This is a genomic window from Stappia taiwanensis, from assembly GCF_014635285.1.
GTDB classification, from domain to species: domain Bacteria; phylum Pseudomonadota; class Alphaproteobacteria; order Rhizobiales; family Stappiaceae; genus Stappia; species Stappia taiwanensis.
In genome coordinates this window covers 219956-275300 of record NZ_BMCR01000002.1, presented here as the reverse complement: position 1 = coordinate 275300, position 55345 = coordinate 219956, and the positions used below count along the sequence as shown (strand labels likewise).

At 66.0% G+C, this 55345-nt stretch carries 56 protein-coding genes and 1 pseudogene (1 of these 57 only partly in view); 22 read left to right on the top strand and 35 right to left on the bottom strand.

Annotated features, from left to right (window positions below):
* From fliE to cckA, 5 genes are all read left to right on the top strand, one after another.
* A protein-coding gene (gene fliE, locus IEV83_RS05190) for a flagellar hook-basal body complex protein FliE (RefSeq protein WP_181758668.1) crosses the window boundary here: on the top strand, positions 1–210 show its 3' portion. Its footprint begins 105 nt before the window's first position; 210 of the gene's 315 nt are visible here — the last part of the coding sequence; the start codon falls outside the window, past its left edge; the stop codon is at positions 208–210.
* 46 nt (positions 211–256) lie between these two features.
* A complete protein-coding gene (fliQ, locus tag IEV83_RS05185; protein ID WP_181758669.1) occupies positions 257–523 on the top strand; it encodes a flagellar biosynthesis protein FliQ in 267 nt (88 codons plus the stop codon).
* A 1-nt stretch (position 524) separates the two neighbouring features.
* Positions 525–1301 (top strand): flagellar biosynthetic protein FliR, encoded by a 777-nt coding sequence (gene fliR, locus IEV83_RS05180; RefSeq protein ID WP_181758670.1) that lies wholly within the window; start codon positions 525–527, stop codon positions 1299–1301.
* 6 nt (positions 1302–1307) lie between these two features.
* On the top strand, positions 1308–2384 hold the full coding sequence (gene flhB / locus IEV83_RS05175) for a flagellar biosynthesis protein FlhB (protein WP_181758671.1): 1077 nt from the start codon (positions 1308–1310) through the stop codon (positions 2382–2384).
* Positions 2385–2533: 149 nt separating this feature from the next.
* A complete protein-coding gene (gene cckA / locus IEV83_RS05170) occupies positions 2534–5083 on the top strand; it encodes a cell cycle histidine kinase CckA (RefSeq protein ID WP_371873409.1) in 2550 nt (849 codons plus the stop codon).
* A 15-nt stretch (positions 5084–5098) separates the two neighbouring features.
* Here the strand turns inward: cckA and IEV83_RS05165 are convergent, their stop codons facing one another.
* The 11 genes from IEV83_RS05165 to IEV83_RS05115 all read right to left on the bottom strand — a co-directional run bounded on the left by IEV83_RS05165 (position 5099) and on the right by IEV83_RS05115 (position 15001).
* Entirely contained in the window at positions 5099–5662 is a 564-nt protein-coding gene (locus IEV83_RS05165; RefSeq protein ID WP_181758673.1) for a hypothetical protein, read from the bottom strand.
* Positions 5634–6272, bottom strand: a complete 639-nt coding sequence (locus IEV83_RS05160; protein WP_181758674.1) for a lysophospholipid acyltransferase family protein — start codon at positions 6270–6272, stop codon at positions 5634–5636. Before IEV83_RS05160 ends, IEV83_RS05165 begins: the two co-directional genes overlap by 29 nt.
* A gap of 12 nt (positions 6273–6284) precedes the next feature.
* Positions 6285–7235, bottom strand: a complete 951-nt coding sequence (locus tag IEV83_RS05155; protein ID WP_181758675.1) for a phosphatidate cytidylyltransferase — start codon at positions 7233–7235, stop codon at positions 6285–6287.
* Positions 7232–7843 carry a CDP-alcohol phosphatidyltransferase family protein gene (locus IEV83_RS05150; protein WP_181758676.1) on the bottom strand — a complete coding sequence of 204 codons (612 nt, stop codon included), beginning with the start codon at positions 7841–7843 and terminating at the stop codon, positions 7232–7234. The genes IEV83_RS05155 and IEV83_RS05150 overlap by 4 nt, the downstream gene beginning before the upstream one ends.
* Before the next feature lie 109 nt (positions 7844–7952).
* Complete coding sequence (locus IEV83_RS05145; protein ID WP_209002981.1) at positions 7953–8441, bottom strand: hypothetical protein; 489 nt, start codon at positions 8439–8441, stop codon at positions 7953–7955.
* A gap of 161 nt (positions 8442–8602) precedes the next feature.
* A complete protein-coding gene (locus tag IEV83_RS05140; protein ID WP_209002980.1) occupies positions 8603–9118 on the bottom strand; it encodes a DinB family protein in 516 nt (171 codons plus the stop codon).
* A 28-nt stretch (positions 9119–9146) separates the two neighbouring features.
* The gene (locus tag IEV83_RS05135) at positions 9147–10589 is read right to left on the bottom strand and encodes a coiled-coil domain-containing protein (protein ID WP_181758677.1); all 1443 of its coding nucleotides are present in this window, start codon (positions 10587–10589) and stop codon (positions 9147–9149) included.
* A gap of 22 nt (positions 10590–10611) precedes the next feature.
* Positions 10612–11550: a DUF6384 family protein gene (locus tag IEV83_RS05130; protein WP_181758678.1), complete on the bottom strand. Its 939-nt coding sequence runs from the start codon at positions 11548–11550 to the stop codon at positions 10612–10614.
* 72 nt (positions 11551–11622) lie between these two features.
* Entirely contained in the window at positions 11623–12792 is a 1170-nt protein-coding gene (locus IEV83_RS05125; RefSeq protein ID WP_181758679.1) for a cell surface protein, read from the bottom strand.
* Between the two features lie 250 nt (positions 12793–13042).
* Positions 13043–13975, bottom strand: a complete 933-nt coding sequence (locus IEV83_RS05120; RefSeq protein ID WP_181758680.1) for a pseudouridine-5'-phosphate glycosidase — start codon at positions 13973–13975, stop codon at positions 13043–13045.
* Positions 13976–14059: 84 nt separating this feature from the next.
* On the bottom strand, positions 14060–15001 hold the full coding sequence (locus IEV83_RS05115) for a PfkB family carbohydrate kinase (RefSeq protein ID WP_181758681.1): 942 nt from the start codon (positions 14999–15001) through the stop codon (positions 14060–14062).
* Positions 15002–15329: 328 nt separating this feature from the next.
* On the opposite strand from IEV83_RS05115, the pseudogene recA reads away from it, so the two are divergent.
* The 3 genes and pseudogenes from recA to IEV83_RS05100 all read left to right on the top strand — a co-directional run bounded on the left by recA (position 15330) and on the right by IEV83_RS05100 (position 20744).
* A pseudogene (gene recA, locus IEV83_RS05110) lies at positions 15330–16351 on the top strand (recombinase RecA).
* Between the two features lie 270 nt (positions 16352–16621).
* Positions 16622–19276: an alanine--tRNA ligase gene (gene alaS, locus IEV83_RS05105; RefSeq protein ID WP_181758683.1), complete on the top strand. Its 2655-nt coding sequence runs from the start codon at positions 16622–16624 to the stop codon at positions 19274–19276.
* Positions 19277–19400: 124 nt separating this feature from the next.
* Entirely contained in the window at positions 19401–20744 is a 1344-nt protein-coding gene (locus tag IEV83_RS05100; RefSeq protein WP_209002979.1) for a cyclic nucleotide-gated ion channel, read from the top strand.
* A 65-nt stretch (positions 20745–20809) separates the two neighbouring features.
* On the opposite strand, the gene IEV83_RS05095 is transcribed toward IEV83_RS05100, so the two are convergent.
* Together IEV83_RS05095 and IEV83_RS05090 are read right to left on the bottom strand one after the other, a co-directional pair.
* Positions 20810–21262 carry a hypothetical protein gene (locus tag IEV83_RS05095; protein WP_181758684.1) on the bottom strand — a complete coding sequence of 151 codons (453 nt, stop codon included), beginning with the start codon at positions 21260–21262 and terminating at the stop codon, positions 20810–20812.
* 179 nt (positions 21263–21441) lie between these two features.
* Positions 21442–22656: an NADP-dependent isocitrate dehydrogenase gene (locus tag IEV83_RS05090; protein WP_181758685.1), complete on the bottom strand. Its 1215-nt coding sequence runs from the start codon at positions 22654–22656 to the stop codon at positions 21442–21444.
* Positions 22657–22993: 337 nt separating this feature from the next.
* Here IEV83_RS05090 and IEV83_RS05085 point away from each other — a divergent pair, with 337 nt between their 5' ends.
* Positions 22994–23530, top strand: coding sequence for a putative pterin-binding protein (locus IEV83_RS05085; protein WP_181758686.1), 537 nt, complete (start codon positions 22994–22996; stop codon positions 23528–23530).
* Between the two features lie 142 nt (positions 23531–23672).
* Complete coding sequence (locus IEV83_RS05080) at positions 23673–25136, top strand: sensor histidine kinase (protein WP_181758687.1); 1464 nt, start codon at positions 23673–23675, stop codon at positions 25134–25136.
* 3 nt (positions 25137–25139) lie between these two features.
* Here the strand turns inward: IEV83_RS05080 and IEV83_RS05075 are convergent, their stop codons facing one another.
* Positions 25140–25709: an HdeD family acid-resistance protein gene (locus tag IEV83_RS05075; protein WP_181758688.1), complete on the bottom strand. Its 570-nt coding sequence runs from the start codon at positions 25707–25709 to the stop codon at positions 25140–25142.
* Positions 25710–25916: 207 nt separating this feature from the next.
* On the opposite strand from IEV83_RS05075, the gene IEV83_RS05070 reads away from it, so the two are divergent.
* The 4 genes from IEV83_RS05070 (at position 25917) to IEV83_RS05055 (ending at position 29555) form a co-directional block, all read left to right on the top strand.
* On the top strand, positions 25917–26750 hold the full coding sequence (locus tag IEV83_RS05070) for an RNA methyltransferase (RefSeq protein ID WP_181758689.1): 834 nt from the start codon (positions 25917–25919) through the stop codon (positions 26748–26750).
* A gap of 8 nt (positions 26751–26758) precedes the next feature.
* Positions 26759–27544: a glutamate racemase gene (murI, locus tag IEV83_RS05065; protein WP_181758690.1), complete on the top strand. Its 786-nt coding sequence runs from the start codon at positions 26759–26761 to the stop codon at positions 27542–27544.
* A gap of 232 nt (positions 27545–27776) precedes the next feature.
* Complete coding sequence (gene rpsD / locus IEV83_RS05060; RefSeq protein ID WP_181758691.1) at positions 27777–28394, top strand: 30S ribosomal protein S4; 618 nt, start codon at positions 27777–27779, stop codon at positions 28392–28394.
* A 192-nt stretch (positions 28395–28586) separates the two neighbouring features.
* Positions 28587–29555, top strand: a complete 969-nt coding sequence (locus tag IEV83_RS05055) for an MBL fold metallo-hydrolase (RefSeq protein ID WP_181758692.1) — start codon at positions 28587–28589, stop codon at positions 29553–29555.
* A 19-nt stretch (positions 29556–29574) separates the two neighbouring features.
* Here the strand turns inward: IEV83_RS05055 and IEV83_RS05050 are convergent, their stop codons facing one another.
* Positions 29575–29802 carry a hypothetical protein gene (locus tag IEV83_RS05050; protein ID WP_181758693.1) on the bottom strand — a complete coding sequence of 76 codons (228 nt, stop codon included), beginning with the start codon at positions 29800–29802 and terminating at the stop codon, positions 29575–29577.
* Positions 29803–29992: 190 nt separating this feature from the next.
* Here IEV83_RS05050 and ttcA point away from each other — a divergent pair, with 190 nt between their 5' ends.
* Both ttcA and IEV83_RS05040 read left to right on the top strand, forming a co-directional pair.
* On the top strand, positions 29993–30949 hold the full coding sequence (gene ttcA, locus IEV83_RS05045; protein ID WP_181758694.1) for a tRNA 2-thiocytidine(32) synthetase TtcA: 957 nt from the start codon (positions 29993–29995) through the stop codon (positions 30947–30949).
* A gap of 109 nt (positions 30950–31058) precedes the next feature.
* Positions 31059–32327 (top strand): Hsp70 family protein, encoded by a 1269-nt coding sequence (locus IEV83_RS05040; RefSeq protein ID WP_181758695.1) that lies wholly within the window; start codon positions 31059–31061, stop codon positions 32325–32327.
* 17 nt (positions 32328–32344) lie between these two features.
* On the opposite strand, the gene IEV83_RS05035 is transcribed toward IEV83_RS05040, so the two are convergent.
* The 4 genes from IEV83_RS05035 to purL form a co-directional block, all read right to left on the bottom strand.
* Positions 32345–32623, bottom strand: coding sequence for an antitermination protein (locus IEV83_RS05035; RefSeq protein WP_181758696.1), 279 nt, complete (start codon positions 32621–32623; stop codon positions 32345–32347).
* 201 nt (positions 32624–32824) lie between these two features.
* Positions 32825–33157 (bottom strand): Grx4 family monothiol glutaredoxin, encoded by a 333-nt coding sequence (grxD, locus tag IEV83_RS05030; protein ID WP_181758697.1) that lies wholly within the window; start codon positions 33155–33157, stop codon positions 32825–32827.
* A gap of 56 nt (positions 33158–33213) precedes the next feature.
* Positions 33214–33447, bottom strand: coding sequence for a BolA family protein (locus IEV83_RS05025; protein WP_181758698.1), 234 nt, complete (start codon positions 33445–33447; stop codon positions 33214–33216).
* 54 nt (positions 33448–33501) lie between these two features.
* On the bottom strand, positions 33502–35700 hold the full coding sequence (gene purL, locus IEV83_RS05020; protein ID WP_181758699.1) for a phosphoribosylformylglycinamidine synthase subunit PurL: 2199 nt from the start codon (positions 35698–35700) through the stop codon (positions 33502–33504).
* Between the two features lie 123 nt (positions 35701–35823).
* Here purL and yegS point away from each other — a divergent pair, with 123 nt between their 5' ends.
* Entirely contained in the window at positions 35824–36747 is a 924-nt protein-coding gene (yegS, locus tag IEV83_RS05015) for a lipid kinase YegS (RefSeq protein ID WP_181758700.1), read from the top strand.
* 18 nt (positions 36748–36765) lie between these two features.
* Here the strand turns inward: yegS and IEV83_RS05010 are convergent, their stop codons facing one another.
* The 6 genes from IEV83_RS05010 to purC all read right to left on the bottom strand — a co-directional run bounded on the left by IEV83_RS05010 (position 36766) and on the right by purC (position 39794).
* Positions 36766–37026, bottom strand: a complete 261-nt coding sequence (locus IEV83_RS05010) for a DUF2164 domain-containing protein (protein WP_181758701.1) — start codon at positions 37024–37026, stop codon at positions 36766–36768.
* A 46-nt stretch (positions 37027–37072) separates the two neighbouring features.
* Positions 37073–37747, bottom strand: a complete 675-nt coding sequence (gene purQ, locus IEV83_RS05005) for a phosphoribosylformylglycinamidine synthase subunit PurQ (RefSeq protein WP_181758702.1) — start codon at positions 37745–37747, stop codon at positions 37073–37075.
* An 18-nt stretch (positions 37748–37765) separates the two neighbouring features.
* A complete protein-coding gene (locus IEV83_RS20155; protein WP_188478585.1) occupies positions 37766–37873 on the bottom strand; it encodes a phosphoribosylformylglycinamidine synthase-associated small membrane protein in 108 nt (35 codons plus the stop codon).
* A 19-nt stretch (positions 37874–37892) separates the two neighbouring features.
* A complete protein-coding gene (purS, locus tag IEV83_RS04995) occupies positions 37893–38132 on the bottom strand; it encodes a phosphoribosylformylglycinamidine synthase subunit PurS (protein ID WP_181758703.1) in 240 nt (79 codons plus the stop codon).
* Positions 38133–38336: 204 nt separating this feature from the next.
* Positions 38337–38900 (bottom strand): GFA family protein, encoded by a 564-nt coding sequence (locus IEV83_RS04990; protein WP_244628071.1) that lies wholly within the window; start codon positions 38898–38900, stop codon positions 38337–38339.
* Between the two features lie 96 nt (positions 38901–38996).
* Positions 38997–39794 (bottom strand): phosphoribosylaminoimidazolesuccinocarboxamide synthase, encoded by a 798-nt coding sequence (gene purC, locus IEV83_RS04985; RefSeq protein ID WP_181758705.1) that lies wholly within the window; start codon positions 39792–39794, stop codon positions 38997–38999.
* 329 nt (positions 39795–40123) lie between these two features.
* Between purC and IEV83_RS04980 the strand changes: the two genes are divergently transcribed.
* The 3 genes from IEV83_RS04980 to IEV83_RS04970 all read left to right on the top strand — a co-directional run bounded on the left by IEV83_RS04980 (position 40124) and on the right by IEV83_RS04970 (position 41817).
* On the top strand, positions 40124–40447 hold the full coding sequence (locus tag IEV83_RS04980; RefSeq protein WP_181758706.1) for a DUF1476 domain-containing protein: 324 nt from the start codon (positions 40124–40126) through the stop codon (positions 40445–40447).
* A 207-nt stretch (positions 40448–40654) separates the two neighbouring features.
* On the top strand, positions 40655–41431 hold the full coding sequence (locus IEV83_RS04975; RefSeq protein WP_181758707.1) for an HpcH/HpaI aldolase family protein: 777 nt from the start codon (positions 40655–40657) through the stop codon (positions 41429–41431).
* Between the two features lie 170 nt (positions 41432–41601).
* A complete protein-coding gene (locus IEV83_RS04970; protein ID WP_181758708.1) occupies positions 41602–41817 on the top strand; it encodes a hypothetical protein in 216 nt (71 codons plus the stop codon).
* A 74-nt stretch (positions 41818–41891) separates the two neighbouring features.
* On the opposite strand, the gene IEV83_RS04965 is transcribed toward IEV83_RS04970, so the two are convergent.
* From IEV83_RS04965 to IEV83_RS04940, 6 genes are all read right to left on the bottom strand, one after another.
* On the bottom strand, positions 41892–42446 hold the full coding sequence (locus IEV83_RS04965; protein WP_181758709.1) for an RBBP9/YdeN family alpha/beta hydrolase: 555 nt from the start codon (positions 42444–42446) through the stop codon (positions 41892–41894).
* A gap of 4 nt (positions 42447–42450) precedes the next feature.
* Complete coding sequence (purB, locus tag IEV83_RS04960) at positions 42451–43779, bottom strand: adenylosuccinate lyase (RefSeq protein ID WP_181758710.1); 1329 nt, start codon at positions 43777–43779, stop codon at positions 42451–42453.
* 38 nt (positions 43780–43817) lie between these two features.
* Entirely contained in the window at positions 43818–44312 is a 495-nt protein-coding gene (locus IEV83_RS04955) for a hypothetical protein (RefSeq protein WP_181758711.1), read from the bottom strand.
* A 123-nt stretch (positions 44313–44435) separates the two neighbouring features.
* A complete protein-coding gene (gene rpe / locus IEV83_RS04950) occupies positions 44436–45110 on the bottom strand; it encodes a ribulose-phosphate 3-epimerase (RefSeq protein ID WP_181758712.1) in 675 nt (224 codons plus the stop codon).
* 116 nt (positions 45111–45226) lie between these two features.
* Positions 45227–45970, bottom strand: coding sequence for a DUF2259 domain-containing protein (locus IEV83_RS04945; protein WP_181758713.1), 744 nt, complete (start codon positions 45968–45970; stop codon positions 45227–45229).
* 79 nt (positions 45971–46049) lie between these two features.
* A complete protein-coding gene (locus IEV83_RS04940; protein ID WP_181758714.1) occupies positions 46050–47006 on the bottom strand; it encodes a sodium:proton symporter in 957 nt (318 codons plus the stop codon).
* Between the two features lie 136 nt (positions 47007–47142).
* Here IEV83_RS04940 and IEV83_RS04935 point away from each other — a divergent pair, with 136 nt between their 5' ends.
* Positions 47143–48411: an NAD(P)/FAD-dependent oxidoreductase gene (locus IEV83_RS04935; RefSeq protein ID WP_181758715.1), complete on the top strand. Its 1269-nt coding sequence runs from the start codon at positions 47143–47145 to the stop codon at positions 48409–48411.
* Here IEV83_RS04935 and IEV83_RS04930 read toward each other — a convergent pair.
* The gene (locus IEV83_RS04930; protein WP_181758716.1) at positions 48397–48876 is read right to left on the bottom strand and encodes an Lrp/AsnC family transcriptional regulator; all 480 of its coding nucleotides are present in this window, start codon (positions 48874–48876) and stop codon (positions 48397–48399) included. The two genes, IEV83_RS04935 and IEV83_RS04930, sit on opposite strands and share 15 nt — an antisense overlap.
* Positions 48877–49032: 156 nt before the next feature.
* Between IEV83_RS04930 and IEV83_RS04925 the strand changes: the two genes are divergently transcribed.
* On the top strand, positions 49033–52530 hold the full coding sequence (locus IEV83_RS04925) for an indolepyruvate ferredoxin oxidoreductase family protein (RefSeq protein ID WP_181758717.1): 3498 nt from the start codon (positions 49033–49035) through the stop codon (positions 52528–52530).
* A gap of 33 nt (positions 52531–52563) precedes the next feature.
* Here the strand turns inward: IEV83_RS04925 and IEV83_RS04920 are convergent, their stop codons facing one another.
* The 3 genes from IEV83_RS04920 to IEV83_RS04910 all read right to left on the bottom strand — a co-directional run bounded on the left by IEV83_RS04920 (position 52564) and on the right by IEV83_RS04910 (position 55181).
* Positions 52564–53562, bottom strand: coding sequence for a P1 family peptidase (locus IEV83_RS04920; protein ID WP_181758718.1), 999 nt, complete (start codon positions 53560–53562; stop codon positions 52564–52566).
* Positions 53563–53606: 44 nt separating this feature from the next.
* The gene (locus IEV83_RS04915) at positions 53607–54137 is read right to left on the bottom strand and encodes a flavin reductase family protein (protein WP_209002978.1); all 531 of its coding nucleotides are present in this window, start codon (positions 54135–54137) and stop codon (positions 53607–53609) included.
* A gap of 144 nt (positions 54138–54281) precedes the next feature.
* A complete protein-coding gene (locus tag IEV83_RS04910; protein ID WP_181758719.1) occupies positions 54282–55181 on the bottom strand; it encodes a LysR substrate-binding domain-containing protein in 900 nt (299 codons plus the stop codon).
* Positions 55182–55345 lie beyond the last annotated feature (164 nt).

Here is a 55345-nt window from a genome sequence, read left to right as displayed (position 1 = left end):
TTCGCCAACATGGTCAAATCGGCGGTCGAAAACGTGGTCGAGCAGGGGCAGAAGTCGGACCAGCAGGCGCTGGCTCTGGCCCAGGGCAAGGCGAATGTGATCGACGTGGTCACCGCCGTGGCGGAAACCGAAGTGGCGATGGAAACGCTGGTCTCGGTGCGCGATCGCGTCATCTCCGCCTATCAGGAGATCATGCGGATGCCGATCTGAGGGTGATCGGCCGGGCCGCGGGCCGCAAGAGAGGCTGAACCCAGGAATGACCGGACCAGAGGTGCTCGACATCGCCCGGCAGGGGATCTGGACGCTGATCCTCATCGCCGCGCCGCCGATGGTGGTCGGTCTCCTGGTGGGCGTGGTGATCGCGCTGTTTCAGGCGCTGACCCAGATCCAGGAAATGACCCTGGTCTTCGTGCCGAAGATCCTCGCCATCTTTCTCACCCTGCTGGTGACCCTGCCCTTCATGGGGCAGGTACTCGACGCCTATACCAACCGGCTCGCCGAGCTGATCGTCGGCGGCGGCTGAGATGAATTTCACCGTTTCCCTCCTGCCGCAGGTGGCGCTTCTGTTCATGCTGCTGTTCGCTCGGGTGGGAACCATGCTGATGCTGATGCCGGCACTCGGTGAAGGTTCGATCTCGCCGCGCGTGCGCCTGGCTCTCGCCCTGCTGCTGACCCTTGCCTTCTATCCGCTGGTGACGCCGCTCTACGCGATCGACGTTGCGGGGGCGACGCCGGCGGGTATTGCCGTTCTTCTGGCCGGCGAGTTTGCCGTCGGCTTTTTCATTGGTCTCGGTGCGCGGCTGATCACCTACACCCTGTCGATCGCCGGCATGGTGATCGCCAGCCAGTCGGGCCTTGCCTTCGCCATGGCCACCGATCCGACCATGGACGGCCAGCAAGGGGCGGTGATCGGCTCGTTCCTCAGCCTGCTCGGGGTGACGCTGGTGTTCGCCTCGGATCTGCATTTTCTCGTGATCGCCGCCATGTATGACAGCTTCGAGCTGTTTCCGCCCGGTGGGCCGCTGCCGGTCGGCGATCTGGCGCAGACGGCGACCAGCCTGATTGCGGAGGTGTTCGCCATTGCCATCCGCATGTCGGCGCCGTTTCTCGTCGTCGGGCTGGTGTTCTATTTCGGTCTCGGCCTGCTCAACAAGCTGATGCCGCAGATGCAGATCTTCTTCATCGCCATGCCGCTCAACATCGCCATTGGCGGGCTCATGCTGTTCGCGCTGCTGGTGACCATGATGATGTGGTACCTGGGGCATTTCGAGACGGCGCTCGGCCGGTTCATCGCGGGGTAGCGGGCGATGGCCGAACAGAACGACGACGCCGAGAAAACAGAAGACCCGACACAAAAGAAACTCGATGATGCGCTGAAGAAGGGCGATGTCGCCAAGAGCCAGGAGGTTTCCACCTGGTTCGCCATGCTGGGCACCGGCATGGTGGTGGCAATGCTGGCGCCCTCGACCGCCGACAGTCTCAGCACCGCCTTGCGCGGCTATCTGGTCAATGCCCATCAGATCCCGATGGATGGCACGGCGCTGCACGGGCTGTGGCAGGCGACCGGCCTGAAGGTCGCCGCCATCCTGGCACTGCCGCTTCTGTTACTCTTGGCGATGGCGCTGGTCGGCAACATGATCCAGCACAATCTGGTCTGGTCGGCCGAGCGGATGAAGCCGAAGCTCAACAAGATCTCGCCGCTGGCGGGCTTCAAGCGGCTGTTCTCCGCCGAAAGCCTCGTCAACTTCCTGAAGGGGCTGGTGAAGATCGCGGTGGTGAGCGGGCTGATGGTGGCGGTTCTCTGGCCGCAGCGCGACACCATTGACACGATGATCTTCCGTGAAACCGGGGTGCTGCTGGAAGAGGTGCACATTCTGGTGCTGCAGCTGATCGCGGCGATCCTGGCCGTGATGACCATCGTTGCCGCGGCCGATTATGTCTGGCAGCGCCAGCGCTGGCACGAAAAGCAGAAGATGACCCAGCGCGAGGTGCGCGAGGAGTACAAGCAGACCGAGGGTGATCCGCTGGTCAAGGGCAAGATCCGGCAATTGCGGATGGAGCGCTCGCGCAAGCGGATGATGGCGGCGGTGCCCGATGCCACCGTGGTGATCACCAACCCGACCCACTATGCCGTGGCCCTGAAATACGAGCAGGGGATGGGGGCGCCGGTCTGTCTTGCCAAGGGCACGGACCAGATCGCGCTGAAGATCCGCGAGGTCGCCCGTAATCACTCCATTCCGGTGGTGGAGAACCCGCCGCTGGCCCGGGCGCTGCACGCGACCATCGATATCGATCAGGAAGTTCCCGAGGAACACTACCGCGCGGTGGCGGAAGTCATCGGATTCGTTTATCGAATGCGAGAACGGGGATCCTGGCGCGGATAAGGACAGAATGTGTTCGTTTTACCGCCGCCGCAGGGTCACCCATGTTGAAATGCGCAAGGTGGCGCGAAATGCTTGAAACGCGCCGTCACGGCGAATCGGATAAGGTGAGCGGAAGGGAGCCCGGCGGCTCCGTGCCCGCAGGGTTGCAGATGAACGAGATGGACTCAAGTTCCCGATCCCCCATGGTGGATCGTCCCGAGCGTGGCGGCAATATCGGCTTGTTGATCCTGCTTACGGTGGTCCTCGTCGCGACCGCGGCGGCCTTTGCCATGATGACGCGGGACCAGGCCGAACCCTACGTGCTGGCGCTGCTGGGCATTCTGGCGGTGATCGGCGTGTTCTCTCTGTTCGCCACTGCCATGGGGCTGTTGCGCTTTTCCATGCGCGCGCCGGTCAGCCCGGTGCCGACCGCTTTTCTGGATACCTTCGACGAAGGGGTCGTGGTCACCGAGAAGGACGGGCGCATCATCTATGCGAACGCGGCCTATTCGGCGCTGGTGCGGGCGGATGCGGACAGCGAGGTGCGCAGCGTCGAACGGGTGTTTTCCGCCGATCCGAATGCCACCGACGCGATCTTCCATCTGGCCCGTGCGGCGGAGACCCAGCGCGCCGGCGAGGAGGAAATCCGGCTGTCGCACCCTTTGGGACAGAACGACGGCGATCCGTGCTGGTACCGGGTGCGGGTGCGGCCGCTGAGCCTGCCGGCCAGCGATGGGCGCGGCGCGGCGCGGGACTGCACCATCTGGCAGGTCGCCGACATCAGCGGCGAACGGACCGAGCAGGAAACGTCTTTCCAGGAATTGCAGCGGGTCATCAACTTCCTCGACCATGCGCCGGCCGGGTTCTTCTCCTGCGATGGGGCCGGGCGGCTCGTCTATCTCAATGCGACCTTGGCCGACTGGCTCGGTTATGACCTGGTGCGGTTCAAGGCCGGGTCGGTCGCCCTGTCCGATTTCATTCGCGGCGACGGGGCGGAGTTGCTCCGCTCGCTGCAGGGGCGCGCCGGCGAGGTCAAGAGCGAGACCTTCGATCTCGATCTGGTGGCCCGCAATGGTCGCAGCATTCCGGTGCGGATCCTGCACCGGGTGCCGTTCGGCGGCGACGGGGAGGCCGGCGAGAGCCGGACCATCGTGCTCAACCGTTCGCGGGGCGAGGATGCCGCCGAGGCGCTGCGTTCCTCCGAGGTCCGCTTCGCCCGGTTCTTCAACAACACGCCGATTGCCATTGCCTCGATCGATCGCGATGGCGGCATCAGCAAGACCAACGCGCCGTTCCTGCGCCTGTTCGGCGCCGGCGATGGCAGCGGTGCAACGCCGAAGCTGATCGATTTCGTCGCCGAGGGTTCGCGTCCGGCGCTCACCGAGGCGCTGGCCAGCGCCGCTGACGGCCAGAGCGAGATCCCGCCGGTCGATGTGCGGCTCGACGACCGTGAGGAGGGGCGCTCGGCGACCGTCTATGTCTCGGCGGTGCGCGATGGCGAGGACGATGGCGACGCGGCCATTGTCTACGTGCTGGAGACGACGGCGCAGCGGGTGCTGGAGGCGCAGTTCGCGCAAGGCCAGAAGATGCAGGCGATCGGCCAGCTTGCCGGCGGCGTCGCCCATGACTTCAACAACGTGCTGACGGCGATCATCGGCTTTTCCGATCTGCTACTGGCCAGCCACCGTCCGAGCGATCCCTCGTTCCAGGACATCATGAACATCAAGCAGAACGCCAACCGGGCGGCGGGGCTGGTGCGCCAGTTGCTCGCCTTCTCGCGCCGGCAGACCCTGCGGCCGAAGGAACTGGCGCTGAACGATGTGCTCGCCGACCTGTCGATTCTGCTCGACCGGCTGCTGGGCGAAAAGGTGGAACTGAGCGTGGTGCATGGCCGGGATCTGTGGCCGGTGATGGCCGATCTCAACCAGCTCGAACAGGTGATCGTCAATCTGGCGGTGAATGCGCGCGATGCCATGCCCGAGGGCGGGCGGCTGACCATCCGCACGACCAATGTCTCGGAGGAGAAATCCCGCGGCTACGACAATGCACGGGGCATGCCGGCTGGCGAGTATGTGCTGGTGGAAGTGGTCGACACCGGCCATGGCATGGCGCCGGAGGTGATGGAGAAGATCTTCGAGCCGTTCTTCTCCACCAAGGAAGTGGGCAAGGGCACCGGCCTTGGCCTGTCCACGGTCTATGGCATCGTCAAACAGACCGGCGGTTTCATCTTCTGCACCAGCGAGCCGGAGGTCGGCACCACCTTCCGCATCTTCCTGCCGCGGCATGTGCGCGAGGAAAACGATCAGGTCGAGGCCAAGCCGGCGGAACAGCAGCAGCTTGCCGATCTCACCGGCTCGGCGACGATCCTCCTTGTGGAGGACGAGGAAGCGGTGCGGGCGTTTGCCGCCCGGGCGCTGAGTTCGCGCGGTTACACGGTGCATGAGGCGGGCAGCGGCGCCGAGGCGCTTGAGGTGATGGAAGAGACCGACGGCCAGATCGATCTGGTGGTCTCGGACGTGGTGATGCCGGAAATGGACGGCCCGTCGCTCCTGCGCGAATTGCGCAAGACCCAGCCGGAACTGAAGATCATCTTCGTGTCGGGCTATGCGGAGGACGCGTTCGAGAAGAACCTGCCGGAGAACGAGAAGTTCTCGTTCCTGCCCAAGCCCTTCACGCTGAAGCAGCTGGCAACGGTGGTGAAGGACGTGCTGGCGAGCTGATCGCCGGCCGTGCCTTCACCCCAAACCGGCGTAGTAGGCCGTGTAGAAAACGATCCAGAAAGCGGCGAGCAGCACGCGCCGCGTCCATAGGGATAGGCCCGCCAGCAGTGTTGCGAAAACCAGCCAGCTTGCCAGGCAGGAGAGTGTGAAGCGCAGCAGGCGGGCGGGCAGGCTGGCGAGCAGAAAGAGCGCCAGCGGCGTTTCCGACCGTGCCGCCTCGACCGCGAAGGTCTTGTAGGGCACGCCGGTGAGCGATCCCGTGACAAGGCCCGGGAGAAGTCCGCTGTCCAGGAGGACGCTGGCGCGGGCAATCAGCTCGGGAAAAACCCCCGGGACCTTGAGCAGGAACGCATCGGCCGCGTCAGGATGGGAGAGCGCGAGCGTGTAGAGCACTGCGCCGCCGGTGCAGGCGCCAACCACGGTCCACAGGCTTGCCACAAGTGCGCGGCGGAGCGAGGTCTGGGCCAGGAAGCTCAGAAGCACATCCGGAACGGTGAACAGGACGGTCGCCTCGGCGAAGCCCCACAGGGCCGCCGCGAGAAAGGCGAGCCTATTCCCAGGGGGCGAAGGTCTTTTCACGGGACAGGGTCTCGAAGGCGGCGTTCAGTTGCGTCATGAAGTCCGGCCGGCTGCCCGGCCAGTGGATCGGGGCGCCGACGAAGATATCGCAGAAGAACGGCACCAGCAGGAAGGAGCCCTTCGGCAGCGCCTTGCCCAGTCCATGGGTGAAGACCGGGACCACCGGGACCTCGGGCGCTTTGGCCGCCAGGAAGGCCACGCCCTTTTTCAGCGTGGCCATCTCCTCCGGCTGCCCGCGCGTGCCTTCGGGAAAGAGGATCAGGATCTCGCCGCGCTCCAGCGCCTCATGGCAGGGGGCGAGCGGGTCGCGGCTGCGGGCCGCGCCGCTGCGGTCGATGGGAATGATGCCGAGAATGCGAGTGGAAAACCAGGCGAGCCAGCGGGTACGCATGAAATAGTCGGCGGCGGCGACCGGGCGCACCCGGGCAATCTTTGACAGCGGCATCAGGCACATCAGCACCAGCGTGTCGAGGTGGCTGTTGTGGTTGGCGACGATGATCGCCGGCCCGTCCTTCGGCAACAGCTCCCGCCGGCGAATGTTGAGGCCAAGCAGCAGGGTGACGGCGAGACGCACCGCCAGGAAGAAGAGGTACTGCAGACAGCGGGTCATCCGGAGGCCAGCTCAGGTGTAGAAATAGCGGGTGAAGTGGAAGAACAGCGGAGCGGTGAAGGTCAGGCTGTCGATCCGGTCCATGATGCCGCCATGGCCGGGGATCAGCGCGCCGGTGTCCTTGACGCCGAGGTCGCGCTTGACCGCCGAGACGGTGACATCGCCGATGAAGCCGGCGGCGGCGATCAGCGCACCGGCGATGGCCGCATGCAAGAGGCTGAAGGGGGTGACCAGTGGCGCCACCAGCACGGCAAGCAGGGTGGTGGTCGCCAGACCGCCGAGAAAGCCTTCCCAGGTCTTTTTCGGACTGACCACGGGAACGATCTTGTGCCGGCCGAACAGCTTGCCCCAGGTGTATTGCGCCACGTCGTTGAACTGGGTGAGGAACACCAGGAACAGCAGAAGCCCCGCGCCGCTGGCGCTGCCTTCCGCCGCGCCGGGCAGTGGCAGCACCAGGAGGAAGGCCGCGTGGCTGATGGCGAAGACGCAGAGCATCAGGCCCCAGTTGAGGGTGCCCACCGCCTTGAGAAAGCCGTCGGTCTGCTGCGACAGCAGCATGGCGAAGGGCAGGAACAGGAACATGTAGACCGGGATGAACACGGTGAACATGCCGTACCAGCCATCGGCGACCCAGTAGTATTGCAAGGGAATCGCCATATAGGCCCAGAACAGCACCCGACGGTCGGCGCGCCGGGTCGGGATCATGGAGAAATACTCCTTCAGCGCCAGGAAACTGACCAGCGCGAAGACGATGATCGACAGGGTGCGGCTGAGCAGGAAGGCGGCGGTGAAGATGGCGATCATCCCCCACCAGCTCTGGGTCCGCTGCACCAGCTCCGAATAGTCCTTGTCCGGACGGCTGCGGGCAAGCGCCCAGACCAGCAGGCTGGCGGCGATCAACAGGCCCCAGATGCCGAGCAGCGCCAGATGCAGCGGCTGAAGAGCGGTCATCATTTCGCTCATGATGTAGCCACCTCGCGCAGGGCCATGCGGGCCCGGTTGAGCACCGTCACGGCCGCAAGCACCAGGGTTAGCGCGAGAATGACGTTGAGCACCGTGGCACTGCCAAGGCCAAAGCCGATAAGAACGCCGAGGGTGCCGAAGACCACCGCACGGTCGCTCTTGCCCATCGGCCCGTCATAGCGCCGGCTGGCGCCGATCTGCACGCCGATCACCCCGGTCATCTCGCCGATCACCGCCAGCAGGCAAATACCGATCACCAGCGCGGGCGAGGCGCCGGCCAGCAGGGCGAAGGGCAGGTAGAGGCAGAGATCGGAGACCACGTCGCCCAGTTCGTTGAGCACGGCGCCGAGGGCGGAGCGCATGTCATGCTCGCGCGCCAGCATGCCGTCGATGGCGTTCAGCGCCATGCGCAGGAACAGGATCACCGGCAAGAGCAGAAACGGCCAGCCGGCCTCGGGCCACAGGGTGAGGGCACCTCCGCCGAGGGCGCTGAGGACAATGGCCGACACGGTGACCTGATTGGCGGTGATGCCGCGTCCGGCCATCCATCCGACCAGCGGGCGCAGCAGATCCTGAAAGCGGCTCTTGAGTTGATAGATCGAGGCCATCTGAAATGGGGTATCCGAAAAAGAAGCGGTCCGGCCGATGGTGGCCGAACCGCTTGTCTGGGGCAATCGGGGGAGGCGGGCGAGGTACGGCCGGCCCGCCGTGACGGGATCAGAGGCAGGTCGCGGCGCTTTCGGCCTTGGCCTTCAGCCCCACGAGGCTGTCCCGGTTGTTGTACTGCGGCTGGGTGAGGCTGAAGACCTGCTCCAGCGCGGTGCCGGCGTTGTTGATGACGAACACGTCCTGCACCACCAGGGTCTTGCAGGCCTCGCCCTGGAAGCGCACGCGGATGCGGAACTTGCGCACACCGTTGTTGGAGGGGCCGAACTCCTTGTCCAGCGCCGGGATCGGATCGCTCACCGTACGCTCCAGCACCACCATATTGGGCTGGTTCTGGGCAATCGGCGTGCCGCGCTGGGTGGCATTGGCAACAATGGTCTGGCGCACCACATCCGGATTGGCCCGGACCGTGATGGACTGGGCACCGGCGGGCACGGTCAGCACCGCCTGTTGCGGTGTCACAGGGGCCGGAGCCCGGCGACCCGACTGGCAGGCGGCGAGGGCAAGCGCGGCGGCGAGCAGAACCATCAAGCGTAGCATATCGTCAATCCTTAACCGAAAACGCCGGTAGATCGGGGAGGGCGTCCAGGCGTTGCGGCCCTGTCCGCCAGAGGGCGTGTCATGTTGTCGGCGCGAGGTTAACAAACCTTGCGTGCGGGCGCATCCGTATCCTTGGAGCGCGCCGACGACAAGGCGCGAGGTTACAACCTGGCTGTATCGAAGCCTTCCATCCACGGCAGGTCCGTTGGCCCCGGGTCGATTCCGAGCTGCGACAACAGCGTGGTGACCTGTCCCCGGTGGTGGGTCTGGTGGTTGAACAGATGGGTGACCAGCAGCCAGCAAGGCCGTGTCCGGGAGATGCCATCAAGGCCGCTGGTCCAGGTGAGGTCCCCGGCAAGCCAGTCCCTGGTGAGCCCCTTGGCGAAGGCGAGAATATCGGCGTCCATCTCCGCCCGCGCCGCGCGCAATGCGTCGAAATCGGCGTAGAGCTCGGTGCCGATCGGCACAACCTGATAGCTGCGGCCGGTGAAACGCCCCATCCACACGCGGTCGCCGAGCAGGATGTGATCGAGCGTGGCGTGGATCGAGCCAAAGAACGCGCCCCGGTCGGCCTTGCGGGCGTCGTCGCCAAGGTCCGCGCACAGGGCGTAGAGCCGTTCGTTCATCCAGCGATTGTACAGCGCCATGGCCCGGATGCCGCGCAGATCCGTCATCATGTCGTCTCTCATTGCCGTCCTCGCAGCGTCAGAACCTGTCGCCGGTCTCAAAGCCGCCGCCACCGAAACTGTCGCCGCTGTCGAAGCCGCCACCACCGAAGCCGCCATCGGACCCGCCGCCAGGGAAAGTGCCGCCCATGGAGCCGGGCAGGCCGACGCCGCCGGGAAAGCCGATGGCGCCACCGCGCCGCCTGCGCCGCCGATGGGACTTTTCCGTGCGCGCCCAGTAGTCGGCGCCGGAAAGCACGCCTTTTGCCAGTTCATCGATCAGCACGCCGGCAAGATCGTTATTCTCGAAGGACGAATCCCAGTTGTCATAGTGTTTCTTGCGGAAGCGCTGGGCGACCTTGACCAGTTCCTCCCGGCGTCGGCCGATGTCGCGCAACTCCGCCTGGTCCGCCTCGATTTGCGGGCCGATGGCGCCGATCCGCTTATCGAGATCGCGCAAGCGGCGAACGATCGCTTCGTCCTTGGGCGAAGGGGTGGCCAGGGCTTCCTGCCACAAGGTGCTCAGCTCCTCTGAGCGCAGGGAGCGCAGGAGCGCTTCTTCCGCCGCCCGGAAATCCGCATCTTCACCGGCGATAAAGGGCTGTTCGCGGGTTGCCAATTCCGCCTGTTCCGTTTCGAGCGCCTCCAGCTCGGCAGCGGTTGCGGCCAGTTCCTGCTCGGCGCGTTCGACGGCGGCGGCGAGATCCTCGCCGGCAAGCTCGGCAGCGGCGCTGCGGGACATGGCGCCCAACTTCGCCTCTTCCGCCACGGCTTCCGCCTCGCGGTCGGCGGCATAGGCCTTCAGCCGTTCGGGAATCTCGCACAACATGGCGTAGTTCGGCCGGGCATCGTCGAAGCGCACCAGCCGGGCGACCCATCTGTCGAGCATCCGGATCAGACCGGTGGAACGGTAGTCCGGTGTGCCGAAGCCTCGTTGCCACAGGTATATGAACAGCCGGTCCGCCTCGTAGGCGGCGCCTTTTTCCTGACGGTCGGCGGCGGCCTGGGTGGCCTTGGCCTGGGCGGCCTCGGCGGTGGCGCGGGCGGCCTCGGCCGCCTCCTGCTGTGCGCGATAGGCCGGATCTTGGGCGAGCCTGTCATCCACCTGATCGAGGATCGCATCGAGCCGGTCGCCGGCCGCATCGCGCTCACGGGCGAGCCGCCGGCGCTTGTCGACCAGCGCGGCCATGTCGCTGTTCAGGGCGTTGCGCTGGGAGCGCAGGGCGGAAAGAGCGAGTTCCCGCTGTTCCAGCCGTGCCTTTGCCTGGGCCTCGTCGCTGTCGATGCGTCGCCCGAACATTCCGTCGCCGCCGCCGCGCAGGCGGAACCGGGCCAACTCGCGATAGGCATCGAGTTCCGCGCTGCGCAACTCGTTGATGTCGCGCATGGCCTGTTCGACACGGGCCTTGCGCTCCGCCTCCTCCTGCCGCACCTCGGCAAGCGAGCGTTCGATGGATCCCAGGGTCTGGCGTCCACTGATCATGCTGTTCGTCCGGCCCTATCCGTTACCATGTGGTGATCGCGCCGGCGTCGACCGGCTTCTGCCAGTCGATGTCGAGCTTGCCGCGGGCCTTGCTGCCCAGCACTGCGTCCTGGACGATGCCGTCCCGCTGCTTGTCGGCGCGCACCGCGTCGAAGGTGGCCTTCGGCACCCGCTGCCCCCAGATATCGACCCGTTCGGTCTTGCCGTCCTCTTCCGAGCGGATCTCGCGCGGCAGCGCGGTGCCGTCCGGGCCGATCGCCTCGACGATGAGGTAGTAGTTCTGAGCGCTGCGGTTCGCCTGGGGAATGCGGGTGACGCCGGTGGGCGTGCCCGGGCGCGAGACGATGCGCACGTCGAAGGTCTGCAGCAACTGGGCTTCCAGCGCCATGAGATCGGCGCGGGCCTTGCGCGCCGCCTCCGCGTTGTTGGCCGCAAGCGCGGCAAGGCCGGTCGCGGCCAGTTCCTCGGCGCGGGCGGTGGCTTCCGGCACGGTGGCGATCCCGGCGATGCGCGCCGGCAGCGCGGCGAAATCGGCCGGCAGGGTCTCGGTCAGTTCAATCCGCAGGGCCTCTGCCGCCCGTTCACGTGGCAGGACCACGAGGAAGCGCCAGGCAAGGACGGCGGCAACTGCCAGCAGCAGGAGGATGCCCAGCCATTTCGACCAGCGCGCCCGGGTGACATAGATCAGCGCCAGGGTTCGCTGGAACCCGACGGCGGGCGGGCTGTAGACGAAACGGTTTTGCCTGAGGTTCTGCACGCCCTCCCGGAGCATCCGGTCGGGGACCTCAATGCCCTGGCTCTTATAGATCTGGCGCAGGCGCTCGACCATCTGTTCGTCGCGCAGATCGTCGCCCAGCTCCTTGACGGCGATGCGTTCGTCGTGGCGCAGGGTGTCCACGACATCCATGGCCATCATCAGGTCATCGAGCGGCGGCTTTGACGCGGTGGCGTCGGCAGGCATGGGCAAGGCTCCCGTTCAATCCCGGTGCGAGAAGGGGAGGCCGGACCGGGATGGTCCGGGCCCCAAGGCGCCTCAGGCGCCGAGTGCGTTGCCTTCGGCGGCCAGCTTGGCCAGGCGTCGCTTGCCATCTTCCACGGCGTCGCGGATCTCCTCGGAGTTCTTGGTGGCCATCACGCGCATCTCGTCGATGATCTCGCGAGAGTTCATCTGGAAGGTGATGACCGAATCCACCAGCTTCTTCACGGCGGCGGCCTGCACGGTCGGGCCGTAGCCGGCCTTCAGCGCGGCTTCCTGCACCGCGTCGCCGATCTCGGCGAGGGTCTCCAGCGACTTGGACACCCCGTCCTTCATGGCGTTGAGCGTTTCGGTGGATTCATGCAGCCCCTGCAGTCCGGTGAAGGAGGCATTGAGCGCGGTGAGCACCGAATCATTGGTGGAGAAGAAACTGACCGCCTGGGAGTAGACCCGTTCCTTGGCATTGGTCGTCTGCATCAGGCGGGCCATGATCACTTCGGAGGTGTTGTAACCGATGGTCAGGTTGTCGGCGAGATCCTTGGCGATCTGGAACCGCTTTTCCTCGTCTTGCATGGCACGCATGCGCTCGTCACGCTGCAGCTCCAGCCGGGCCTTCTCCGCCGGTTCCTTGCCAGCATAGGCCTCGACCTCGCCATTGGCCGCCTCCAGCGCCGCCTTGGCGCTGTCGAGCTTGTCGGTCGCCGTGCGCAGCACCTCCAGCGCCAGCACCTCGGCCTGTTTCAGCGCGCCGCGAAAATCGCGATAGGCTTCGAGGATGCGGATCTCGCGCTCGATCTGGTCCTTGGTGTCCCGGGCGACATCCTGATAGGTGTCGCGGATCTTGCCAAATCGGTCGGACACGGTGCCCCGTGTCATGTCGCGCCATTTGTTCGACAGGTTCTCCATGAAGGAGATCTTTCCGTCGGCAAGCTGGTCGACCATGCTCTTGGCGTCGTCGCGGATCGAATTGAAGGCCTCGGTGATGGCCTCGTAGCGCTCGCCGATGGACATGGCCTGGATCTCGTTGCGCACCACCTCGTTGAAGGTCTGCGCCTGACCGAGCGTACGGGTGATGACGGCGATCTTGTCCGGCGACAGGTCGGAAATCTGCTCCAGCAGTGCGTTGATCGGCGCCTCGGCGGTGCCGTTCGGCATCAGGCCCATGTCGCGCAGGGCACCGACGGCCCTGTCCAGATACTGCATCGGGGAAAGCGCGGTGTCCGCCATTATCCGTCCTCTGTCGTTTGCGCCGCCGGGGCGGCCCTGTGTCACCCGGTGCTGTGCGGGAAAGGCTTCGCCCCGCTGCCCCGATGTGGTTATTGCCGTTCCCGGTTCCAAGCCGCATGGACATGGAACCGGCCGCCTGGCGTCGGTGCCCGGAGACCGACGAGGGAGCCTGACAGGGTACGAGTTAAGCACATATCCGCCGCCAGTTACACGGTTGAGACACGCCGAATGGTCGCGTTGCTCCGAGGGTTCAACCGGCCGTGTCGGCCACGGCAATGGCGGCAGCCAGCCGGGCGTTGTTGCGCACCAGGGCGATATTGGTTTCTAGGCTTCGCCCCTTGGTCAGGTCGAAGATCAGCGACAGCACGAAGGGCGTTACCGCCTTGCCGGTGATGCCGCGCCGCTCCGCCTGATGCAGGGCCGTCTCGATCACCGATGCCATTTCTGCAGCGGGGATTTCCGCCTCCCGCGGCACCGGGTTGGCGACCAGCACCCCGCCATGACCGTCCAGGCGCCGGCGCATGGACAACAGGCTGGCAATCTCTCCGGCGCTGTCGAGGCGCAAGGGGGCGGCAAGGCCGCTGTCGCGCGACCAGAAGGCGGGGAACACATCGGTGCCGAAGCCGATCACCGGCACGCCCCGGGTCTCCAGAACTTCCAGCGTCTTGGGCAGGTCGAGCAGCGCCTTGGCGCCGGCGGCGACGACGCAGACCGGGGTGCGGCCCAGTTCTTCGAGATCGGCGGAGACGTCGAAATTGAGCTCGGCGCCGCGATGGACCCCGCCGATGCCACCGGTGGCGAAAACGCGGATGCCGGCGGCATCGGCGGCCATCATGGTGGCCGCCACGGTGGTGGAGCCGATCCGCTTGCTCGTCAAGGCGACCGCAAGATCGGCGCGGGAGCACTTCATCGCCTCGGTGCTGCGGGCGAGCCGCTCCAGCGCGCCGTCGGAGAGACCGATATGCAACAGGCCGTCCATGGCGGCAATGGTCGCGGGGATCGCGCCGCCGGCGCGGATGTCCGCTTCCACCGCCCGGGCGGTCTCGGCGTTGCGCGGCCAGGGCATGCCATGGGTGATGATGGTCGATTCCAGTGCGACGACCGGCCGGCCCTCGGCCAGGGCATCGCGGACTTCCTCGGTCATTGCCAGCGGCGCGGCGCCCGCGCTGTGTGTCTCGCTCATCCGATCCCGTCTCCCGTCATTTCGGCCAGCGTCGTCTGGCCCGTTTCGGCGCTTATAGGTGGGGCACCGGTCCCCGTCGAGCCATCAGTCCTCGCCCGAGATCGCCCGCCAGTTCAAGCTGTCGGGGGCAGCGCCTTCCGCCGACAGGGTCAGTGCGGCGGCGGCAAGGCCCGCTCGGGCGGCCGCGTCAAGGCTCCTGTCATGGTGCAGGCCGGCAAGGGTGCCGGCGATCAGCGCGTCGCCGGCGCCGGTGACATCGCGTACCGTCACGTGCGGCACATCCAGCCGGCGAATGCCGGTGTTGTCGGCAAGGGTCAGAGGCGCGCCGCCATCGCTGACGCAGCAGGCGGCAACGCCCCTTTCCAGAAGCGCGGCGGCAAGGTCGTCGGCGGCAAGGTCGTCGGCGGAGGGACAGGTGTCCAGCGCCAGCAGCGCCGCCGCTTCCGCCCGATTGCAGAACAGAAGATCGAGCCGAGGCAGGATCGCGGCAAGGCGGGGCGCCTTGGCTTGCGACACCGCATCGGCGACAAGGCGGCGGCGCCCTCCTGCGTCCTGCGCCAACCGGGTCAGGGTCGCTGGTGGCAGGTTGGTGTCCAGGAACCAGACCGTCGCCTCGGTGAGGACCGTGGGCAGCGGCGTGAAGGCCTCCGCCGGCAGGGTCTCGGTGATCTCGCCATCCACCACGGCGGCGGCCAGCGATCCATCCGGGTCATGCAGGGCCAGGTAGCGGCCGGTCGCCCGGCCTTGAAGCCGGCGCACCGCGCTCATGTCCAGTCCTTGCGCGGCCAGCTCCGTGCAGAGCTGCGCCCCCGCCGCATCGTCGCCGACCACACCGGCAAGCGCGCAAGCGATGTCGAGCCGCGCCAGCGCCCGGGCGACATTTGTCGCAACCCCGCCGGGGCGGCTGACGAACCGGGCCGGGGTGGAGGTCTCGCGTCGGATCGGCACGGCGGCATGGGCGATGGTGTCAAGATGAATGGCGCCGATGAGGGCGATAGAGGGACGGCCGGAGCGAAAGTCGGGCATGGCGAAAAGGTCCGAAAGGAAGCGGGCAGGCGCGTGCCATAGTGCGGGAGCCTCCTTGTCGCACGGAATGGGGTAGGGGGAAATGGAGAGGCAGCGCGTACCGGCTGCAGGGCGATCTCGGGGGGGGGCGATTCCCGCGCGGACGGCCAAGGATGAAAAATTACCGCTACGTAAGATTTTTCAGGGTGGTGCGGAACATTCATTGAACAGGGTTGGAATAGTCTAATCATATCAGATGGGTGTGTCGGCTTGCCGAGATGGAACAAATGAGGTACAAAAGCGTGGTTTGAATCGCCGGCTGCGGCGTGGAATAAAAAGGGCACGTGCGATGGCGCAAAATTCTCTCCGCTTGGTCGAAGGCATTCAAATGGACAAAACAAAGGCGCTGGACGCCGCCCTTTCCCAGATCGAACGGGCCTTTGGCAAAGGCTCGATCATGAAGATGGGGCAAGGTCAGGTGGTCGAGGTGCAGACCGTACCGACCGGGTCGCTCGGGCTCGATATCGCGCTGGGCGTCGGCGGGTTGCCGCGTGGCCGGATCGTCGAGATCTACGGGCCGGAATCCTCCGGCAAGACGACACTCGCCCTGCACACGGTGGCCGAGGCCCAGAAGAAGGGCGGTATTTGCGCCTTTATCGATGCGGAGCACGCGCTTGATCCGGTCTATGCGCGCAAGCTCGGCGTCAGCATCGACGATCTTTTGATCTCCCAGCCGGATGCGGGCGAGCAGGCGCTGGAAATCGCCGACACGCTGGTGCGCTCCGGGGCCATCGACGTGCTGGTGGTCGATTCGGTGGCGGCCCTGACGCCGAAGGCCGAGCTGGATGGCGAGATGGGCGATTCGCTGCCCGGCCTGCAGGCGCGGCTGATGAGCCAGGCGCTGCGCAAACTGACCGCGTCGATCTCCCGGTCGAACTGCATGGCTCGCCGGAGACGACCACCGGCGGCAACGCGCTGAAGTTCTATGCCTCCGTGCGTCTCGATATCCGCCGCATCGGCGCGATCAAGGACCGGGACGAGGTGGTTGGCAACCAGACCCGGGTGAAGGTGGTCAAGAACAAGCTGGCGCCGCCGTTCAAGCAGGTCGAGTTCGACATCATCTACGGCGAAGGCGTGTCGAAGATGGGCGAGCTGATCGACCTTGGCGTCAAGGGCGGGATCGTCGAGAAATCCGGCGCCTGGTTCTCCTACAACAGCCAGCGGCTCGGCCAGGGGCGGGAGAACGCCAAGCAGTTCCTGCGCGACAACCCGGCGGTTGCCGAGGAGATCGAACTGGCGGTGCGGCAGAACGCCGGGCTGATCGCCGAGCGGATCACCGATCCGGCCGGCGGCGCGGGCGACGACAGCTAACCCGGCCCGACAGGGAGCCGGTTTGCATGTAGAATGGCCCGGAGCGCTGCCCGCGTTCCGGGCCATTCATGTATGAGGGGCGGCACTCGAAGCGGGACGTTGCAGGGAGACGGTAAGAGCTTGCCAGCAGAGAGGCTGGGCCGCCGCTATGCTGGACAGTTCCCCGGGGCGAAGATAAAAGCGGCGCACGATGCAATATCGCGCGCGGCGGCTGGCGTTTTCGCCCATGTGTGCCAATCGGACGCGCGCAACATGATGGGTGGCTACTTGATGAGCGGTGTAAACGAAATCCGGTCGGCGTTCCTCGACTATTTCGCCAGGAACGGGCACGAACCTGTGGCCTCCGGTCCGCTTGTGCCGCGCAACGACCCAACCTTGATGTTCACCAACGCCGGCATGGTGCCGTTCAAGAACGTCTTCACCGGTCTTGAAAAGCGCGACTATTCGCGGGCGGTTTCGGCGCAGAAATGCGTGCGGGCCGGTGGCAAGCACAATGATCTCGACAATGTGGGCTACACCGCCCGCCATCACACCTTCTTCGAGATGCTCGGCAACTTCTCGTTCGGCGACTATTTCAAGGACCGGGCGATCGAGCTGGCCTGGAACCTGATCACCAAGGAATACGGCATTCCCGCCGAGCGGCTGCTGGTCACCGTCTATGCGGATGACGACGAAGCCTTCTCCTTGTGGAAGAAGATTGCCGGACTGCCGGAGGAGCGGATCATCCGCATCGCCACCTCCGACAATTTCTGGGCGATGGGCGATACCGGCCCCTGCGGTCCCTGCTCGGAAATCTTCTACGATCACGGCGAGCACATTCCCGGCGGCCCTCCGGGCTCGCCGGATGAGGATGGCGACCGGTTCATCGAGATCTGGAATCTCGTGTTCATGCAGTACGAGCAGCTTGCCGACGAGCGGGTCGACCTGCCGCGTCCGTCGATCGACACGGGCATGGGGCTGGAGCGGATCGCCGCCGTGCTGCAGGGCGTGCATGACAACTATGACATCGACCTGTTCCGGGCGCTGATCTCGGCCTCGGAAAACGTGGTGGGCACCGGCGCCAATGGCGGGGCATCGAGCCACCGGATCATCGCCGACCATCTGCGCTCCACCAGCTTCCTGATCGCCGATGGCGTTCTGCCCTCCAACGAGGGGCGCGGCTATGTGCTGCGGCGGATCATGCGCCGGGCGATGCGCCATGCCCATCTTCTGGGGGCGCAGGAGCCACTGATGTATCGGCTGGTGCCGACCCTGGTGCGGGAGATGGGCCGGGCCTATCCGGAGCTTGCCCGGGCGGAGAGCCTGATCAGCGAGACGCTGAAGCTGGAGGAAACCCGGTTCCGGCGCACGCTGGAACGCGGCCTCAGCCTGCTCGACGAGGCGAGCGCGGGTCTGGACAGCGGCGCGGAGTTCAGCGGCGAAACCGCCTTCAAGCTCTACGACACCTATGGCTTCCCGCTGGATCTGACCCAGGACGCGCTCCGGGCCCGGGGCATCGGCGTGGACACCGACGGGTTCAAGGCGGCGATGGAACGCCAGCGGGCCGAGGCGCGCGCCGCCTGGAGCGGTTCCGGCGAGGCGGCGACCGACACGCTCTGGTTCACGCTGAAGGACCGGCTCGGCGCCACCGACTTCCTGGGCTATGACAGCGAGGCGCTGGAAGGCGTCGTCGGCGCGCTGGTGCGCGATGGTGCGGAAGTGATGGAGCTGAAGGCCGGGGACACGGGCTTCGTCGTGCTCAATCAGACGCCGTTCTATGGCGAATCCGGCGGACAGGTCGGCGACACCGGCACCATGACGGCGGATGGCGTGCGGGTGCGCGTGACCGACACCCAGAAGCGGGCCGACGGCCTGTTCGTACACGAGGTGACGGTTGACGAGGGCGCGGTGACCATCGGTCAGGCGCTGGAACTCACCGTCGATGGCGCGCGCCGCAGTGCGATCCGCGCCAATCATTCCGCGACCCATCTGGTGCATGAAGCCCTGCGCGAGGTGCTGGGCGACCATGTGGCGCAGAAGGGCTCGCTGGTGACGCCAGACCGGTTGCGATTCGACTTCTCCCATCCGATGCCGGTCTCAGTGGAGGAGCTGCGCAAGGTCGAGGACATCTCCAACGACATCGTGCTGCAGAACGCACCGGTCGAAACCCGGCTGATGGGCGTCGACGATGCCATCGAGCAGGGTGCCATGGCCCTCTTCGGTGAAAAATACGGCGAGGAAGTGCGGGTCGTGTCGATGGGCCGGGCAACGCAAGGTGCCAAGGCCGGCAAGACCTATTCGCTGGAGCTGTGCGGCGGCACCCATGTGCGCCGCACCGGTGATATTGGCTTGGTGACCCTTGTTGCGGAAGGTGCGGTCGCGGCGGGTGTTCGCCGGATCGAGGCGCTGACCGGGCGGGCAGCTCGCCAGTATCTCGCCGAACAGGACATGCGGCTGCGCGATCTCGCTGGGGTGCTCAAGGTGGCGCCGGGTGATGTGACCGAGCGGGTCTCGGGGCTTGTCGAGGAAAAGCGCCGGCTGGAACGGGAACTGGCGGAAACCCGCAAGAAGCTCGCCATGGGCGGGACGGGCGGCGGCGATGCCGGCATTCGCGAGGTCGGGTCGGTGAAGCTCCTGGCGCGGGTCGTTGAAGGGCTCAACCCGAAGGACCTGAAGGGGCTGGCCGATGAGGCCAAGGCCCAGCTCGGCTCCGGCGTGGTCGTCCTGATCAGCAAGGGCGAGGAGAACAAGGCGGCGATCGTCGTGGCAGTGACTGCGGATCTGACCGAGCGCTTCAGCGCGGTCGATCTGGTGCGGCTCGGCTCGGCGGCGCTCGGCGGGCGTGGCGGCGGCGGACGTCCCGACATGGCCCAGGCCGGCGGCTCGGATGCCTCACAGGCGGAGGCTGCCATCGAGGCGATTGCCACCAGCCTCGGCGAGGGCTGAGCCGATGGCCGCGGACCGTCCAGACCTGGATCGGATGGACCCGGCCAACGAGTGCGCCCCCAAAAAGCGCCGGCGCAGCTTTTCCCCTGATGGGACGCCAGCGATCAAGCGGCATACCTACCGCTTGTTGGAGCTTGGGGCGGCGGGCGATACGCAAGGGCGCTGGGTCAACCGTGTCCTTGCGCTCTTCATCATCGGCACGGTGGTGATGGCGGTGCTGGAGACGGTGCCGGAGGTGGATGACGAGTGGGGCGGGGTGTTCGATCTGTTGGAGATCGTCGCCGGTGTCCTGTTCCTTGCCGAATATATAGCGCGGGTATGGGTGGCGGATCTGCACCCGCCGTTTCGGCGGTTCACGCCGCTCGGCGCGCGGCTGCGCTATTGCGGCCAGATTTCCGCCATCATCGACCTGATGGCGATCCTGCCGTTTCTTCTAGCGCTGTTTCTGCCGACGATCGAGTTGAAGATCCTGATCGTCCTGCGGCTGACCCGGTTCTTCAAGCTGGCGCGGTATTCGCCGGCGCTGCGCTCTCTCGCCAGTGCGGTGGCAAGCGAACGACACGCCCTGATCGCCAGTCTGGTGATCATCTTCGGCGTGATCCTGGTTGCGGCAACCGGGCTTTATCTGGTGGAGCGCCACGTGCAGCCGGAGAAGCTCGGCACCATTCCCGGCGCCATGTGGTGGGCGCTGGCGACACTGACGACCGTGGGCTATGGCGACGTGGTGCCGGTGACGCCGCCGGGAAAGGTTCTGGGCGGCCTGGTGATGCTGATGGGCTATGGCCTGTTCGCCCTGCCGATCGGTATCGTCGCCACCGCCTTTGCCCGTGAGATCCATTCCCGCGATTTCGTGGTGACCTGGGGAATGGTGGCGGGGGTGCCGCTGTTCGAAGACCTGAAGGCGGCGGAAATCGCCGAGATCGCCAAGCTCTTGCGGGCCTTGTCCGTGGACACAGGTCAGGTCATCACCCGCAAGGGCGCGGAAGCGGACAGTATGTATTTCATTGCCCGGGGGGCGGTGGAGGTCGCGCTCGATCAAAGCCGGGTGCGGTTGGAGGAAGGGGACTTCTTTGGCGAAATGGCGATCTTGGGCGGTCGTCGCCGGGTGGCGTCGGTCTTCGCCCTGGAGGCAACCCAGCTGATGGTGCTGGAGGCGCACGATCTGCATCGGCTGATGCGCAATCAGCCGGACGTGGCGCGCAAGATCCTCGATGAGGTGCAGGAGCGCGCCCGCATGGGGTCGCTGCCGGACGATATTATCGAAGAGGAAGTCAGCCGTGCCGCCGAGGTGGTGGAAACCCTGAAAGAAGAGGGCGCGGGTGCCGGTGTGGGTCTGACCGAGCCGGAGCTTTTCGACGTGGAGCCGGGCGGCGGAGCGGAAGGCGACGGGGAGACTGATGCCGAGGTGGATGACGCCCCATCGGGCGCCCAGCCGCAGGTCCCCTCAGACACGCCGGACAAGGCCTAGCGCCGACGAGCCATCAATCAGTCAGGGATCGACGCTGCCCGCGAGGTTCGGTCCTTGGCGCCCGATTATTGCGGTACGAGCCCGGCGGGAAGCTGGGAGTAGAGCGGATCGCCGTACCAGAAGACGTCAGTGGGCCCGATCGCGTAGTCGACGATGTTCCAGCGATTGTAGGCCTTGGCCAGCAGCACATAGGTGCGCAAGCCTCCATCCATGTATTCCGCCTGTTCACGCATGAGGGTGCGGGACAGATCGATCGGGCGACCGCCGGGCCGCTGCGGCGAGACAATCGCAAAGGCCCAGGGGCCGGAGACGCGCAGGCGATTGACAACGAACTCCACCGGCGCGCCAACACGGGCCACGATCAGCGGGCGGATCGCATTCATCAGATCCTTGCGTTCCTGGGAGCCACGCGCCGGCTCATAGGCGGCCTGCGCGAAGGTCGCCATTCCCAGAAGCAGGAGCGTCGCAGTCACGATCAGGAAAAGCCGCGCAAGTGGTGAAGCGGAAACAGCGGTCATTCGATCCTCCGGTCGGTGTGGGCGCGCCGCAGTTTAGAATATCGGTCGAGCGTGGCGAGTGGTTGTGATGAAAAAAAGCAACCGGTGACGGCAGAAACGGGTCGAAAACGACGAAAGGCGCCCATGGGGCGCCTTTCGCTGATTTGACGGACAGTTGTCCGACGCGAAAAGGTTTGGCCTCAGGCGGCCATGGCCTTCTGCAGGTTCTCGTCGATCTTGTCGAGGAAGCCGTTGGTGGTCAGCCACTTCTGGTCCGGGCCGACGAGCAGGGCGAGATCCTTGGTCATGAAGCCGCTTTCGACGGTGTCGATGCAGACCTTTTCCAGGGTCTCGGCGAACTTGGCCAGCTCCGGCGTGTCGTCCAGCTTGGCGCGGTGGGCAAGACCACGGGTCCAGGCGAAGATCGAGGCGATCGGGTTGGTCGAGGTCTCCTCGCCCTTCTGGTGCATCCGGTAGTGCCGGGTGACGGTGCCGTGCGCGGCTTCCGCCTCGACGGTCTTGCCGTCCGGCGACATCAGGACCGAGGTCATCAGGCCGAGCGAACCGAAGCCCTGGGCCACGGTATCGGACTGCACGTCGCCGTCGTAGTTCTTGCAGGCCCAGACGTAGCCGCCGGACCACTTCAGCGCGGAGGCGACCATGTCGTCGATCAGGCGGTGCTCGTACCAGATCTTCTCGGCTTCGAACTTTTCCTTGAACTCGGCCTCGTAGATCTCCTGGAAGATATCCTTGAAGCGGCCGTCATAGGCCTTGAGGATCGTGTTCTTGGTCGACAGGTAGCAGGGAACCTTGCGGATCAGCGCGTAGTTCATCGAAGCGCGGGCGAAGTCGCGAATCGAATCGTCGAGGTTGTACATGGCCATGGCAACGCCGGAGGAGGGGGCGTCGAACACGTCATGTTCGATCTCGGTGCCGTCCTCGCCAACGAACTTGACCGTCAGCTTGCCCTTGCCGGGGAAGCGGAAGTCGGTGGCGCGGTACTGGTCGCCAAAGGCGTGACGGCCGACGATGATCGGCTGGGTCCAGCCCGGCACCAGACGCGGGACGTTCTGCATGATGATCGGCTCGCGGAAGATCACGCCGCCGAGGATGTTGCGAATCGTGCCGTTCGGCGAGCGGTACATGCGCTTGAGGCCGAATTCCTCAACGCGTGCCTCGTCCGGCGTGATGGTGGCGCATTTGACGCCAACGCCATACTGCTTGATCGCATTGGCCGCATCGACGGTGATCTGGTCGTCGGTTTCGTCGCGCTTCTCGATGCCGAGGTCGAAATATTTCAGATCAATATCGAGGTAGGGGTGAATTAGCTTGTCTTTGATGAACTTCCAGATGATCCGGGTCATCTCGTCGCCATCGAGCTCAACAACCGGATTGATAACCTTGATTTTCGCCATAGTGCAGATGACCTCGCGTTTTGGGTAACTCCCGCGCCTCATGCGCTCGAAACCGTCGGGCCGGGCCGGCCGCAAAACCGGGCCGACCGTCAAAGCCGCGCGGCCCCTATAGCAAAGGGGCGAGGAAACGGGAAGTCAGGCATTGGGGGAAGAAGCTCCGCCGCCCGCTCGTCGGCGCTGGTATGGGGCAAAGAGGCAGTGGGTGTCTTCCGTATGGTGCGCGGGCGATGACTGTGTTGAACTTTGGTCCTGGTCGAAACGGATTGAACATACTCCGCAGGTAGGATGTTGGGGCCGTTCAGCGGATGAACGGTCGATCAGGGTGGAGGTTTGGAAGATGCGGACGATCGTGACGGGAGGCGTGTGGCGTCGGTTTCTTGCGGTGTTTCTCATGGTTTTGGGCGTTCTGGCGTGGAGCGGTCTGCCTGCGGCTACCGCATCCGAGCCGGTGGTGCTGACGCTCCTGGAGGAAACGGCTGCGGGTGAGGGCGCGCAGGTTACCTTCACCGCGTCGCAGCTTGAGGCGCTGGGGCTGAGGCGGATCGAGACCGAAACCCCCTGGAGCAATGGTCCGGTGGTGTTCGAGGGTCCGTTGTTGCGCGATGTGCTGGCCAGGGCCGGGATGCAAGGCGCGACGCTGAAGGCCGTGGCACTCAACGACTATCAGGTGATGATCCCCGTTTCCGATGCCGCTGACTTCGATGTCATCCTGGCGATCCGCGCGGACGGCAAGGCCATTGGCGTGCGCGAGCGCGGACCGGTCCGGGTGATCTATCCCTGGTCGGAACAGGAGGCCTTACAGGCCGAACTCTATTATGCCCGGGCGATCTGGCAGTTGCGGTCGATCTCGGTGCTTGCCGGGTCGCCGCCGTGAGGCGTCCGATCCTTTCGCACGGCATTGTTCGCCTGTATGCTCGGTTGTGCCTGAGGATGGCGGCGCGGATGGTTGCGGTCCGCGCTGACCAGTTCTTTGTCGGCGGCACGCGGATCGCAAGCTGGCTCGGGATCTCTATCTGGTGGACGGGGGCGAGATGGAAACCGGGGTAAAATGGGTTCGGACCCTTTATTTCTTTCTGCTTGTCGGTCTTGCGATCATCACGGGCTCGCTGTTCGTCGTGGTGTCGACGCTCAACAAGCAATATGACGTCAACTCCGCCGAACTCCGCCAAAGCCTCATCTGGCACAGCGCGCAGCTGGTCGTGGAGTATCAGCGGCTGCTTCATTCGGTCGATACGTTGATCGTCCATGGCGGCGGGGCCAGCTACGGCCTGGAGGTCGCCTCCCGCTTCGATATCCTCTGGAGCCGCGCGTCCCGGCTGAATGAAGGGCCTGTCGGCGAGAAGCTCACCGTGGCGTCCGGGTTCGAAACCCTGACAACGCAGATGAGCGATATGGTGACTCGCGCCGAACGGCTGATTCCCGCGGTTCGCACAGGTGATGTGGAGCGCGCGCATGAGCTGCGGGATATCCTCACAGAGCTGTCGCCGGCGCTGGAGCGCTATCGCTCGGCGGTCTACAAGCTGCAACTGGATGCGGCCGCGCATCAGCGGGATGTGCTGAACGGCACCGTCGACACGGTGACCTTCCTGATCATCGGTCTTTTGGTGGCTGGCGCCTCGGTTGCGGGATTGCTCCTGCGAGATCAGAACCGGCTGATGCGCCTGCACCAGATGCTGGAGCGCCGCGTGATCGCCCGCACCGGGGAGTTGGCCCGGGCCAATGCGGAGTTGCGGGCGGCGAACGAGCGTCTCAGCCAGTTCAACAATCTCGCCTCGCATGACCTCAAGGAGCCAGTGCGCAAGATCACCGTGTTCAGCGATCTGCTGCTTCAGGGGGTGGCCGACAAGGACGAGGAGACCATCGGCTACGCGGCCAATGTGATGCGGGCCTCTGCCGGTCGGGCAAAGGCGCTGATTTCCAATCTGCTCGACTATTCGGCGGCCTCGGACCGGACCATGGACCGGGAGCGGGTGTCGCTGGGGCTGGCGGTGGAGCGGGCTTGCGAGAACCTGTCGGAGCTGATCCGTGAGCACGGTGCGCAGGTGACGGTGACCGGCGGCGAGGCGGTGGTCGAAGGCGATCCGCTGTTCATCGAGCAGCTGTTCCAGAACCTCATCGGCAATGCGGTGAAGTTCTGCCGTCCGGAGGAAACGCCCCGCGTGACTGTCGAAATCGTGCAGGACGAGGCGGGGCACGCCCGCCAGATGCATGTGCGCGACAACGGCATCGGCTTCGACATGCGCCACCAGACCCACGTGTTCGAGCCGTTTCGCCGGCTGCATGCGCGCGATCAGTTCGCCGGAACCGGAATGGGGCTGGCGATTTGCGCCGCCATTGCCCATCGCCACGGCTGGCGGATCGGCGTTTCGAGCCAGCCGGGGGAAGGCTCGGATTTCTTCATCGATCTGGCTGGTAGCGCTTCCCCGGAACCGGAGGTGGCGGAAACGTCATCGGCCGTCACCGCCACCGCTGCCGGATAGGCCTCAGGAGGCGGTGCGCTTGCCCGCCGCACGGGCGGCCAGGGCAATGGCGATGAAGCTCCAGCCGTTGAACAGCACCGAGGCGCCAGCCAGCACGCCGAGGGCCCAGACCGCCGAGGTCGGGAATTCGAACCAGATGCACAGGCCGGCGATGGCGGAGATGATGCCGGCGGCCAGCACCCAGCCCCACCCATCATGCGGCCGGATCTTCAGGGAAAGAAGAACCTGGGCGATGCCCTGGGCCAGCAGCACGGCGGCAACCACGAGCGTCAGCGCTGCGGCACCCACCACCGGATTGAAGTAGACGGCAATGCCGCCGACGAGAGCGATCGCGCCGGTGGCGATGTCCCAGATGAAGCCGCCCCAGCCGGTGACCGAGAAGGCGTGCCAGATCTGCAGGATGCCGCCGACGACGAAAACGGCGGCGATGACCAGCGTCACGGCAATGGAACTGGCGAGCGGCAGGGTGATCATCAGCATGCCGCCGATCACCAGCATAATGCCCAGGGCCAGGAACCAGCCCCATTTTTCGCGAACGGTTTGCGTGACCGAAAGATTGGGTGTGTCAGACATGGCGGGATCCTCGTCTTGAGACCGTAAGAGTTCCGGCGTACCGGCAGGGAGGACCGCCCCTCGCGCGAGCCGGTCCGATGTTTCAACGGAAAATATATAAGGCCAACTTATTTCTCTTTTGTCATCGTCTGCTTTTTTGCCGAAAGGTGCGGTCGGTGAGGAAAGGGGCCTCTGGCATTTCCGCCGGCAATGGGCTATCTGCGCGCCATGACACGCAATGCCAACATCGATCCGGCTGCCCGCAGCACCGACATCCTGCCCCCTTGCGTCATCCTGTGCGAACCGCAACTGGGCGAGAACATCGGCACGGCCGCCCGTGCCATGGCCAACTTCGGCCTCAGGGATCTGCGCATCGTGCGCCCGCGCGACGGCTGGCCGAGCGAGAAGGCGCGCGCGGCGGCGAGCCGGGCCGACCACGTCATCGACGCGGTCAAGGTGTTCGACACGGTCGAGGAGGCGGTGGCCGATCTTTCCTTCGTCTTCGCCACGACCGCGCGGATGCGCGAGGTGGCAAAGCCGGTGCGCGGTCCGGACGAGGCGGCGGAAACACTGGTGGCCCATGGTGCGCGCGGGGCTGCGACCGGCTATCTGTTCGGCCGGGAACGCTGGGGCCTCAACAATGACGAGGTGGCGCTTGCCAACGAGATCGTCACCCTGCCGGTGGACCCGGATTTCGCCTCGCTCAACATCGCCCAGGCGGTGCTTGTCTGCGCTTATGAATGGCGGACGAAGGCCAATGCCGGTGCCTTGCCCTTCCGGCTGGACGAGACGGTCAATCCCCCGGCCAGCAAGGACGATCTGATTCGCCTGTTCGAGCATCTGGAAGGGGCGCTGGACGGGGTCAATTTCTTCCGCCCACCCGAGCGGCGCCCCTCGATGGTGCGCAACTTGCGCAATATCTTTCAGAAGGCATCGCTGACCGATCAGGAAGTGAAGACCTTGCGCGGGGTGATCGCCGCCCTGGAACGGCGCCCGACCCGGCCGCATGATGGGGGCGAGGCGGCAGACGCCGGCGACACTGGCGACACGGCGACGGACTGATCGGCGATATGACCGGCGCCGCGCCTGTTCTGGTGTTCGACAGCGGCGTCGGCGGCTTGAGCGTTGTCCGGCGGATCCGGGCACTTCTGCCCTCACTGCCGATTGTCTATGCGGCCGATGATGTCGCCTTTCCCTATGGCGATCTGGCCGAGCCGGTGCTGGTGGAGCGCTGCCGGTCCCTCATCGGCGATCTGGTGGCCGCGCATGACCCGCGCGCGGTGGTGATCGCCTGCAACACCGCCTCCACTCTGGTGTTGTCGCCGCTTCGGGCGGCGCTGACCATTCCGGTGGTCGGCACCGTTCCGGCGATCAAGCCGGCGGCGCAGGTGACGCGGACCGGGCTTGTCTCGGTCCTGGCGACCCCGGGGACGGTGAAACGCGACTATACCTTCGATCTCATTCGCCGGTTCGCGCCCGATACGGCAATCACTCTGGTCGGGGCGCGGCATCTGGCCGGATTGGCGGAGCGCTTTCTCGCCGGCGAGCCGCTGGACGAGGCTGCGCTCTTGCGCGAAATCGCCCCCTGTTTCGTGGAAAAGGACGGCGCCAGAACGGATGTGGTGGTGCTCGCCTGCACCCATTTTCCGTTGCTTGAAGATGCGCTGCGGCGGATCGCGCCCTGGCCGGTGACCTGGCTCGACCCCGCCCCGGCGATTGCCCGTCGGCTCGCCGAGGTACTGGGCGAAGAAGGCGCCTGCGGACCCGCGTCGGCGGATGGGACGCCGGTGGATCTGGCGCTGGCGAGCTCGGGCCGGGATCTCACCTGGCTGACGGCGCGGTTTTCGGACCGTTGACACGAGGAAGCACGGCGCCTGTCGGGTTTGACATGGTCCGGGCTTTCGGTTAGGGATGCGCTCGCTTGGCGGGCCGCTTTGGCCCGCTTCAGTGTATGTGCACACCCCCGCGAACCTTTTGCCGGCGCTGTTTGGCCGAAGGTTCTGTCGCTTCCGGGATGGCCTTGGGCCAGATTCGGAAGAGAGGAGGGCGTGTTTCCTTGATAAACAAGACACACCAAAGGAACCGCGTATGTCTAAGCGCCACGGAGTAAAGTACAAAATCGACCGCCGGATGGGCGAAAACATCTGGGGTCGTCCGAAATCTCCGGCCAACCGCCGCGAATATGGCCCGGGCCAGCATGGCCAGCGCCGCAAGGGCAAGCTGTCCGACTTCGGCATCCAGCTGCGCGCCAAGCAGAAGCTCAAGGGCTACTACGGCAACATCTCCGAGAAGCAGTTCCACAAGATCTACGTGGAAGCCGCGCGTCTCAAGGGCGACACTTCCGAGAACCTGATCGGTCTTCTGGAGCGGCGCTTGGACGCGGTCGTGTACCGTGCCAAGTTCGTGCCGACCGTCTTCGCTGCGCGTCAGTTCATCAACCACGGCCACGTCAAGGTCAACGGCCGCCGGGTGAACATCGCCAGCTACCGTTGCAAGCCGGGCGACGTGATCGAGGTCCGCGAGAAGTCCAAGCAGCTCGCCATCGTTCTGGAATCCGTCCAGCTCGCCGAGCGTGATGTGCCGGACTACGTGGTTGCCGACCACAGCAAGATGACCGCGACCTTCACGCAGGTTCCGCAGCTCGCCGATGTGCCGTACCCGGTGCAGATGGAGCCGAACCTGATCGTCGAGTTCTACTCGCGCTGATACTTTCCTGCGCAAACGCCAGGACAGACAACAAGGGGCGCGCCACTGTGGCGCGCCCTTTTTGTTTTGCTTGTTATTCGGCCCCGGCTGCGCAAGCGGCGAGCCTTGAGACCTTGTATCCGATTGCCCACTCGGTGCTTTTCATATTCTGTAATTAGAATATGATCACCTCCAAAGGGAGGAGCTCCAATCATGACGATTTCCAGACGACAGTTTCTGAAAGGTGGCGCCATGGCCACGGGCGGCGCCCGCATGGCGTTGAGCGGGGCCGCTGGCGTTGGCGCCGGTGCGATGCTGCGCCCCCATGCCGCCCGGGCGGAAGCTGCGCATGGGTTTGCTCTTGGCGAGACCAAAGTCACGGTGCTGACCGATGGCGGCTTGACGCTGCCCGCCTCGACGTTGGCCGCGAATGTGCCGGAAGCGGAGCGGACCGCGTTCCTCACCGCCCATGGGCAGGATCCGGTCACCCGGGCGAGTGCGCTGAACATCACGCTGTTGCAGCGGGGGGACGCTCTGATTCTGGTGGATACCGGCGCGGGCATGAATTTCTTTGAAGATGCGGGGTTGCTCGCCGACAGTTTCGACAGTGCCGGGATCGACCGGGAGGCGGTGACCCATGTGCTGCTCACCCATGCCCATCCCGATCACGTCTGGGGCATCATCGATGATTTCGACGAAAGCGAGCGCTTTTCCAATGCCGAGTACATCATGGGCGCGGCGGAGTGGGATTTCTGGATGAACCCGGATTTCCTGACGTCGACGCCGGAGGAGATCCACGCCTTCGGCCTGGGGGCGCAGCGCAATCTTGGTGCGGTCGCCGAAAAGGTCACCCGGGTCGGCGCGGATCACGCGGTGGTGCCGGGCGTTACCATGATTGCCACGCCCGGGCACACGCCGGGGCACATGTCCGTGCTGGTCGAAGATGGCGGTGCGCAACTGCTGGTGACCGGCGATGCGCTCACCCATCCGACGATTTCATTCGAGCGGCCGGACTGGCAGCCGAGCACCGACCAGATCCCCGAGCAGGCGGCGAAGACGCGGCGCGCGCTGCTCGACCGTGCCGCCACCGACGGGCTGATGCTGGTGGGCTACCATCTGCCCTGGCCGGGCGTCGGCCGGGTCGAGGTCAAGGATCGCACCTGGCGCTACGTCGCGGCCTGATCTAACGCGCCCCCACTGGTCAGCGGATTATCGCCGATCCGCTGGCCGTATCGACGCCGGCCCCGGCGGGGCTGGCACTGACCCCGACAGCACCGGCGGAGATCTCCGTGCCGCCCTGTGGCGCCGGGCTCAGCACCGCGCCACCGACCGATGCGGAGACGCAGGCGCCAAGGACAACGGGCGCAAGCAGCAGGAGGGCAACAGGCAGCGCGGCGCGGGCTTGGGCGACGAGGGGGCTGTTTGGCAAGGCTGGCAACTCCTCACGGGATGGCGGTGGGCGGGCAGGTGGTGCGCGGGTCGCGGGCGAAGATTGGCCGGCGAAGATGACGGAACCGTGATCTTGAGGCAAGACCGGTCCCGCACCGCCTTGCCTTGGGCGGGAAACGCGGGCATTGTGCCGCGCCATGGATCCCCAACAGAGCCTTGAACAGCCCGTCATGACCGACGCCTCGGCCACTGCCGACCGCCCCTTGCCGTCGCAGGAGAGCGACTGCCCGCCGCTTTTCCGCAACGCGCCGTCCTCCGTCGCCTTCAAGAAGCTGCGCAAGCGGCTTTTGCGCGAGGTGCGCGAGACCATCGACCGCTATGGCATGTTGCCGAAGGAGCCGCGCGCGCGGCCGCCGCGCTGGCTGGTCTGCCTGTCCGGCGGCAAGGACAGCTACACGCTTCTGGCGGTGCTGCTCGATCTGAAATGGCGGGGGCTGCTGCCGGTCGATCTCCTGGCCTGCAATCTGGACCAGGCGCAGCCGGGCTTTCCCGCCGATGTGCTGCCGGCGTTCTTCGCCGCTCATGACATTCCGCACCGGATCGTGCGCGAGGACACCTATTCCATCGTCACCGACAAGGTGCCGGCCAGTAAGACCTATTGCTCGCTGTGCTCCCGGCTGCGGCGCGGACTGCTCTACCGCACGGCGCGGGAGGAGGGCTGCGAGGCGATTGTGCTCGGCCATCACCGCGAAGATGCGCTGGAAACGATGATGATGAACCTGTTTCACGGCGGTCGTCTGGCGGCAATGCCGCCGAAGCTGCTCAACGACGAGGGCGATCTGTTCGTGCTGCGGCCGCTGATGGGCTCGGCGGAGGCCGACATCGGGCGGTTTGCCCGGGCGATGGAGTTTCCGATCATCCCGTGCGATCTGTGCGGCAGTCAGGACGGGCTGCAGCGGGCGGAGATCAAGAAGATGCTGGAAGGCTGGGAGCGGGACAACCCGGGCCGGCTCGGGGTCATGGCGCGGGCGCTGTCCCATGTGCGGCCCTCGCATCTGCATGATCCGGCGCTGTTCCCCTTCATCGAGCTTGCCACCGATGGCGCGGCGCCGGCGGGAGCTCATGAGGAGGCGGATCCTTGCGGGGCGGCCGCCGCCATGAACGCACGGATGTTCGCCGCCGACTGATCCGATCCATCCCCGATTTTGTTTCAAGAGCCGGGAAGGGAACCTTTCCCGGCTTTGTCTTTCGGGTGCCCGCTGTTGCCGGCGCCTCTTTTTTCTCGGAGCCTCCAAGATGACCACCCCCATGCCCTGCGGCATTGACTTCGGCACGTCCAATTCCACCGCCTCGGTTCTGGGCGCCGATGGGGAGAGCCGCCTGCTGCCCCTGGAGGGGGCAAGCGCGGTGCTGCCAAGCACCCTGTTCTTTTCCTTCGAGGACCCTTCCGTGCGCTTCGGCCGGGCCGCTGTCGGCGCCTATGTCGAGGGTGTCGAGGGGCGGCTGATGCGCTCGTTGAAGAGCGTTCTCGGCTCCAGCACCATGGCGGAAAAAACCACGATCAAGGCGAAGCGCTGGAGCTTCTCCGATATCATCGGCCTCTATCTGAGCCAGGTGAAGCGCCGCGCGGAAGAGGCGGCGGGGCAGCCGTTCGACAAGGTGGTGCTGGGTCGCCCGGTGCATTTCGTCGATGACAATGAAGAGGCGGACCGGCGCGCGGAAGGCGAGCTTGAAGCGATTGCCCGCGCCTCAGGGTTCGACACCGTGGCCTTTCAGTTCGAACCGATTGCCGCCGCGCTCGAATATGAGCGATCGGTACAGGGCGAGGAGCTGGCCGTGATCATCGACCTGGGCGGCGGCACCTCCGATTTCGCCATCGTGCGGGTGTCGCCGGAGCGCCGCCGCAGCCCCGACCGGCGCGAGGACATTCTCGCCAACACGGGTGTGCATATCGGCGGCACCGATTTCGATCGGTTGCTCAGCCTGAAGAAAATCATGCCGGCGCTCGGCTATGGCACGCCGACCCGCGACGGGGACCGCGACCTGCCGAACTGGGCCTATTTCGAGCTGGCCACCTGGCACCGCATCAACTTCCTCTATGCGCCGCAGGTCGATACGCGGCTGCGCGGTCTGAGGCAGGATGCGGCTCGGCCCGAGCTGGTGGACCGGCTGATGGCGGTGGTTTCCGAGCGTCAGGGACATGCATTGGCTGGCGCGGTGGAGGAAGTGAAGATCGCGTTGTCCGGCGAGGAAGCGCACCGGTTCGCCTTCCCGCTGCCGGAGGAGAATCTGGATATCGAGGTGCTGCGCACGGATTTCGTTGCGGCGATCGAGCGCGCCGTTGGCGGCATCGAGACGGCGCTTTCCGGCTGCCTGCAACAGGCCGGTGTCGGCGCGGAGGCAATCTCCTCGGTGTTCCTGACAGGTGGCTCGGCGTCCGTGCCGTTCGTGCGCGAGCGGCTGACACGCCTGTTCCCACAAGCCCGGGTGGTGCAGGGCGATGTGTTCGGCAGTGTCGGCGCCGGGCTGGCGCTCGATGCGGCGCGCAAATACGGAACGGGCTGACCCCGGTTGCCGGGGGGCTACGACCCCTTGCTGGCGTCGAGGCCGTTCGCGGCCCCAACGGGCCGGTTGCGCACGAGAATGACAAGGCCGGACTTGGCTTCTTCGGCGCCTTCGCTTGCCAGTCCACCATGGGCGCGGCAGGTATCGGCGTCGCTGACGCCGCTTTGCGGGGCAAAGACCATCAGGTCGACACAGGCGATGCGTCGAAGGCGGCTGTCATTGTCGGCGGCCATGGTGACAAGGCCCAGGCCGAGGCTGAGCGCGAAGCCGATGCTGATGAGTTTGACAATCCGCATGGGTCCGGTCCTTTCGGTGGCGGTCGTCCCAGATGTGGACTGAACAATGCCCTACCTCAGGTGTGTCTTGCCTGAAGGAAGCATTCATCCAGTGTTCAGCTTCGGCGATTCGGAAAAAATTTCATAGTCTTTAAATCTTGCAAAAAAAATGGCGGATCGACTTCGATCCGCCATGCGTTAACCATTTGTTAACGGATTTTTTCAGGCTGACTGGCCCGTCTTTATTCCCTTCTCGGCGAAATGTGCCTGAAGTTCCTGGTTCTGGAACATCTCGCGGACGATGTCGCAGCCGCCAACGAACTCGCCCTTGACGTAGAGCTGGGGAATGGTCGGCCAGTCGGAGAAGCTCTTGATGCCCTGGCGAAGGTCATCGTCTTCCAGCACGTTGATGCCCTTGTAGGGCACACCGATGTAGTCGAGGATCTGCACGACCTGGCCGGAGAACCCGCACTGCGGGAAGGCGGGCGTGCCCTTCATGAAGAGAACGACGTCATTGGTGTCGACTTCGTTCTTGATCCAGTTTTCGATGCTCATGGGTCGTCCTTTCGTTCCGCCGGGGTCAAGAGCCGGCGAGCGGGGGATGGGTTTTCTCAGTCCGGAGCGCTGGTCTGAAGCGCCAGGGCGTGCAATTCGCCGCCCATATTGCCCTTCAGCGCCTGATAGACCATCTGGTGCTGCTGCACCCGGGTCTTGCCGCGAAAGGCATCCGAGACAACGACGGCGGCGTAGTGATCGCCATCGCCGGCGAGATCGCGGATCTCGACCCGGGCGTCGGGAAGGGATGCTTTGATCAACGCCTCGATCTCACGTGCCTGCATTGCCATGTTCATGTCCTTTGTGCCGGGGCGTCGATGCGCTCCAGTGCCACGTCTGCGCCGTCAGGCGCCGCTCATGTAGTCCGGGAACCAAGTCTCGTGGCTCTCGCGGAGCTTTGCAACGGATATGGTGAGAATGTCCTCAACCGTCAAATCGGACCCGGTGACCGAGCCGATCTCCACGAGCTCGATTCCGGCGTCGAGCGCATCCTCTGTCACGGCGGCGACCTCGGCGGGGGAGACCGCGAGAACGTAGCGGCCCTGGTCCTCGCCGAACAGCGCCGCATGGGCCGGTGCCGGCACCTTGACGCGGCAGCCGCGGTCTCCGGCCATGGCCATTTCCGCCAGGGCGACGGCGAGGCCGCCGGAGGAGATGTCATGGACGCTGGTCACCCGGCGGGCGCGGATCAGCTCGCGCACGAAATCGCCGCGGCGGCGTTCGGCGGCCAGATCGACCGGCGGCGGGGCGCCGACTTCCGAGCCGACGATGTCGCGCAGATAGGTGCTCTGACCCAGATGGGTGCCATGACCGCCGATCACCAGCAGGATGTCGCCGTCATTGGCGAGGGCAAGGCTGGCGCGGGTGTCGACATCGTCGATCAGGCCAACGCCGCCCATCGCCGGGGTCGGCAGGATCGCTTCGCCATTGGTCTCGTTGTAGAGCGAGACGTTGCCGGAGACGATCGGCATGTCGAGCGCGGAACAGGCCGCGCCGATGCCCTTGATGGCACCGACGAGCTGCCCCATGATCTCCGGCTTTTCCGGATTGCCGAAATTGAGGTTGTCGGTGGCGGCCAGCGGCTCGGCGCCGACGGCGGTCAGGTTGCGCCAGCACTCGGCGACCGCCTGCTTGCCGCCCTCGAACGGATCGGCCTCCACATAGCGCGGGCAAACATCGACACTGAAGGCCAGTGCCTTGCCCTTGTCGCCAACGCGGATGATGCCGGCGTCGCCGCCGGGGGTGACGACGCTGTTGCCCTGCACCAGCGTGTCATACTGCTCGTAGACCCAGCGGCGGGAAGCGCCATTGGCATTGCCGACAAGGGTCATGAGGGCGTCGGCATAGTCGGCCGGCTCGGCCACATCCTCGGCGGCGAGCACGGCGCGCTTCGGGCTCTCGATCCAGGGGCGGTCGTATTCCGGCGCTTCGTCGCCCAGCTCCTTGATCGGCAGATCGGCGACCGTGTCGCCCTGGTGCCGGACAATGAAACGCAGGGTGTCGGTGGTGACGCCGACGATGGCGAAGTCGAGGCCCCATTTGCGGAAGATCGCTTCCGCTTCGGCTTCCTTTTCCGGCCGCAGCACCATGAGCATCCGCTCCTGGCTCTCCGACAGCATCATCTCATAGGCGGACATGCCGGTTTCGCGTACCGGCACCTGGTCGAGGTCGAGGTCGATGCCAAGGTTGCCCTTGGCGCCCATCTCCACCGCCGAACAGGTAAGGCCTGCGGCGCCCATGTCCTGGATCGCCACCACCGCGCCGGAGCCCATCAGTTCCAGGCAGGCTTCCAGCAGGCATTTTTCGGTGAAGGGGTCGCCGACCTGGACGGTCGGGCGCTTCTCGTCGATGGCGTCATCGAATTCGGCGCTGGCCATGGTGGCGCCGCCGACGCCGTCGCGTCCGGTCTTGGCGCCCAGGTAGACCACCGGCAGGCCGACGCCCTCGGCCTTGGACAGGAAGATGCCATCGGCCGGGGCGATGCCGGCGGCGAAGGCATTGACCAGGCAGTTGCCGTTGTAGCGGGCGTGGAACTCCACCTCGCCGCCAACCGTCGGCACGCCGAAGGAATTGCCATAGCCGCCGACACCGGCGACGACGCCGGAGACCAGATGGCGGGTGCGCGAATGCTCGGGCGCGCCGAAGCGCAGGGCATTCATCGCCGCCACCGGGCGCGCGCCCATGGTGAACACGTCGCGCAGGATGCCGCCGACCCCGGTGGCCGCGCCCTGATAGGGCTCGATGTAGGAGGGGTGGTTGTGGCTTTCCATCTTGAAGACCACGGTCTCACCGTCGCCGATATCGACGACGCCGGCGTTCTCGCCCGGGCCCTGCAGCACGCGCGGGCCTTCGGTCGGCAGGGTCTTCAGCCACTTCTTCGACGACTTGTAGGAACAGTGCTCGTTCCACATGGCGGAGAAGATACCGAGCTCGGTGAAGCTTGGCGTGCGCCCGATCAGCGCAAGGATGCGCTCATACTCGTCGGGCTTCAGGCCATGGGCCTCGATCAGGTCGGTGGTGATCTCGATATCGTTGGGGATCATGTTCGGTCCGGAGCTTGGCGGCGAATTGTGATGCCCGTTTAGCAAAACGGATCGGCAAAGGGAATTGCAGACATCGCCGCAGACCGGTCTAATGCGTCAATAGATGCTTGCCGGAGAGTTTTCTTGACCGCCCCCCGCCGCCTTCACCTGATTCTGCACGGCAAAGCCGCGATCCGGGAGGATGTGCGCGCGGCCATTGGCGCCCTGCGCGAGCAGGGGCACGCGGTCGATGTGTCCGTCACCTTCGAGGCTGGCGATGCAGCGCGTTTCACCCATCAGGGCATGGAGCGGGTAAGGGCCGGCGAGACCGACGTGATCGTTGCCGCTGGCGGCGATGGGACGCTCAACGAGGTGGTGGCCGCCGGGCTCTCGACCCAGGAGGGCGGGAAAGAAGGTGCCACCTTCGCGCTCTGGCCGCTGGGCACCGCCAACGACTTCGCGCAAGGGCTGGGGTTGCCTGCCGCCGATCTGCGGGCGGGCTTGCGGCTTTGCGCCGAAGGCAAGGTACGCACGATCGACGCGGGCAGTGTCAATGGCCGCTATTTCATCAATCTGGCCAGCGGCGGCACGGCCACCCGGATCACCGCCGAAACGGACCCAGCGGCCAAGCGGCTACTCGGCGGCGCCGCTTATCTGATCGCTGGCGTCAGCCGGATCGGCGACCTGACGCTGTCCCATGCATGCTTTTCCAGTGAGAGCTTTTGCTGGGAGGGGGAGTTCGTTGCCATGGCCGCCGGCAACGGTCGGCAGGCGGGCGGCGGCATCGTCCTGTGTCCGCACGCACGAATCGATGACGGCGAGTTGGATCTGACCATCGTGCCGCTGCCCGACGCGGACGGGATCCGCAATCTGGTCGGTGGGCTGCTACGCGATGGACGCAACCATCTGCCGGAATTCACCGAGACCGTCCGTTTCCGTGAGCTGTTGGTGGAAAGCGCGGCGCCGCTGTCGGTCAATCTCGATGGTGAGCCGATGTCCGCCGATCGGCTGGAGATCAAGGTGCATCCGGGGGCGGTGCGGTTCGTCACCGGCGATGGGCCGCGCTGACAGGACTGCGGCGCCCGATCAGCGCTTGGTGCCGAGCGTGGTGGGCTGTTCCAGCGCGTAGACCACCTCGGCGATTTCGTCGAAACGGGCGGAGATGGCGGCCTGGGCATCCAGCAGCCCGCGATTGTAAAAGGCACCGCCGATTTCCTCCGACAGGAAACGGAGGAAGATATCGGCATCGAGCGCGCCGATCTCCATGTCGAATTCATCGCGCAGGTGGTCGCGGATGCGCCGTGCAAGCGCAGCGCGCTCTTCCTTGCTGAACTCGATCTTTGCCACGGGCGGGCTCCTTCTGCGCCGGGACCCGCCGGGCTGGCGTGCCTGGTCAGGCGGCGGCGAAGGCGCCGGCGATGCTTTCGAACAGGCGGCGTCCGTCGGTGCCGCCCTGCAGCGCCTCCACCAGGTTCTCCGGGTGGGGCATCATGCCCAGCACATTGCCGCCCTCATTGAGGATGCCGGCGATGTCGTTGATCGAGCCGTTCGGATTGGTGTCGCGCGCATAGCGGAAGGCGACCCGGCCGGTATCTTCCAGGCGGGCAAGCGTGTCCGCATCGGCAAAGTAGTTGCCGTCATGATGGGCGATCGGGCAGCGCCAGACATCGCCCTTGGCGAAGTTACGGGTGAAGGGGCTGTCGGTGGAGACCGTTTCGAGCAGCACCTCGCGGCAGACGAAGGTCAGCCCCTCGTTGCGCATCAGGGCGCCCGGCAGCAGGCCGGCCTCGGTCAGCATCTGGAAGCCGTTGCACACGCCAAGCACCAGCCGGCCGGAGGCGGCGAACTCGGCCACCGCGCGCATGATCGGCGCGCGGGCGGCGATGGCGCCGGAGCGCAGGTAGTCGCCATAGGAAAAGCCGCCGGGCAGCACCACCAGATCCACATCGGGCAGGGTGGTGTCGGCGTGCCAGACGGAAACCGGGTCCTGGCCGGTGACCGTCTTCAGCGCGTGGGCGATATCGTGGTCGCGGTTGGAACCGGGAAAGACGATGACGGCGGATTTCATGGCGTGCGTTCCGTTCGTTCAGACCAGAAAAAACGCGGCGAGAAGGGCCAGCGTGGCGGGCAGGGCGATGAACACCGCGGCCTTGATCAACAGAAAGCGCAGGGCGCGGGCACTGTCGTCATCCATCGGCGTTGCGCCCTGTCCTTCAAAGGATCTCGATAGCGTAGTTTTCGATCACCGTGTTGGCGAGCAGCTTCTCGCACATGTCTTCAAGGCTGGCGCGGGCCGCGCCGGCATCCTGCGCGTTCAACTCGACATCGAAGACCTTGCCCTGGCGCACACTGTCGACACCGGCGAAGCCGAGCGCGGCGAGACCGCCTTCGATCGCCTTGCCCTGAGGGTCGAGGACGCCGGTCTTCAGGGTCACGGTTACACGAGCTTTCATCGGTTTCAACTCTCCAGAATGCGGTCGCTTGCGGACGGTCGCCCGTCCGTCTCGCGCCGCTTCTACCGCGCCGGCATCGCGGATGAAAGACTCTTTTGCACAAGGGGGGCGATCCGCCGCGTTCGGGCGGCATAGCGCTCCCTTTCAGTTCACCCTTGAGACGGACGAGGGGAGGTGTCGGCGCGGTTGCCGGCAGCCTCGCCGTCAGCCGGGTAGGCCGTCCATGCTCGGGACATCCTGCAGGTTCGAATCCCAGCCGGCGCGGTCCGCGCAGCAGATATGCGCGTTCGGGCGGATGTCGATGGCGCTGTCGAGGCTGCCCGCCGGGACGACCAGCAGGGCGCCGTCCATCTGGAGCCCTGGAACCGCAGACCCGCAGGTCCGGCAGAAGCTCTTTTCATGCCGCGTGTTCGGAACCTTGTAGGTGGTGATGTTGTCCTGCCCTGACGCCCAGGTGATCGTCGCCGTTGTGGAAAACAGGTTGGCCGCATGGGCGGACCCGGTGTCCTTCCGGCAGCGCGCGCAGTGGCACAGGAAAAAGCAGTCGAAGGCGCCGGAAATCTCGAAGCGGACGGTGCCGCACTGGCACGCACCGTGATGGGTGTGGGGCATCGAGGACCTCAGTTTCTTGGCATGGCCGCGCTCTGCCGGAAATGCGGTCGGCGTGGCGACGATGGTGGGTGAACGAATGCGGGTAAAACTAGAGATGACGTCTTTGACGTGCAATGGCGTGGAGGCCCAAATGTGTGGGCGATGCGCGCGGGGCAAGAAAAAACCCGGCGGGCGTGTGGCCTGCCGGGTCTTTGTACGTGTCTCGCGGGACTGTCGTGCGGCGCTGCGCCGGTTCCCGGATCGCGTCCCGCGTTACTTGACCAGCACCGGGCCGGAGCCGGCGGGCCGGTCGTTGTCGTTGAGGATGCCGAGGCGGCGGGCCACCTCCTGATAGGCTTCCAGCATTCCGCCGAGGTCGCGGCGGAAGCGGTCCTTGTCCATCTTCTCGTTCGACTGGATGTCCCAGAGGCGGCAGCTGTCGGGCGAGATTTCGTCGGCGACGACGATACGCATCATGTCGCCTTCCCACATCCGGCCGCATTCGATCTTGAAATCGACGAGACGGATGCCGACGCCGAGGAACAGGCCGGACAGGAAGTCGTTGACGCGGATCGCCAGCGCCATGATGTCGTCCATCTCCTGCGGAGCGCACCAGCCGAAGGCGGTGATATGCTCTTCGGAGACCATCGGATCGTCGAGTTCGTCGTTCTTGTAGTAGAACTCGATGATCGAACGCGGGAGCTGCGTGCCCTCTTCAAGGCCGAGCCGCTTGGACAGGGAGCCGGCGGCGACGTTGCGCACCACGACCTCCAGCGGAATCATCTCCACTTCCCGGACCAACTGCTCGCGCATGTTCATACGGCGCAGGAAGTGAGTCGGGATCCCGATCGCGTTCAGGTGGTTGAAGATGTACTCGGAGATCCGGTTGTTGAGGACCCCCTTGCCATCGATGATCTCATGCTTCTTGTTGTTGAAGGCGGTGGCATCGTCTTTGAAGTGCTGGATCAGCGTCCCCGGTTCGGGGCCTTCATAGAGGATCTTGCCCTTGCCTTCGTAAATGCGCCGGCGGCGGTTCATGGGCACGTACCGTGTTGGTGAAAGAAAATCCATGCTGGCGGAGGTTGCTCCGGTCGGTTCGCCGTCTCATCCCCAAGGTATCGGTCCCTGAAGGGTCTGAGCTCGGCTGATGCATCATCGGCCCCCCGCTAGATGGCGCGGAACCTACACGATCGCCCGGCAAAGTACAATCGAAGCGGGGCAGAGAAATTCGCAGCCCTTGCCGCCAGGTCGGGCAAGCGGGGCGCAATGCGTGTGCAGATGCCGATCTCGCGTTGATTTGGCCGATGTGCGAGGATATGCAAAGGCGTTCTTTCATCCCCATATGGGGATTATCGGGATAGATTCTTCCAGGACCCCGTCACGAGGCAGGAGAAACAAGTATGACCACGTTCGACAATCGCGAAGAGGCGTTTGCCAACAAATTCGCCCATGACGAGGAACTTCGGTTCAAGGCCACGGCCCGGCGCAACAAGCTGCTTGGACTGTGGGCCGCCGAAAAGCTCGGATACGATGCCGCTAAGGCCGAGGAATACGCCAAGGAAGTGGTGCGTTCGGACTTCGAGGAGCCGGGCGACGAAGACGTGTTCCGCAAGATCCGCAAGGATTTCGACGATGCGGGCGTTGAGCAGTCCGACCATCAGATCCGCCGGACCATGGACGAACTGATGCACACGGCCGCGGAACAGATCCGCACCGAAGGTTGATCCGCTTCGCCGGGTCGCCTGCCTGCCCGGCTTGAGGACTGCGCATGGGCCGGTCGCCCGGTCGGGCCATGCGCGGCGCGGCGTGAGAATCGCCGCCCAGCCGCCCGGATTTTCCGGGCTGGCCTCCCGTCTTTCCGTAAGGCCCGTGTTCCCGCAGCCCTCCGGCAGGCCTTTCGGACCCTCGCCGGCTCCCGAAAGGCTCCCGTCATGACGGCTTCTTCCTCTTCCCCGTCCCTTGCCGAGCGACTGCGCCACGACGAGGCCATCGTCACCGCCTGGTCGAGCCTTGCCATGCCGATGCTGGCGGAGGCCCTTGGGCGGTCCGGCTACGGGGCGGTGACGCTGGACATGCAGCACGGCCAGCATGACATCGCCTCGGTGCGCGAGGGCATTGCCGCAACCCGCCTGTCGGGCGCACACAGCGTGGTGCGTACACCGGTTGACGATTTCGCCAGTGTCAGCCGGGTGCTGGATTTCGGCGCCGAAGCGGTGATCATGCCGATGGTCAATTCGGTGGATGACGCATTGGCGCTGGTCGGGGCGGCGAAATTCCCGCCGATGGGCGCCCGGAGCTGGGGGCCGCATCGGGCCGCCATGCTGAAGGGGGAAAGCCCGGCGGCCTATCTTGCTGGCGCCAATCGCGAGACCCTGGCGCTGGCGATGATCGAAACGCCGGCGGCGCTGGCCGCGCTCGATGACATCCTCGCGGTTGACGGGCTGGATGGGGTGTTCGTCGGCCCGGGCGATCTGTCGCTGACCCTTTCCGCCGGCGCCGAGGTGGTGCCCGGCAGCGACCGCGTGCAGACCGTGGCGGCGGATATCGCCGTAAGGACGCGGGCGGCCGGAAAGATCGCTGGTATCTTCTGCAATGCCGCCGAAGACGCCCGGGGCGCACAGAAGATGGGCTTCCGCTTCATGGCCCATGGGGTCGACATGAGCCTGTTGATGGAGGCGGCCGGCGCGGCCAGCGCCGTCCTCGACTGACGGGGCGGTTTTTGCGTGTTTGCCCCTATCGGACAAACACGCTGTGACGGCGTGCCACAGCAAAATTTCGGTCTTCGCTATCTATGATAGCGCCATCGAGCGGCGTGGCCGGGGGTGGGGCCTTGAAAGGCAGTCCGGCACGCCGGAGGTTTGCCTGAGGTTTGTCCGCCATGTGGAAAGTCGCCGCCCTTCTGGCCATTGTCATCACGCCGGCGATGGCCGGCGTTTTCGCGCTCATGCCCATGACCTTCTACGGGATCAACGACTACGCCCCGTGGCTGCTGGCCGCCTTTGCCGGGGTGGGCGCGCTGCTTGGCCTGCCGGTCAGTTATCTCGTTGCGCGCCAGGTCTACCGTTTGACCGGCGGCGGGCGCGGCGCGGCTTGACGCCTTCTGGGAACGCGGCGCGGTTCCCTTGAATGCAAAACGGGCGAGGTCGTGTGCCTCGCCCGTTTTCATTGTCAGAGCGTTTTCATCAGATAGGCGAAGGAAATCAGCCCGTCCGGCCAGGGGCCGTGGCCGCTGGCGAGGTCAATGTGACCGGATTCGCCCGCGTCCTGGAAATGGGCGCCCCAATCGCTCGCCATCTCGTGGGCGGTGTCGAAGGCGCAGGACGGGTCCGTGCGGCTGGCGACCACCCTTGTGGTGAACGGCAAGGGGCCGGTCGGCCGGGGATGAAAACCGGTCGTGTCGAAATGCGGTGCCGGATCGGTCTGCCCCAGATCCGGCGGGGCGACGAGAAACGCGCCACGCACCTTGCCATGCTCGAAATGACGGGCCGCGTGGGCCACGGTGAGCACGCCGAGAGAATGAGCGACCAGCACCACCGGCCGCTGTGCGTCCGCGACTGCCTCGACCAGCCCGTCCATCCAGGCCTTGAACACCGGCGCATGCCCGCCCGGCAGCTCGACGAAACGGGCATTGGCCATCTTGTCCCGCCAACGGTTCAGCCAGTGCCCGGCCGGGACGTCGCCCAGGCCGGGAACCAGCAGAATGTCGGCGTCGGCGATCTTCATCGCGTCAGGCGCTCCCGAACACGCGGGCAAAGATCGTGTCGACCGCCTTGGTGTGATAGGCGAGGTCGAAGCGGCTGCGAATTTCCTCTTCCGACAGATGCGAGCGCACATCGGCGTCGTTCAGAAGCTCGGTGAGGAAGTCGACCCCGGCGCTGCCGGAGACCTGGTAGCTGTCCCAGACCTTCATGGCGTTGCGCTGCACGAGGCGATAGGCATCCTCGCGCGAGCAGCCGGCCTGGGTGAGGGCCAGCAGGATGCGCTGGGAGTGCACCAGGCCGCCGAGCCGGTCCATGTTGCCGATCATCCGCTCCGGGTAGACCAGCAGCTTGTCAATGACGCCGGTGAGGCGGGCAAGGGCGAAGTCGAGGGTGACGGTTGCGTCGGGGCCGATCATCCGCTCGACGGAGGAGTGGGAAATGTCGCGCTCGTGCCACAGGGCAACGTTCTCCATCGCCGGCAGGGCATAGGCGCGGACCATGCGGGCCAGGCCGGTAAGATTTTCGGTCAGCACCGGGTTGCGCTTGTGCGGCATCGCCGAGGAGCCCTTCTGGCCGGGGGAGAAATACTCCTCCGCTTCCAGCACCTCGGTGCGCTGCAGATGGCGGATTTCCGTTGCCACCCGCTCCACGGAGGAAGCGATGACGCCGAGCGTGGCGAAGAACATGGCGTGGCGGTCGCGCGGGATCACCTGGGTGGAGACCGGTTCGGCGGCAAGGCCCATGGCCTTGGCCACATGCTCTTCCACGCGCGGGTCGATGTTGGCGAAGGTGCCGACGGCGCCGGAAATCGCGCAGGTCGCCACTTCCGCGCGGGCGGCGACCAGCCGGTCGCGGCAGCGGGAGAACTCCGCATAGGCTTCGGCCATCTTCAGGCCGAAGGTCACCGGCTCGGCATGGATGCCGTGCGAGCGGCCGATGCAGACCGTGTCCTTGTGCTCCAGCGCCCGGCGCTTCAACGCGGCCAGCAGGGCGTCGAGATCGGCCAGCAGCAGGTCGGCGGCGCGGGTGAGCTGCACATTAAGGCAGGTGTCGAGCACGTCGGAGGAGGTCATGCCCTGATGGACGAAGCGGGCGTCCGGGCCGACGATCTCGGCCAGATGGGTCAGGAAGGCGATGACGTCATGCTTGGTCTCGCGCTCGATTGCATCGATCCGTTCCACGTCGAAGGTCGCCGCGCCGCCCTTGTCCCAGATCGTCTTGGCGGCGTCCTTGGGGATCACGCCGAGTTCGGCCAGCGCGTCGCAGGCATGGGCCTCGATCTCGAACCAGATGCGGAACTTCGTCTCGGGCGACCAGATGGCGACCATCTCGGGTCGCGAGTAGCGCGGAATCATGCGGTGTCCTCGTCAGCGGGGGGAATGCTGCGGGTCACTTAGCAGACGCGGCGTCTTGGCTCAATGCGCGCGAAATACCAGGAGGCGGCGAGCAGTGGCACGATGGCGAAGGGCAACAGCCGCCGGGCGCCCATGACGCCGAAGATATAGGCGGTGGTGGCACCGGTGAAGAGTTGCTCCCAGATCATGCGGTAGGAGAAGTCATGGGCATGCCAAGCCGCATAATAGGCGCGCAGTTGCAGGTAAAACAGGAAGGCCGAGAACCCGGCGGTGGTCACCGTCAGGCAGATCAGCATGGCGGCGAAGCGGGCCGAACGGTGCGGCCGGCGCAGGGTCACAAGGCGGGCAATACCCCAACTGATCAACCCGCCGGTGAAGCTGCCGGTGGCATAGACGGCGATCACGGCAAGCGAGCGGCCGGACAGCGCCTCCTCCCGGCCAAGGGTGAGGGCGGCCGCCAGGCCGGCGATGATCAGCGTCCAGACAAGCGCGAACAGAAAGGGGCGCACGGTGCGGTCGATCCTTGTTGCCAAGATAGGCTTCCGGCCAGGAGGGCTGGCGCGAAGCTAGCTGACCCTGCCGCGCCCGTCCGGTCAAGCGGGAAGCCTGCCGCGCGGCGCGCGCCGTCTTTCGCGACGCGCGCGGCTTGTCGCGGCTCAGCGTACCGCTTCGGCCGCCGTGCGGATGGCGTCGATATTGGCGCGGTAGCCCTCCACACCCTCGCCCTTGAACACGGCGGAGCCGGCAACGAGCGCATTGGCACCGGCGGCGGCCACCAGCGGGGCGGTTTCCGGGGTGACGCCGCCGTCCACCTCGATGTCGATCGGCCGGTCGCCGATCATCGCCTTGATGCGGGCGACCTTGTCGACCATGGCGGGGATGAAGGACTGGCCGCCGAAACCGGGATTGACGCTCATCACCAGCACCAGGTCGAGCCGGTCGAGCACGTATTCGATGACGCTTTCCGGCGTTGCCGGGTTGAGCGACACGCCGGCCTTCTTGCCCAGTGCCCGGATCGCCTGCAGCGAACGGTCGAGATGCGGGCCGGCCTCGGCATGCACGGTGATGATGTCCGAGCCGGCCTTGGCGAAGGCTTCCAGATAGGCATCGCACGGGGCGATCATCAGGTGGGTGTCGAACACCTTGTCGGTGTGGCGGCGCATGGCGGCGATGACATCGGGGCCGAAGCTGATGTTGGGGACGAAATGACCGTCCATCACATCGAGATGGATCCAGTCCGCGCCCGCTTCCACGACGTCGCGAACTTCCCTCCCGAAGGCGGAGAAGTCGGAGGCGAGCATGGAGGGGGCAATGGCGAGCGGGCGTGTCATGTCAGAAAGGCTCCGGGAAGCGGCGGGTCAAGGGATGAGGCGCGGCTATCATGTTGCCCGCCCGCTCACAAGTGTTTTGCGGTCCGGTGCCAGTCAGCTTGGCCGGTCTCGGGCGGTCAGAGCGCGCCGGTGATCGCCAGGAAGCGGCCGTTCGGCCCTTCGAAGCCGATGGTTTCCATCTGGATCAGAACGGCAAAGCGCGGCGTGCCCGCTTGCGGATGGTGGGTGACGACCCGTTCGATGCGATAGCGCAGCGGGCATCCTCGGCTTTTGGGCACGCGTGTGTCCTCGTTGAGCACCCGGGTGCCGGCCTGGTCGGTGAGAAGCAGGCGAAAGCCGCGGACCTCGCCGAAACCGCTCGGGCACGCGCTCTGCGCCGGAACGGCGATTTCCTCAAGGGTGAGGCGGAGCGGCGTGTCGCTGGTCGGGGCGATCATGCGCGGCAGGACCAGCATTTCATGGGGATTGGCGGAGAGTTCCGTAGGGGGATTGTGGCCGACGGTGCGCCCGTGGCCGGCGATGTCGCTGGCGGCAAGGGTCTGGCGGGCGGTGCGGGCGTTGGCGGCGCGGGTGCGGGCAAGCTCTGCATCGAAATCGACCGGAACGCTGTCGTCGATCTCGTCAAGACGGCGAAACGGGCTGCCGCGCACCCAACTGTCGCGGGCGGTGTCGATCACATAGATGTTGGAGTAGGGGAAGCCGGAGCCATCCTGGATGCCGTATTCCTCGAAGGCGAAATGATCGCCGCTCGCGGAAAAGCCGAGAACATCGACCTTCGCGAAATCGCCGGCGCTTGCCTGTGTGGCCGGCAGGAGGAGCGTCGCGGCAAGGGTGAGCGCGGATAAAATGCGAGCGGACATGATCAATCTCCATTGGCGACTTGCACCGGGAGTATAACAGCGGCACAACACAGGCGCCGTGATGCCGATCACGGTCGTGTTACTGCGAAGCGCGCAGCCGCGCCGCCAGCGGTCCGAGCAGCCACGGCAGGAGATAGATAGGCAGTTGCGCCAGACCGAAATACAGCCAGGCAAGATCCGGCAGGCTGCCACCGAGGGCGGCGACAATCAGGCCCATGTTGCGATTGCCGGCCGCATGGGCGACGACGAAGGCCTGGTCGCGCCGGCTGGCGGAAAACGCCAGCATGGTCACGCCCATTTGAAACAGGGCGACGGCGAAGGTCAGCGCGCCGATGCCGACGGTCAACAGCGGCGCGGCCTGAAACCGGGCGCTGACGCCATCCATCACCGCGACGGCGAAGACGAAGAGAATCAGAACATTCAGGCCGTCGATATGCGCCTGTGCGGTGGCAATCCTGCGCCCACCGGCCAGACGGCGGAGGGCGTAGGCCAATCCGGCCGAGGCGGCGAGCAGCAGCACGAGCCGCAGCGCCAGTGCGGGCGCGTCGATCGGCAGAGCGTCGCCGAGAATGAAGGTGCCGATCAGCGGGGCGGTCAGCGGTGTCAGCAGCATGGTGATGCAGATCAGCGCCAGCGCCAGCGCCGCGTCGAGGCCGATCAGGGCAATGAAGGCGGGCGCGGACATGATCGGCGGGGCGGCGGTGACGATGAAGGCGGCCAGCGCCAGATCGGGATAGCCCGCAAGCACGCCGCTTTCGCGCAACGCAAGGCCAAGGCCGACCGGCAGGATCACCAGCATCCACAGGCTTGCCGACATCAGGAGCCAAGGCCGGCGGATATGCGCCAGCACGGCGGCCGGTTCGACCCTCAGGAAGGCAAGCACCAGCAGCACGAAGATCGCCTCTTCGACGAAGGGGCGGAACAGCGCCGAGAGCTGCGGCAGCATCAGACCGAGCAGGGCGCTGATGGCTACGGCCCGGGTTCCCTGACGGCCGAGCCATTCAAGCGCCTGTGCGGGAAGGGTGACGGCCCGCATGGCGGCTCCCGTGGCTGGGGCGCGGGGACCGTTGAGCAGGGTTGGACCCGCCCGGCGCGCGCGGTGGTGAGAAGACCAGTATCGGCGAGCCCGGTGATTGCTGGCAAGGCGCTTGTGCGACCTGTGGACGTGGCGCATGCGTAGCGTCGATGTCATCGTGCTTGGCGCCGGTATCGCCGGGATCTCCGCTGCCCTGCATCTGCAGGCGCGGGGCCGCCAGGTTCTGCTGCTCGACCGGGGGCCGGCGGGCGAGGAAGCCTCGCGCGGCAATGCGGGCGTGATCGCCCGCGATGGCTGCATCCCGCATCGGCTCAGCGCCAGCCCGATGGTGCTGGGCGCGCAGGCGCTGGGCCTGCGCTCCGACGCTCATGTGAGCTGGTGGGGGATGCGCCATCATCTGCCGTGGCTGCGGGCGTTCCGGGACGCCTCCGCGTCGGTGGGCGTCAGCCGCTATGTGCGCGCGCTGGCGCCGGTGCAGGCGGCGGCGGTGGGCGAGCATCTGGCGCTTGCACGGGCGGCGAATGCGCTGCGGTTCTTCCGGCCGACCGGGCTGGTCAAGCTGCATGACGCGCGCGACGCAGAGGCGGCGGAGCTGGAGGCGCATTTCGCGCGGATCTACGGCACCGGCTACAGCGAGCTGTCCTCGGTGGAGCTGGCCCGGCTAGAGCCACATCTGGTGGCGCGCGGTCTGCGGGCGGTCTATTGGCCGGACGGGCAGTCCGTTTCCTCGCCAGGCGGGGTGACCAAGGCCTATGCACGGCTTTTCCGTGAGCGGGGCGGCATCATCGACACCGGCGATGCGCTGTCGCTGACCGGGGCGCATGGGGTGTGGAGCGTGCGCGCCAGCCGGGGCGCGGTCGAGGCGGGGACGGTGGTTGTGGCGCTGGGCAGTTGGTCCGCCGACCTTTTGACGCCGCTTGGCTACGCATTTCCGCTGGCGGCGCTGCGCGGCTATCACCTGCATCTGCGCGCCGCCGCCGGTGCGAGCCTGTCGCGGCCAGTGGCGGATGTTGCCCGGGGCTTCGTACTGTCGCCGATGGAGCGCGGCATTCGCCTGACCACCGGGGTGGAGCTGGCACCGCGCGATGCGCCGGCGCGACCGCGTCAGATGGCCCAGGCACTGGCCGCCGCGCGGGAGATCTTCCCGCTGGGCAGCCCCGTCGATGCGGCGCCCTGGCTCGGCGCGCGTCCCTGCCTGCCTGATAGCTTGCCGGTGATCGGTCCGGCGCCCGCCCATCCCGGTCTGTGGTTCTGCTTCGGCCATGCGGACACGGGCTTTGCCCTCGGTCCGGCCACCGGCCGTCTGCTTGCCGAAATGATCGCCGGGGAAACGCCCTTCGCCGATCCGGATCCCTTCTCCGCCCGCCGCTTCGCCGCCGGCTGGGAGATGCTACGTTTCGCGTAGGGGCAGGGCGACCGTGTGCTTCACGGTGTGAACGACGATCCGCGACTGAACGTCGGAGACCAGCGTGTTGTCCAGCAGCTTCAGCCGCAGGAAATCGTCGTATCCCTTGATGTCGTCGGCGACCACCTTGATCAGGTAGTCGACCGCGCCGGTGATGCGTTCGCAGATCACCACCTCCTGCCAGCGTTGCACCAGCTTGTCGAAGGTCTCCATGTTGTCGCGGCTCGGCACGGTCAGCTTGACGAAGGCGTAGGCGACGAAGCCAAGGCCGACGGCTTCCCGATCGACGACGGCGACGATCTGCCGGATCACGCCGCTTTCCTTCAGCTTCTTGATGCGGCGCCAGCAGGGCGTCTGGCTCATGCCGGCCTCGCGGGCGATGTCGGCGATGGACAGGGAAGCGTCACGCTGAAGAATCCGCAGGACACGAATGTCCGATGGGTCGAGAAGATTTTTTTCGCTCATCTTTGTCTATCTGGAAGGAATGTTCGCTTTTTATGGGTTTGGCGATCAGGTTAGCACAGAAATCGCCCAAAAGAAGAACCATATTAGGCAAAAGAAATTTACGCCGGGCGCCCGGCCTCCAGAGCTTGCGCCCGCGACGGAGGAGGAGGCCGTCGTATGAACGCCATCACCAAGACCATTGCGCTCGACGACAAGTATGTTGCCACCCGTGGGCGTGTCTACCTCAGCGGCATTCAGGCGCTGGTGCGCCTGCCGCTCGACCAGGCGCGGCTCGACGCCGAAGCCGGATTGCGAACGGGTGGGTTCGTGTCCGGCTATCGCGGCTCGCCGCTCGCCGGCTACGACACGGAACTGACCCGCGCCCGCCGGCATCTGGCCACTTCGCATATCCATTTCACGCCGGGGGTGAACGAAGAGCTGGGCGCAACGGCGGTCTGGGGCTCGCAGAAGCTCGGCCAGCAGGGGAAGGGCACCGATTACGACGGGGTGTTCGGCATCTGGTACGGCAAGGCGCCCGGCGTGGACCGGGCCGGCGACGTCTTGCGCCAGGCCAATGCCAGCGGCACGGCGCCGCATGGCGGTGTGCTGGCGCTTGCCGGCGATGACCATCTGGCCAAATCCTCGATCCTGCCGGCGCAGTCGGAGTTCTTCTTTGAGCATGTGGAAATGCCCGTGCTCAATCCGTCCGACATTCAGGAAGTGCTCGACTTCGGCCTGCATGGCATCGCCCTGTCGCGCTTCTCTGGCCTGTGGAGTGGCATGATCTGCCTTGCCGACACCATGGATGCCTCGGCGACGATTTCCGTCGATCCGCGTCGGCTCACCTTCATTCGGCCGGAAGACCGCGACCCGAGGCTGCATGACGACCTCAACCGGGTGCTCTTGCTGGGCAACCGGCTGGAGACCGAGCGGCTCCTGCGCGACATCCGGGTGCCGGCGGCCCGCGCCTATGTACGCGCCAACGGTCTCGACCATGTTGCCTTCGGTGCCCGCAAACCACGTCTTGGTATCGTCGCCACCGGCAAGGCTTACCGCGATCTGCGCCAGGCGCTGGACCTGATCGGCGTCGATGAGGCGCGGGCGCGGGACATCGGCCTTGCCATTTACAAGGTGGCGATGCCCTGGCCCCTGGAGCCGATCGGCCTGTCGAATTTCGCCCGCGGCATCGAGCGGCTTCTGGTGGTGGAGCACAAGCGCGCCTTTCTGGAGCCGCAGATCAAGGAACTGGCCTATGACTGGCCGGACCATGCCCGGCCGCGCATCTGGGGCAAGAAGACGCCGGAAGGGGCGCCCTTCCTGTCGGACGTGCTGGAACTGGCGGTGGCCGAGATCATCCCGGCGCTGATCGCCTTCCTGCCGAAGGACTTTATCTCCGCCGAGATGCGGGCGGTGGTGGAGCGGATGAACCGCCAGGTGATGTGGTCGCAAGGCCACGCGGAACGGGCGGCAAGGGTGCCGTATTTTTGCTCCGGCTGTCCGCACAGCACCTCCACGGTGATCCCGGAGGGCGCACGGGCGCTGCCGGGCATCGGCTGCCATGCCATGACGGAGGTGGCGGGGCGGACCACCGATGGCCAGATCGCCATGGGCGGCGAGGGCGTTCTGTGGGTCGGGCAGGTGCCCTTCTCCAAGGATACCCATGTGTTCGCCAATGTGGGCGATGGCACCTATTTCCACTCGGCCATTCTCGCCATCCGTCAGGCCGTCGCGGCGAAGGTGCCGATCACCTACAAGATCCTCTACAACGATGCGGTGGCGATGACCGGCGGCCAGCCGATCGACGGCACCCTGACCGTGCCGCAGCTTACCCGCCAGCTCGAGGCGGAGGGCGTGGAGCGGATCGTCGTCACCGCCGAGGATCCGGATGCCTATCTCGGCCGGCACGATCTGGCGCCGGGCACGCCGGTGGTGCACCGGGACGAGTTGATGTCGGTGCAGAAGGAGTTGCAGGAGTTCAAGGGCGTTTCGGTCATCATCCATGACCAGACCTGCGCGGCGGAAAAGCGGCGCCGGCGCAAGCGCGGCACCTATCCCGATCCGGACCGCCGGCTCTACATCAACGAGCGGGTGTGCGAGGGCTGCGGTGACTGTTCGGTGCAGTCCAACTGCCTGTCGGTGGAGCCGGTGACGACCGAATTCGGTGAGAAGCGGCGGATCAACCAGTCTTCCTGCAACAAGGATTATTCCTGCGTGAAGGGCTTTTGTCCCTCCTTCGCCTGGATCGAGGGGGCGGAGCTGCGCAAGGCCGACAGCGCCAGGGTGGATGTGGATGCGCTGCTGGCCGGGATCGGCGAGGCGGAGCGCGCGCCGCTGGACACCACGCTGAACCTTCTGATCGCCGGCATCGGCGGGGCCGGGGTGACCACCACGGCGGCGGTGCTGGCCATGGCCGCTCATGTGGACGGGCTTCAGGCCTCGACACTCGACATGACCGGCCTGGCGCAAAAGGGCGGGCCGGTGACCTCGCATGTGCGCTTTTCCACCCTGGACCGGGCCATCGAGGGGCCGCGCGTTCCCACCGCCAGTCTCGATGTGCTGATCGCCTCCGACATGGTGGTCGCCACCAATGCGGAACAACTGGCGCTGATCGACCGCTCGCGCACAGCCGGTTTCGCCAACACCCGGGTCGCGCCGACGGCGGAATTCGTCATGAAGCAGACCCTGTCCTTCGATGAGGTCAGGATGCGCAAGACGCTGGAGGAAGCCTGTCCGCTGTTCCATGGCTTGGACGCGGCCGGGCTTGCCGAGGTGCTGTTGGGCGATGCGATCTTCGCCAACATGCTGCTGATCGGCATGGCCTGTCAGGCCGGGCATCTGCCGCTGTCCGCCGCCGGTCTTGAGGCGGCGATCCGGCTGAACGGGGCGGCGGTGGAGGCGAATTTGCGGGCGTTCCGCGCCGGCCGGGTGCTGGCGGCGGCGCCGGACACGCTGCTGTCGCTGCTGCCGCAGGGCGAAAGCCAGAAGGAAGTGGGGGGCGAGATGGATCTCGAGACCCGCATCGCCTTCCTGTCGCGGGAGCTTGCCGCCTATCAGGACGCGGCCTATGCGCGCCGGTTCGATGCGGTGATCGAGCGCCTGCGGACGCGGGATGCGGAGCTTGGGCCGGGCACCATGCGCCTGACCCGCATTGCCGCCGACATGCTGTACAAGGTGATGGCCTACAAGGACGAGTACGAGGTGGCGCGGCTTTATTCCGACCCGGCGTTCCGGGAAGGGCTGGCCGCGCAGTTCACCGACCCGCGCAAGGTGCGGGTGATGCTGGCGCCGCCGCTGATCTCGCGCGGCCTCGATCCGAAGACCGGTCGGCCGCGCAAACTGGCCTTCGGTCCGTGGATCTTCACCGCCTTCCGCCTGCTGGCGAAGATGAAGGGGGTGCGTGGAAGCTGGGCCGATCCCTTTGGGCGCACGGCGGAACGCAAGGCCGAACGGGCGCTGATCGAGGCGTATCTGGCCGATCTGGAGACGGTCACCGGGCTTGTCGGTACTGCCAATTACGGTCTGCTGGCGGAGATCGCCCGGGTGCCGGATCTGGTGCGCGGCTTCGGTCCGGTGAAGGAGGGCAATCTGGCACGGGCTGAGGCGCGGCGGGCCCAGTTGTTCGCGCGGCTGGACAAGGAGCGCGAGGAGGGGATCATCGTCGCGGCCGCCGAGTAACGGCCGGTCGAGTAGCGGTCAGTCGCGTAACGGTCAGGCGGAAAAGCGGTCGTGCCAGGTGGGCGCGACATCGCCGGGCGCGGCGCTGGCGGCATGAACGCCTCGGGCGATCGCCCGGCTCATCACGGCAGCCGCCACCGCGCCCAGTTCCACCGTTTCGGCGAGCGGATCGCGCGGCTTGCGCTGGCCCGTCGACAGGGCGAACACCAGATCGCCGTCAAGCGCGGTATGCGCCGGCCACAGCGCCCTGGCGAAGCCGTCATGGGTCATCACTGCCAGGCGTTTCAACTCGGCCTTGGTCAGATCCAGGTCGGTGGCGATGACGGCGATGGTGGTGTTGGCGCCCTCGTTGAGGCCGTCCAGTTTTGTGCGCAGGCGCGCACCGTCCTGCGGAAAGGGCGCCGGCCAGCCAAGGCCACCGAATTCGCCGTCTTGTTCGAAGGGCGCGGCCCAGAAATGCGGCGTGTCGCCGATGGTGGCGCTGCCAAGGGCGTTGACGGCAACGAGGGCGCCGATGGTCGCGCCGCTGTCGAGCCGGGCGGAGGCCGAGCCAAGCCCGCCCTTCAGCGTGGCGGTGGTGGCTCCGGCCCCTGCGCCGGAGGTGCCAAGCTCGAAGCCGGGTGCTGCGGCCTTGACCGCTTGCCGGCCGAGATCGCGATAGGGTGTTGCTTCCCCCCAGTCCTTGTCGCCGCCGTTCAGCAGGTCAAACAGGATCGCGGTCGGGGCAATCGGCACCCGGGCGCTGCCGATGGCAAATCCGCGCCCCATGGCGGCGAGTTCCGCCTGAACCCCCGCGCCGGCATCCAGCCCGAAGGCGGAGCCGCCGGACAGCACCAGCGCATCCACCTCGTTGACGGTGAATTGCGGGTCGAGCAGGGCGACCTCGCGGGTGCCCGGCGCGCCGCCGTGAATGGCGACGGAGGCGGTGAAGGGTGCGTCGCCAAGAAGAACCGTTACCCCCGACTTCAGCCGGGGATTGTCGGCATTGCCGACCTTCAGCCCGGGAACATCGGTGATCAGGTTGCGGCGCATGGGCGGGGCTTTCCGTTGGACCGGGGGAAGGGCGGCTCGGCGGGTCAGATGCGGTGATAGGCGCGGTCGAGATAGATCAGTGCTGGCCCGCGCTGGCCGAGCGACAGGCCGACGATATGGCCGAAGACGACCGAATGGGTGCCGACTTCCGAAATCTCCGTCACTTCGCAGTCGAGCGCGACCCGGGCACCGTCCAGGATCGGCGCTCCGGTGGCGAGCCGGGTCCAGCGGGCAAGGGCGAAGCGCTCCTCCAGCGGCAGGTTGCCCTTTCCGGCGAAGGCGTTGGACAGGTTCTCCGCATGGGCGGGCAGCGTGTTGATGGCGAAAATGCCATTGCGCTTGATCGAGGCGTTGATGCGGGCCTGCCGGTTGACGCAGACCAGCACGGTGGGCGGTGTGTCGGAGACGGAGGTGACGGCGGAGACGGTGGTGCCGAACCGCCCACCAGGGCCGTCGGTGGTGGCGATATGGACGGCGGCGCCAAGCCGGCTCATGGCCTCGCGGAAGGCGGCGGCGTCGACCGGGCCCGTCGCTGCATCCGGTGCGCCTGGGCTGGTGACGGGTCCGTTGCTCATATGCGTCCTCGATTGCCTTGTCGCCCGGAAAGTCTCTGCCCGGCGAACTCCCTGGCGGGGCGTGACTTTAAAGAGTAGTCCGCGCCCGTTGCCAATTGGTTTCCCTCGGCTGCACGGGCCGGCTGCATGGGATGGTGCGCCGGCTCAGCCGGCCTTACCGAGAGAAGTAGCGGGCATGCGCCGGGAAATCCAGTCGATGAAGCGCCGCGCGGCGGGGCTGGGCGCGCGGGTCGCGATCAGCCAGTAGGCCCGTTCCCGGTTGCCGAGCGTGTCGGTGAGCGGGATCAGGTCGCCTCGGGTCAGCTCCGCCGTGATCATCGTCTCCACGCAGAGCGCCACCCCGTGGCCGGCGACGACGGCGCTGACCAGAAGGTTGAAATCGTTGAACACCGGCCCTTCCGAGGCAAGGGTGGAGCGCTGGCCATTGTCGCCGAGCCAGTCGCGCCAGTCGTCGCGCCGCTCGTCATGCAGCAGGCGGGCGCGGGCGATGTCGCGCACCGTCTCGAATGGCCCATGGGTGGCCAGATGGGCGGGGCTGCAAACCGGCCGGGTATGTCCCGACAGCAGGGGCAGGCACACCGGGTAGCGCTCCTGGGGCGGCGGCGTGTCGAACCAGTCGATGAGGATATCCGCATCCTGGGGCGTGCCATGCTGAGCATAAAGCAGGCGCAGCCGGATGGCCGGGGCGATCTCGCCGAAATCGACCAGGCGCGGGATTAGGTGTCGGGTGGCGAAGGAGGGAACGCAGGCGATCAGCAGCTCCGGGCGCCGTGCCGTTTCGGCGACCTCATGACAGACCGCGCCGATCCGCTCCAGCGCGTCGTTCACGGTGCTGGCGATCCGCTCTGCTTCCGGGGTTAGCTCGATGCGCCGTCCCTTGCGCCGGACCAGCGTGGAGCCGAACCAGTCCTCCAGGTTGCGCAGGTGGTGACTGACGGCGGCATGGGTGACGCCAAGCTCATCGGCAGCAAGGCCGACCCCGCCGGTGCGCGCCAGGGTGGCCAGGGCCCTGAGGGCATTGAGAGGGGGCAATTGTTTTGGCATTATACTTTAGTTTTTCTAACCAAAATGTCGGGAACTTTCAATTGAACCGGTGGTTCATATGTGACTTTTTTCTTCTTGGGAGATTTGGGAGGAATCATCAGATCATAGCAGCGGACCGTCTCGTTTGGCGCGGGTATTCCTTTTGGTGAATGCGCGCGACTGCG

Coding starts and splice junctions, on each gene's coding strand:
- IEV83_RS05095 (WP_181758684.1), bottom strand. CDS start 21,262: ATGACCGCTGTTTCCGCTTCACCACTTGCGCGGCTTTTCCTGATCGTG.
- IEV83_RS05115 (WP_181758681.1), bottom strand. CDS start 15,001: ATGCCCGACTTTCGCTCCGGCCGTCCCTCTATCGCCCTCATCGGCGCC.
- murI (WP_181758690.1), top strand. CDS start 26,759: ATGACCGGCGCCGCGCCTGTTCTGGTGTTCGACAGCGGCGTCGGCGGC.
- purC (WP_181758705.1), bottom strand. CDS start 39,794: ATGGATTTTCTTTCACCAACACGGTACGTGCCCATGAACCGCCGCCGG.
- IEV83_RS05160 (WP_181758674.1), bottom strand. CDS start 6,272: ATGACCCGCTGTCTGCAGTACCTCTTCTTCCTGGCGGTGCGTCTCGCC.
- rpsD (WP_181758691.1), top strand. CDS start 27,777: ATGTCTAAGCGCCACGGAGTAAAGTACAAAATCGACCGCCGGATGGGC.
- IEV83_RS05125 (WP_181758679.1), bottom strand. CDS start 12,792: ATGGCGGACACCGCGCTTTCCCCGATGCAGTATCTGGACAGGGCCGTC.
- IEV83_RS05150 (WP_181758676.1), bottom strand. CDS start 7,843: ATGGCCTCGATCTATCAACTCAAGAGCCGCTTTCAGGATCTGCTGCGC.
- IEV83_RS04945 (WP_181758713.1), bottom strand. CDS start 45,970: ATGTCCGCTCGCATTTTATCCGCGCTCACCCTTGCCGCGACGCTCCTC.
- IEV83_RS05120 (WP_181758680.1), bottom strand. CDS start 13,975: ATGAGCGAGACACACAGCGCGGGCGCCGCGCCGCTGGCAATGACCGAG.
- cckA (WP_371873409.1), top strand. CDS start 2,534: ATGAACGAGATGGACTCAAGTTCCCGATCCCCCATGGTGGATCGTCCC.
- IEV83_RS04920 (WP_181758718.1), bottom strand. CDS start 53,562: ATGCGCCGCAACCTGATCACCGATGTTCCCGGGCTGAAGGTCGGCAAT.
- flhB (WP_181758671.1), top strand. CDS start 1,308: ATGGCCGAACAGAACGACGACGCCGAGAAAACAGAAGACCCGACACAA.
- IEV83_RS04930 (WP_181758716.1), bottom strand. CDS start 48,876: ATGAGCGAAAAAAATCTTCTCGACCCATCGGACATTCGTGTCCTGCGG.
- IEV83_RS04980 (WP_181758706.1), top strand. CDS start 40,124: ATGACCACGTTCGACAATCGCGAAGAGGCGTTTGCCAACAAATTCGCC.
- IEV83_RS20155 (WP_188478585.1), bottom strand. CDS start 37,873: ATGGATGACGACAGTGCCCGCGCCCTGCGCTTTCTGTTGATCAAGGCC.
- IEV83_RS05140 (WP_209002980.1), bottom strand. CDS start 9,118: ATGATGACGGATCTGCGCGGCATCCGGGCCATGGCGCTGTACAATCGC.
- purQ (WP_181758702.1), bottom strand. CDS start 37,747: ATGAAATCCGCCGTCATCGTCTTTCCCGGTTCCAACCGCGACCACGAT.
- fliQ (WP_181758669.1), top strand. CDS start 257: ATGACCGGACCAGAGGTGCTCGACATCGCCCGGCAGGGGATCTGGACG.
- IEV83_RS05040 (WP_181758695.1), top strand. CDS start 31,059: ATGACCACCCCCATGCCCTGCGGCATTGACTTCGGCACGTCCAATTCC.
- purL (WP_181758699.1), bottom strand. CDS start 35,700: ATGATCCCCAACGATATCGAGATCACCACCGACCTGATCGAGGCCCAT.
- IEV83_RS04965 (WP_181758709.1), bottom strand. CDS start 42,446: ATGAAGATCGCCGACGCCGACATTCTGCTGGTTCCCGGCCTGGGCGAC.
- IEV83_RS04940 (WP_181758714.1), bottom strand. CDS start 47,006: ATGCGGGCCGTCACCCTTCCCGCACAGGCGCTTGAATGGCTCGGCCGT.
- IEV83_RS05070 (WP_181758689.1), top strand. CDS start 25,917: ATGACACGCAATGCCAACATCGATCCGGCTGCCCGCAGCACCGACATC.
- ttcA (WP_181758694.1), top strand. CDS start 29,993: ATGACCGACGCCTCGGCCACTGCCGACCGCCCCTTGCCGTCGCAGGAG.
- purB (WP_181758710.1), bottom strand. CDS start 43,779: ATGATTCCGCGCTACTCGCGACCCGAGATGGTCGCCATCTGGTCGCCC.
- IEV83_RS04970 (WP_181758708.1), top strand. CDS start 41,602: ATGTGGAAAGTCGCCGCCCTTCTGGCCATTGTCATCACGCCGGCGATG.
- IEV83_RS04910 (WP_181758719.1), bottom strand. CDS start 55,181: ATGCCAAAACAATTGCCCCCTCTCAATGCCCTCAGGGCCCTGGCCACC.
- IEV83_RS05025 (WP_181758698.1), bottom strand. CDS start 33,447: ATGGCAATGCAGGCACGTGAGATCGAGGCGTTGATCAAAGCATCCCTT.
- rpe (WP_181758712.1), bottom strand. CDS start 45,110: ATGACACGCCCGCTCGCCATTGCCCCCTCCATGCTCGCCTCCGACTTC.
- IEV83_RS05090 (WP_181758685.1), bottom strand. CDS start 22,656: ATGGCGAAAATCAAGGTTATCAATCCGGTTGTTGAGCTCGATGGCGAC.
- IEV83_RS05085 (WP_181758686.1), top strand. CDS start 22,994: ATGCGGACGATCGTGACGGGAGGCGTGTGGCGTCGGTTTCTTGCGGTG.
- IEV83_RS05145 (WP_209002981.1), bottom strand. CDS start 8,441: ATGCTACGCTTGATGGTTCTGCTCGCCGCCGCGCTTGCCCTCGCCGCC.
- IEV83_RS05130 (WP_181758678.1), bottom strand. CDS start 11,550: ATGCCTGCCGACGCCACCGCGTCAAAGCCGCCGCTCGATGACCTGATG.
- IEV83_RS05135 (WP_181758677.1), bottom strand. CDS start 10,589: ATGATCAGTGGACGCCAGACCCTGGGATCCATCGAACGCTCGCTTGCC.
- IEV83_RS05155 (WP_181758675.1), bottom strand. CDS start 7,235: ATGAGCGAAATGATGACCGCTCTTCAGCCGCTGCATCTGGCGCTGCTC.
- IEV83_RS04925 (WP_181758717.1), top strand. CDS start 49,033: ATGAACGCCATCACCAAGACCATTGCGCTCGACGACAAGTATGTTGCC.
- grxD (WP_181758697.1), bottom strand. CDS start 33,157: ATGAGCATCGAAAACTGGATCAAGAACGAAGTCGACACCAATGACGTC.
- IEV83_RS05075 (WP_181758688.1), bottom strand. CDS start 25,709: ATGTCTGACACACCCAATCTTTCGGTCACGCAAACCGTTCGCGAAAAA.
- IEV83_RS04975 (WP_181758707.1), top strand. CDS start 40,655: ATGACGGCTTCTTCCTCTTCCCCGTCCCTTGCCGAGCGACTGCGCCAC.
- purS (WP_181758703.1), bottom strand. CDS start 38,132: ATGAAAGCTCGTGTAACCGTGACCCTGAAGACCGGCGTCCTCGACCCT.
- IEV83_RS04935 (WP_181758715.1), top strand. CDS start 47,143: ATGCGTAGCGTCGATGTCATCGTGCTTGGCGCCGGTATCGCCGGGATC.
- alaS (WP_181758683.1), top strand. CDS start 16,622: ATGAGCGGTGTAAACGAAATCCGGTCGGCGTTCCTCGACTATTTCGCC.
- IEV83_RS05055 (WP_181758692.1), top strand. CDS start 28,587: ATGACGATTTCCAGACGACAGTTTCTGAAAGGTGGCGCCATGGCCACG.
- fliR (WP_181758670.1), top strand. CDS start 525: ATGAATTTCACCGTTTCCCTCCTGCCGCAGGTGGCGCTTCTGTTCATG.
- IEV83_RS04915 (WP_209002978.1), bottom strand. CDS start 54,137: ATGAGCAACGGACCCGTCACCAGCCCAGGCGCACCGGATGCAGCGACG.
- IEV83_RS05035 (WP_181758696.1), bottom strand. CDS start 32,623: ATGCGGATTGTCAAACTCATCAGCATCGGCTTCGCGCTCAGCCTCGGC.